The organism is Mycolicibacter algericus DSM 45454 (genome assembly GCF_002086455.1).
GTDB lineage: Bacteria > Actinomycetota > Actinomycetes > Mycobacteriales > Mycobacteriaceae > Mycobacterium > Mycobacterium algericum.
Window position 1 is genome coordinate 1 of the sequence record NZ_MVHC01000028.1, and the last position, 45,367, is coordinate 45,367.

Genomic DNA, 45,367 nt, shown 5'->3' on the forward strand with positions numbered 1-45,367 from the left:
TAGCATCCACCACGACTCGTTGATCACCACGCGTGACTCACGCCGATCCGAAGTCCACCACCCCACGGGGCACTGCCTCTTCAAATTCGCACTCATGTCTAGGTATGTAAAACGCATCGGTAAAAATACCTATACGCCAGGCCAACTTGCTGTGATAAATGCCGGACTACTGAATGTGTCGAGCGCCGCAGAGGTGTGACTGCGGTCTCAAAATGCCGCTGTAACAGCGAGTTCCGTGTTGCAGAACGAGTCACAGTGCCCATATCAACATGGGGTTCATCACAGTTCGGGGTTCCCAAGTTGTTCATTAGTAGACACCTGACCATAATTCGAACCTTCAGGAATTCTTAGTAGAAACTGTTGAGAGGTTCTTCCATGGGTCGGCGAGTGTCTAGCAAATTGGTACGTTCGTCGGGTCGGGGTTCGGTGCGGCGTCGCGTGGTGGGGGCGTCGAGTTCGGTGGCGGCGTTTCTGGCCTTTGGGATGGCTCCGGTGGTGGCGGCGCCGACTGCGCAGGCTGATGACTTCGGCCTGGATGCGTTCTGGGATTTGTTCGGTGTCGACGACAGTGGCACTGCGTCGGACTTTGACTTCTTCGACTTGTCGACGTGGGATGTGCCGGGTGCTGCTGAGGGTGGTTTGTTCGGGTTGTGGGATGCCGATCATGCCGAGCAGTGGCAGGAGACGTTCTATCTGCCGTTGCATGCCTTGTTGCAGGACTGGATCAACAGTGATTTCGGTTCGGGTGTCAATGGTGTGATCAACCAGTTGTTCGCGCCGGTGACGGTGGGTTTTTGCGGGATGATCTGCAACGGTGCCGATGGCACCGAGCTCGATCCGGATGGTCAGGCCGGTGGGTTGTGGTTCGGCGATGGTGGCAATGGTTGGTCGTCGAACCTGGAGGGCATCACCGGTGGAAATGGTGGCCATGCCGGGGGTATCGGCAATGGTGGTGATGGTGGTGCCGGTGGTCTGGGCGCTGATGGCGGCAACGGTGGCCATGGTGGTGAGTGGTGGGGCAATGGTGGTGATGGCGGTGCCGGTGGTAACGGCACCGCATCGCTAAACGCCGGTAACGGTGGCAACGGGGGTTCGTCGGGTCAGGCCCAGGACTTTTTCGGCATGGGCGCGTGGGGCAACGGTGGCAACGGTGGGGCTGGCGGTGCCGGCTGGACGGGCACCGATGGTGCGGCGGGCACCGGTTCGGGTGGTCACGGTGGCCATGGGGTGGCCGGCGGCAACGCCGGGAACGGCGGTGCTGGTGGTGACGGTTCGTCGTTCGTCGGGATCGGCGGCAACGGCGGAGCCGGCGGTGTCGGCGGTGCCGGCGGCAACGGCGGCGACGGCGCCACGGGTGCGGCCGGCACGTTCGACAACAGCGGCACCGGTGATGGTGTTGTTGGTGGCAACGGCGGTAACGGTGCTATCGGGGGCAAGGGTGGTGCCGGTGGTGCTGCCGGTATCGGTGGCTCGGGCAACGGCACGGTCGGTCGCGACGGCGACGGCGGTGCGGGCGGTTCCGGCGGGCTCGGCGGTGACGGCGGTGCCGGCGCCAACGGGCTCGCGGTGTATGCCAACGGCGGTAACGGTGGCCACGGCGGCAACGGCGGTGCTGCTGCTGCCGGTGGTGCAGCCGGCGGCGCCACCGGCAACACCGGTACGGACGGCACCGCGGGTGGCGCCGGTAACGGCGGCGTCGGCGGAACTGGCCTGGCCGGCATCGACGGCACCGAGCAGGATCCCGACGGCACGGCCGGTGGCGCAGGCGGTGCCGGTGGCAACGGCGGTCTGGGTGGTTTCAACGTTGACGGCTCGCAGGCCGCGACCGGTGATGGAGGCGCCGGCGGGGCGGGTGGCGCCGGCGGCAACGGCTTCGATGGTGCCGATGGTGCGGCTCCGGGCGCAGCCGGCACCAACGCCGGCAATGGCGGTGCCGGCGGTGCGGGCGGTGTCGGCGGTAGCGGCACTCAGGCCGGTGCCCACGGTGTCGGCGGTGTCGGCGGCGATGGTGGTAACGGCGGCAATGGCGCCGACGGTGGTGATGGCGCTGCCGGAGACGCCGGGCATGTCGATGGCTACGCCGGCCAGGAGGGCGGCGCCGGTGGCAACGCCGGTAAGGGTGGCGCCGGTGGGTATAGCGGTAATGGCAGCTACGCCGCCGCGGGTACCGGTGGTGTCGGTGGTGTCGGCGGTGACGGCGGCGCCGGTGGCGCCGGCTTGGCAGGTGTGAATGGCACCGCGGAATCCGTCGATGGCACCACCGGCGGCGATGGTGGTGTCGGCGGCAACGGTGGCGCGGGTGGCCTGAACGCCGACGGTTCCCAGGCCGCGACCGGAAACGGTGGTGCCGGTGGGGTCGGCGGTGCCGGGGGCAACGGATTCAACGGCATCAACGGCGCTGCTCCGGGTGCCGACGGCACCGACGCCGGCAACGGTGGCGCCGGCGGTAACGGCGGTGCGGGCGGTACCGGCGCCACCGCCGGTGCGCATGGCAGCGGTGGCAACGGCGGCAATGGCGGCAACGGCGGCAACGGTGCCGACGGCGGTGACGGCGCGAACGGCGATGCCGAGCACCAGGCGGGCTACGCCGGCCAGGACGGCGGCAGCGGCGGCAACGCGGGCAAGGGCGGTGCCGGCGGGTACAGCGGGAACGGCAGTTCTGCAGCCAGCGGCGGCGATGGTGTCGCCGGTGCCGGAGGTAACGGCGGTGTCGGTGGTACTGGCCTGGACGGGATCAATGGCACCGAGCAGGATCCCGACGGTACGGCCGGTGGGGCCGGCGGCGCCGGCGGCAACGGTGGCGCGGGCGGTTTCAACGTCGACGGTTCGCAGGCCACAACCGGCAATGGTGGTGCCGGTGGTGCTGGCGGGCGCGGCGGTAACGGCATCAACGGCGCCCACGGCGACGAGCCAGGCGCTGACGGCACTCGCGGCGGCAACGGTGGTGCCGGTGGTGCCGGCGGCGTCGGCGGCTCGGGCACCCAGTCCGGTGCTCACGGTGTCGGTGGTGTCGGCGGCAACGCCGGCAACGGCGGCCACGGAGCCGACGGCGGCAACGGTGCGGCCGGTGACATCGGGCACCAGGCGGGCCATGCCGGCCAGGACGGCGGCAACGGCGGCGACGCCGGCAAGGGCGGTGCGGGTGGCGACAGCGGCAACGGCACCTACGCCGCAGCCGGCAGCGACGGCCAGGCCGGTGTCGGCGGCAACGGTGGGGCCGGCGGTGCCGGCCTAGCCGGTGTCAATGGCACCGCGCAGGATCCCGACGGTACGGCCGGTGGCGCCGGTGGCGCCGGTGGCAACGGCGGTCTGGGTGGTTTCAACGTTGACGGCTCGCAGGCCGCGACCGGTGATGGAGGCGCCGGTGGCGCGGGCGGCGCCGGCGGCAACGGCCTCAACGGTGCCAACGGTGCCGCGCCGGGCGCAGCCGGCACCAACGCCGGCAATGGCGGTGCCGGCGGTGCGGGCGGTGTCGGCGGTAGCGGCACTCAGGCCGGCGCCCACGGTGTCGGCGGTGTCGGCGGCGATGGTGGTAACGGCGGCAATGGCGCCGACGGTGGTGATGGCGCTGCCGGAGACGCCGGGCATGTCGATGGCTACGCCGGCCAGCACGGTGGCGCCGGTGGCAACGCCGGTAAGGGCGGTGCCGGCGGCGACAGCGGTAATGGCAGCTACGCCGCCGCGGGTACCGGTGGTGTCGGTGGTGTCGGCGGTGACGGCGGCGCCGGTGGCGCCGGCCTGGCAGGTGTGAATGGCACCGCGAGTTCCGTCGATGGCACCACGGGTGGCAACGGCGGCGTAGGCGGCAACGGCGGCGCGGGTGGCCTGAACGCCGACGGTTCCCAGGCCGCGACCGGCGACGGTGGTGCCGGTGGGGTCGGCGGTGCCGGGGGCAACGGATTCAACGGGATCAACGGCGCTGCTCCGGGTGACGACGGCACCGACGCCGGCAACGGTGGCGCCGGCGGTAACGGCGGTGTCGGCGGTACCGGCGCCACCGCAGGTGCTCATGGCACTGGCGGCAACGGCGGCAATGGCGGCAACGGCGGCCACGGAGCCAATGGCGCCAACGGCGCCAACGGCGATGCCCAACACATGGATGGCTACGCCGGAGAGAAGGGCGGTTCCGGCGGCGCTGGCGGCGCGGGTGGCGCCGGTGGGTCGAGCGGCGGCGGCAACTACGCCTCCAACGGCGGCGACGGTGCCGGCGGCTATGGCGGCAACGGTGGCGTCGGCGGTAACGCCTTCCACGGGGCTGACGGCAACGCCGGCAACCCCGACGGTGCCGCCGGTGGCAACGGTGGCGTCGGCGGCGCCGGCGGTGACGGTGGTACCGGAGGCGGGACGACCGGCATCGGGGGACGCGCGGGCGATGGCGGCGGCGGCGGCCAGGCCGGCAATGGTGGTGACGGCGCCAACGGAACAGCGGCAAACCCCGACGGCGGCAACGGTGGACGCGGCGGCGACGTCGGTGCTGGTGGCGCCGGTGGCGTCGGCGGTACCGGAGCGACGAGCGGCGCCAACGGCAATACGGGAAGCACGCCGAGCAGCGGTGGTAACGGTGGTAACGGTGGTGCCGGCTACGACGCGGCCGATGACCCGGGTGCTGCACCCGGTACGGCCGGTGGCAATGGTGGTGCCGGTGGTGCGGCCGGTGATCACGGCAATGGTGGTGCGGGCGGTAACGGCGGTAACGGTGCCGCGGGCACCGATGGTGCCGACAGCACCGGTGTGGGCATTGATGGCTCGAGCGGTACCGCGGGTGGTGTGGGCGGTTCCGGTGGTGCCGGTGGCACCGGTGGTTCGGTGGTCGGTTCCGGTGGTGCCGGTGGTCTGGGCGGCAACGGTGGCGATGGTGGCGCCGGTGGTGAGGGCTTCGACGGAGCTGACGCGACCGCTGCCGGTGGTGATGGTGGTGCCGGCAGCAACGGCGGCGATGGCGGTGCCGGTGGCGCGGCCGGTGCTGGTGGTGCCGGCGGTACGGCGACCAACGGTGCTGCGGGCGCCAACGGAAATGGTGGCGAGGGTGGCCAGGGCGGTGACGCCGGCGCGGCCGGTAACGGCGGTCAGGGTGCCGACGGCGACGCGGCCAATCCCCATGGTGGGCAGGGTGGTCGCGGTGGCGACACCGGCACGGTCGGTGCCGGCGGCGCCGGTGGTGACGCCGGCAGCGGCGGGGCGTCCGGAACCGGCAACGCCGGTGCGGACGGCGCAGCCGGCGCCGCCCCCGTCAGCGGTCACGGCGGCAGGGGTGGCGCCGGTTACGACGCGGCCGGTGACCCGGGTGCTGCACCCGGTACGGCCGGTGGCAATGGTGGTGCCGGTGGTGCGGCCGGTGATCACGGCAATGGTGGTGCGGGCGGTAACGGCGGTAACGGTGCCGCGGGCACCGATGGTGCCGACAGCACCGGTGTGGGCATTGATGGCTCGAGCGGTACCGCGGGTGGTGTGGGCGGTTCCGGTGGTGCCGGTGGCACCGGTGGTTCGGTGGTCGGTTCCGGTGGTGCCGGTGGTCTGGGCGGCAACGGTGGCGATGGTGGCGCCGGTGGTGAGGGCTTCGACGGAGCTGACGCGACCGCTGCCGGTGGTGATGGTGGTGCCGGCAGCAACGGCGGCGATGGCGGTGCCGGTGGCGCGGCCGGTGCTGGTGGTGCCGGCGGTACGGCGACCAACGGTGCTGCGGGCGCCAACGGAAATGGTGGCGAGGGTGGCCAGGGCGGTGACGCCGGCGCGGCCGGTAACGGCGGTCAGGGTGCCGACGGCGACGCGGCCAATCCCCATGGTGGGCAGGGTGGTCGCGGTGGCGACACCGGCACGGTCGGTGCCGGCGGCGCCGGTGGTGACGCCGGCAGCGGCGGGGCGTCCGGAACCGGCAACGCCGGTGCGGACGGCGCAGCCGGCGCCGACGCACCGTCCAGCGGTAACGGTGGTAACGGTGGTGCCGGCCACTCCTCGACGGATGGTTCCAGCGACGGCGGTAACGGTGGCGCCGGCGGTGACGCGGGTGTCAACGGCAGCGGTGGCCACGCCGGTAAGGGTGGCGACGGCAACAACGGTGGTGCCGGTGGGGCCGGTGGCGCAGGCGGCGCCAACTCGGGTAGCGGTGGTAACGGCGCCGATGGCGGAAACAGCACCGGCACCGGCGACGGCGGCGCGGGTGGCGCAGGCGGTAGCGCCGGCAACAACGGCAACGGCGGCAACGCCGGCAATGGCGGTTCGGGAAGCCAGACCGGTTCCGGCGGCAATGGCGGCGTCGGCGGTAACGGCGGCGCCGAGACCGGCGACGGCGGAGATGGCGGCCACGGCGGCAATGGCGGCGTGACGGGCGGCGACGGCGGCGCCGGCGGCAACGCCGGAGCAGTCGGTGACGGCGGTAACGCCGGTAACGGCGGTGACGGCCTAGCCGGCCGGGATGGTGAAGACGGCGCACTCCCGGGTGAAGCTGGTGGTGCTGGTGACACCGGTGGTTCCGGTGGCGCTGGTGGCGCCGGTGGTGCTGGTGGCTCGGTTTCGGGTAACGGTGGCGCTGGTGGTGCTGGTGGTTCCGGTGCAGCCGGTGGTGCCGGCGGCGATGGCGCTACCGGTGTGGCCGGAACGTTTGCCGACGGCGGTGACGGTAACGGCGGTGCTGGTGGTGCTGCTGGCTCCGGTGGCAAGGGTGGCGATGGCGGTGCCGGTGGCGTGGGTGGTTCGGCCACCAACGGCAGTGCCGGTAACCAGGGCACCGGTGGCAGTGCCGGTGATGGTGGTGACGCTGGTAAGGCCGGCGACGGCGGCCAGGGTGCTACCGGTACCGCGGAGCACACGACCGGCGGTAACGGCGGTGACGGTGGTGCGCTGGCCAATGGTGGTGCCGGTGGTAGCGGCGGTGCCGGCTCGTCGGCGGGTGCTGATGGTGCTGCCGGTAATGACTCCGATGCCCATGGTGTGCAGGGCAATGGTGGTGACGGTGGCGCCGGCTACGACGCGGCCGGTGACCCGGCGGCGGCCTCGGGTGCCCACGGTGGCGATGGTGGTGCCGGCGGTAACGGCAGCGCGATCGGCAACGGTGGCGCTGGTGGTGCCGGTGGTAACGGCAAGGTCGGCGACGCCGGCACCGATGGCGCCGCTGACTCCGGCGAAGCTGGTGGTGCTGGTGACACCGGTGGTTCCGGTGGCGCTGGTGGCGCCGGTGGTGCTGGTGGCTCGGTTTCGGGTAACGGTGGCGCTGGTGGTGCTGGTGGTTCCGGTGCAGCCGGTGGTGCCGGCGGCGATGGCGCTACCGGTGTGGCCGGAACGTTTGCCGACGGCGGTGACGGTAACGGCGGTGCTGGTGGTGCTGCTGGCTCCGGTGGCAAGGGTGGCGATGGCGGTGCCGGTGGCGTGGGTGGTTCGGCCACCAACGGCAGTGCCGGTAACCAGGGCACCGGTGGCAGTGCCGGTGATGGTGGTGACGCTGGTAAGGCCGGCGACGGCGGCCAGGGTGCTACCGGTACCGCGGAGCACACGACCGGCGGTAACGGCGGTGACGGTGGTGCGCTGGCCAATGGTGGTGCCGGTGGTAGCGGCGGTGCCGGCTCGTCGGCGGGTGCTGATGGTGCTGCCGGTAATGACTCCGATGCCCATGGTGTGCAGGGCAATGGTGGTGACGGTGGCGCCGGCTACGACGCGGCCGGTGACCCGGCGGCGGCCTCGGGTGCCCACGGTGGCGATGGTGGTGCCGGCGGTAACGGCAGCGCGATCGGCAACGGTGGCGCTGGTGGTGCCGGTGGTGCTGGTGCTGATGGTGCTGCCGGTGTCACGGATGGTTCCGGTAACGGCACCGATGGTGCTGACGCCGGTGCTGGTGGCGCTGGTGGTGCTGGTGGTCAGGGCGGTTCGCTGTCGGGTGATGGCGGTGTCGGTGGTGCCGGTGGCGCCGGCGGTACCGGCGGTGCTGGTGGCGCCGGGCTGTCGGGCTCGACGGGCTCGGATGCTGCGGCCGGTAGTGGCGGCGACGGCTCTGATGGTGGCGACGGCGGCGATGGCGGCAACGGTGGTGCCGGTGGCCACGGTGGTGCTGGTGGCGTGGGTGGTTCGGCTACCAACGGCAGTGCCGGTGGTCAGGGTGCTGGCGGTGTTGGTGGCGACGGTGGTGCTGCTGGTGGCGCGGGCAACGGCGGTGATGGTGGTGCCGGTGCCGGCGGTGGCGCTAACGCGACCGCGGGTAGCGGTGGTGCCGGTGGCGACGGTGGCGAGCGCGGTACTGCTGGCGCTGGTGGCCAGGGCGGTAGCGGTGCCGGTGGCGCGGCTGCTGATGGCCAGCAGGGCGCTGATGCGGTCGGCACCGGTAACGGCGGTAACGGCGGCAAGGGCGGCAACGGCGAGGGTGTGACCGGCCAGGCCGGCGGTGACGGTGGCCAAGGCGGCAACGCCGGGACGGTCGGCGACGGTGGTGCTGGTGGTGCCGGTGGTGCTGGTGCTGATGGTGCTGCCGGTGTCACGGATGGTTCCGGTAACGGCACCGATGGTGCTGACGCCGGTGCTGGTGGCGCTGGTGGTGCTGGTGGTCAGGGCGGTTCGCTGTCGGGTGATGGCGGTGTCGGTGGTGCCGGTGGCGCCGGCGGTACCGGCGGTGCTGGTGGCGCCGGGCTGTCGGGCTCGACGGGCTCGGATGCTGCGGCCGGTAGTGGCGGCGACGGCTCTGATGGTGGCGACGGCGGCGATGGCGGCAACGGTGGTGCCGGTGGCCACGGTGGTGCTGGTGGCGTGGGTGGTTCGGCTACCAACGGCAGTGCCGGTGGTCAGGGTGCTGGCGGTGTTGGTGGCGACGGTGGTGCTGCTGGTGGCGCGGGCAACGGCGGTGATGGTGGTGCCGGTGCCGGCGGTGGCGCTAACGCGACCGCGGGTAGCGGTGGTGCCGGTGGCGACGGTGGCGAGCGCGGTACTGCTGGCGCTGGTGGCCAGGGCGGTAGCGGTGCCGGTGGCGCGGCTGCTGATGGCCAGCAGGGCGCTGATGCGGTCGGCACCGGTAACGGCGGTAACGGCGGCAAGGGCGGCAACGGCCAAGCCCAGACCGGCCAGACCGGCGGTACCGGTGGCCAAGGCGGCAACGCCGGACCTGACGGCGACGGCGGGAAGGGCGGCGACGGCGGGGCCGGTGGCCAAGGTACGACGGGTGCCACCTCGCCTGAGTACGGCGGACCGGGCTACACCGGCGGTGTCGGCGGCGTTGGCGGCGCCGGCGGTGACGGCGGTGCGGGCGGCTGGAACTCGGGCGACGGTGGCGCCGGCGGCCATGGCGGCGTCGGCGGGACCGGCGGACGTGGCGGCCCCGGCCAGAGCGGTGCGACCGGCGATCCCGGTGGTGGCCAGGGGCACATCGGTGGTCCCGGCGGCGGCGGCGGTGTCGCCGGTGACGGTGGTGCGGGCGGTAACGGCGGCACCGCGGCCAACGGCACGACCGGGGTCGGCGGCAACGGTGGCGACGGCGGTACCGGTGGCACCGGCGGCGGCGGCGGAACCGGTGGTACCGGTGGCCAAGGCACCGAGGACCACCCGAGCGGCGGTCAGGGTGGGCCTGGCGGGCCCGGAGGCGACGCCGGCCTGGTCGGAGGTAAGGGCGGTGCCGGAGGTACTGGCAGCGTCAATGGCCAGGATGGTGCCGACGGGGGCGCGGGCAACGGCGGCAGCGCCGGTCACCCGGGCGCCTATGGCGCGAACTACTGATCGAGGTCCGAGCCCTCGACAGCGAAGCAGTACCGGGAGGCCCCGCACGCATGGCGTGCGGGGCCTCCCGGCCGTTCGCGGCGCATCGCCGGAACGCCGGCGGCTAACGCTAGTCGACGGCGGGGCATGAACCCGCCCTCCGTCGTTTCGCTGCCGGATGGCGACCGTCCGCCACCGCGAAACGTAAGCGCGATCCACCGTTGCGGGACTGTGCGGAACCTGTGACGTGGCCCGGCGCGCGTTTAAGGGACCGCCAGTTACGAGCGTGAGTGTAGTTACGTAATTGAGATGATCCTGTCGTGCGTTGGCTGCGGACACATGAGCTGTTCAAGCACGGCGGAAGCATGACGTTGCCGTCGTGCGCTCAACCGCGGATGCGGCGCCACGGCAACGTCATCCGTGTTCCAGCGGCGGAATTCCTACCCGCTGGGACGCGTGCTGAATCGCGTGCCGCCGCGGATGCCCCGCGGGTATTTATTAATGTGAACAATCCGGCGGCGTAGCGGGTCTCGCTCGGGAATTGGGTTACGGCGGCACTGATTTCATCGGCGACGTCATGTGCCTGCTGTCGCAGCCGTCAAGGCTCGCAGATGACGATCGGGATCTCTCGGTCGGTCCAGGCCCGGTAGTTGACGAAGTCCGGATACATCGCGTCCAGCTTGGGCCAGTAGGCGGCCCGCTCGGAGTCGGTGGCGTCCCGGGCGCGCAGGGTCAGCACCTCCTGGCGGATCCGGAATGAGACCTGCGGATTGGCCTTGAGGTTCAGATACCACATCGGGTTGGTGGCGCGCCCGCCCTGCGAGGCCACCAGGATCACCCGGTCGCCCTCCCGCAGGAACAGCAACGGAGATTCCCGTGGCTGCCCGGTCTTGCGCCCGATGGTGGTCAGGATGCCGACATCGGGAACGTCGTCGCCGAAGCGCTTGGTGCCCATTCGCCACTTGCCGCCGATACGGCCGCCGGTGGCCTTGTAGGCCCAGGTGTTGGCCCGCGACATCCACTTGATGATGGTGCCGGTGATCGGCGAGTCCAGCGACTTCGGCTTCTCCGGTGTGCTCACGTCCGCAACCCTACTGAATGAACGGCTTGATCCCGGCCCGGATGTGGTGGATCGTCGCGGCGCCGTCCGGGCTGTCGGCCGGAATGACGAATACCTCGTCGACGTGGGCGCACACCCGCCGCCCGAACAACGACGGCTTGGTGATGATGTCGTAGACCGCTCGCACCTCATCGCCGTCGACGCTGTATTCCGGCAGGGTGGCGGCTGCGATCAACCGAAACTGCGGGCCACGATTTAGACTGCGGCGCAAGTGGTTTCCCGAGAAGCCGGTCTTGATTCCGACTTCGACTCGGGTGCAGTCCGGGCTGAACCGGACCGCGGCCGCGTCATGGCTGACCAGCGCGTCGATGTAGGCCTGCGCCACCGCGATGCGGTCGGCCTCTGAGACCGCGACCACTAGATCCGCTCGATGATGGTGCCAGTCGACAGCGCGCCGCCGGCGCACATGGTGATTAGCGCCGTCGACTTGTCGGTGCGCTCCAGCTCGTGCAGCGCGGTGGTGAATAGCCGGCTGCCGGTGGAACCCACCGGGTGACCTAGCGCGATCGCCCCGCCGTTGACGTTGACCCGGTCCATGTCCGGGTTGTGCACCGCCGCCCAGGACAACACCACCGATGCGAACGCCTCGTTGATCTCGACCAGGTCGATGTCCCCCATCTTCATCCCGGCCTTCTCGAGCACCTTCGCGGTGGACTGCACCGGGCCGTCCAGGTGGTAGTAGGTCTCGGCGCCCACCAGAGCCTGGCTGACGATCCGGGCCCGCGGTGTGAAGCCGAGCGCTTTGGCTTTGTCCTCATCCATCCAGAGCACCGCGGCCGCGCCGTCGGAGATCTGTGAGCTGGTGCCGGCGGTGTGGATGCCGCCCTCGAGCACCGGGTTCAGCTTGGCCAGTCCCTCGGCGGTGGTGTCACGCAGGCCCTGGTCGCGGCTGACGGTGTTCCACTCGGCGGTGGGCTGCTTGTTCTCGTCGATCACCGGTGCCTCGATCGGGGAGATCTCCCGGTCGAACCGGCCTTCATCCCAGGCCTGCTTGGCACGTTGCTGGGAGCGCAGCCCGAATGCGTCGACGTCGGCCCGGGTGATACCCCGGCGCTTGGCGATCCGCTCGGCGGCCTCGAACTGGTTGGGCAGGTCGATGTCCCAAGATGCGGCGCGAGCACCGCCGCCGTTCTCGCCCAGGCCCACCCGGCTCATCGCCTCGATGCCGCAGGCGATGCCGATGTCGATGGCGCCGGCAGCGATCAGTCCGGCGATCAGGTGGTTGGCCTGCTGTGCGCTGCCGCACTGGCAGTCCACCGTGGTGGCGCCGACCTGTTCGGGCAGCCCGGCGACCAGCCAGGACTGTCGGGTCACGTTGTTGCCCTGCTCGCCGAACTGGGTGACGCAGCCGCCGATGACCTGCTCGACGCTGTCCGGCTCGATGCCGGCCTTGGTGACCAGCGCCTTCTGCACCGCCCCGAGCAATTCGGTGGCGTGCAGGCCGGACAGCCAGCCGTTACGTTTACCGATGGGGCTACGAGTGGCTTCGACGATGACAGGATTACCCATGCGGCCAGGCTAGAACACGTTTCATTAGTCTGACAAGCGACGATGCGAACAGCCCTTTGGTCTATGGTGAGCCCATGTTTTACTGCTACTAGAACGCGTTGCATTTAGGAGTCCGCCGATGTCGAGTGTCACAGTGCCGCCGGGATTCGACTTCACCGACCCGGAGATCTACGCGGAGCGACTCCCCGACGCCGAGTTCGCCCGAGTGCGGGCCGCTGCACCGGTCACCTGGATCGATCAGCCGGACGACAAGAGCGGTGGTTTCAAAGACGGTGGCTACTGGGCGATCACCAGCCACCACGACGTCAAAGAGGTATCCCGGCTCGACGAGGTGTTCTCCAGCGAGATCAACGGGGCCATCCCGCGCTACAACGACGACATCGAGCGGGAGAACATCGACGTCGGGCGCTTGTTGATGCTCAACCAGGACGCGCCGCGCCATACTCGGCTGCGCCGGATCGTCTCGCGTGGCTTCACCCCGCGTCACATCCTGCCGCTGCACGATGACTTGGAGCAGCGGGCGCAGAACATCGCCAAGGAAGCGCTGGCCCGGGGTTCCGGTGACTTCGTGGTGGAGGTGGCCTCGGAGTTGCCGCTGCAGGCGATCGCCGGCCTGATGGGGGTGCCGCTGGAGGACCGCGGCAAGCTCTTCAACTGGACCAACCAGATGACTTCCTACGACGATCCCGAGTACGCCCACTACGACCCGAAGACCTCGTCGATGGAGATCATCTCCTACGGGCTGCAGTTGGCCGAGATGAAGCGGCAGGACCCCGGCAACGACATCGTGACGACGTTGATCGAGGCCGACATCGACGGCGAGAAGCTCAATGACGACGAGCTCGGGTTCTTCATCATCCTGCTGGCCGTGGCCGGGTCAGAGACGACCCGCAACTCGATCACCCAGGGCATGATGGCCTTCACCGAGTTCCCCGAGCAGTGGGAGCTGTTCCGCAGGGAGCGCCCGGAGACCACCGCCGACGAGGTGGTGCGCTGGGCCACGCCGGTGACGTCGTTCCAGCGCACCGCGACCCGCGACTACGAGCTGTCGGGGGTGCAGATCAAAAAGGGCCAGCGGGTGGTGATGTTCTACCGCGCCGCCAACTTCGACCCCGAGGTGTTCGACAACCCGCAGCAGTTCGACATCCTGCGCGACCCCAACCCGCACGTCGGCTTCGGCGGCACCGGTGCGCACTATTGCATCGGCACCCACCTGGCCCGGATGTCGGTGAACCTGATGTTCAACGCGATCGCCGACCACATCCCGGATCTCAAGCCGCTGGACAAGCCGGACCGGCTGAAGTCGGGTTGGCTCAACGGCATCAAACACTGGCAGGTCGACTACACCGGCAAGTCCGCCTGAACGACCGAACGAAACACGGAGGCTAGTTCCAGCATGTCCACACTTCCCGCAGGATTCGACTTCCTCAACCCCGACCTCATCGTCGAGGGCATCCCCGAAAAGGAGTTCGCGCACCTGCGCAAGACCGCGCCGGTCTGTTGGATCGACCAGGCCCCCGGCAAGGGCGGCGGCTTCAACGACGGCGGCTACTGGGCGGTCACCAAGCTCGCCGACGTCAAAGAGGTGTCACTGCGCAGCGACGTCTTCTCCAGCTACGAGAACTGTGTGATCCCGCGGTTCTCCGACGATATGCAGCGGGAGAACATCGAGGTTCAGCGGTTCGTGATGCTCAACATGGACGCACCGCACCACACCCGGCTGCGCCGGATCATCTCCCGGGGTTTCACCCCGCGGGCTATCGGACGGTTGCGCGACGAACTCCATGAACGGGCGCAGGCGATCGTCAAGGCCGCCGCCGAGGCCGGCTCCGGAGACTTCGTCGAACAGGTGTCGTGCGAACTGCCGCTGCAGGCGATCGCCGGACTGCTCGGTGTGCCGCAGGAAGATCGCGACAAGCTGTTCCAGTGGTCCAACGAGATGACCGGCAGCGAAGACCCCGAGTACGCCGACATCGACCCGCAGGCCTCGTCGTTCGAGTTGATCACCTACGCCATGCAATTGGCCGCAGCCAAGGCGGAGAACCCCGGCGAAGACATCGTCACCACGCTGATCAACGCCGACATCGACGGCGAGAAGCTCTCCGACGACGAGTTCGGCTTCTTCGTGGTGATGCTGGCGGTGGCAGGCAACGAGACCACCCGCAACTCGATCACCCACGGCATGATCGCGTTCTCCGAGCATCCCGAGCAGTGGGAGTTGTTCAAGAAGGAACGCCCGGCGACCACTGCCGACGAGATCGTGCGGTGGGCCTCCCCGGTGATCTGCTTCCAGCGCACCGCGCTGGAGGACTACGAGCTGTCCGGCGCGCAGATCAAGAAGGGGCAGCGGGTGGTGATGTTCTACCGCTCGGCCAACTTCGACGAGGACGCCTTCGACGAGCCGAACAAATTCAACATCCTGCGCGACCCGAACCCGCACGTCGGATTCGGTGGCACCGGTGCGCACTATTGCATCGGCACCCATCTGGCCCGGTTGACGATCGACCTGATTTTCAACGCGGTCGCCGACCACGTGCCCGACCTCGCGCCGCTGGCCAAACCTGAGCGGCTGCGCTCGGGGTGGCTCAACGGCATCAAGCACTGGCAGATGGACTACACCGGCAAATGTCCGGTAGCCCACTAGATTTAAGGAGATTCGGTGGACTTCAGTCCAGATCCGGAACAGCAGGCGGTTGCCGACGTCGTCACGTCGGTGCTCGACCGGGACAACAGCTGGGAGGCGCTGGTCGCCGGCGGGGTGAGCGCGCTCGCGGTGCCGGAGCGGCTCGGCGGTGACGGCGTCGGCCTCTCGGAAGTGGCTACGGCGCTGACCGAGATCGGCCGGCACGGGACCGTCAGCCCGGCGCTGTGCACGCTCGGATTCGGCCTGGTGCCGCTGCTGGAGTTGGCCACCGACGCCCAACAGGACCGTTACCTGGCCGGTGTGGCCAAGGGCGCGGTGCTGTCCGCCGCGCTCGACGAGCCGGCCGCCGCGCTGCCCGAGCAGCCCGCGGTGACGCTGGCCGGTAACCGGTTGTCGGGCACCAAGATCGGCGTGCCCTACGCCGACCAGGCCGAGTGGATTCTGGTCACCGCAGATTCGGGCGTCGCGGTGATCTCGCCGAAGGCGGCCGGAGTGCGGCTGACGAAGATCCCGACCGCCAACCACAGCGATGAGTACGCGGTCGTGTTCGACGATGCTGAGCCCGACGCCGTACTGGACGGCGCCTCGGTGCATCGGGTGAACCAATTGGTGCTGGCGATGGTCGGCGCCTACGCCTCCGGGCTGGTAGCCGGCGCGCTGCGGCTGACCGCCGACTACGTCGGCAGCCGTGAACAGTTCGGCCGGCCGCTGTCCACCTTCCAGACCGTGGCAGCCCAGCTCTCGGAGGTCTACATCGTCTCGCGCACCATCACGCTGGCGGCGACATCGGTGGTCTGGCGGCTGGCCAATGGCCTCGACGCCGACGATGACCTCGGGGTGCTCGGGTACTGGATCACCTCGCAGGCGCCGCCGGTGATGCAACTCTGCCACCACCTGCACGGCGGGATGGGCATGGACGTCGACTACCCGATGGACCGTTACTACTCCACGATCAAAGACCTGAACCGCCTGCTGGGTGGCCGGTCGAACCGCCTCGTGACGCTTGGAGAATTATGTTCGTCGATCTGACCCCCGAGCAGCGCAAGCTGCAAGCCGAACTACGCGAATACTTCGCCAACCTGATCACGCCCGATGAGGAAAAGGCGATGGCCTCCGACCGGCACAATCAGGCCTACCGTGACGTGATCCGGCGGATGGGTCGCGACGGCAAGCTCGGCGTCGGCTGGCCCAAAGAGTTCGGCGGCCTGGGCTTCGGGCCCATCGAGCAGCAGATCTTCGTCAACGAGGCGCAGCGAGCCGACATCCCGCTGCCGGCCGTGACGCTGCAGACGGTCGGCCCCACCCTGCAGGTGTACGGCAACGAAGCACAGAAGAAGAAGTTCCTGCCGGCCATCCTGGCCGGGGAGGTGCATTTCGCCATCGGCTACACCGAACCGGAGGCGGGCACCGACCTGGCATCATTGCGCACCACCGCGGTTCGTGATGGCGACCATTACATCGTCAACGGCCAGAAGGTGTTCACCACCGGCGCCCACGACGCCGACTACATCTGGCTGGCGGTGCGCACCGATCCGACGGCGGTGAAACACAAGGGGATTTCGATCCTGATCGTGGATACCAAGGATCCCGGTTACTCGTGGACTCCGATGATCCTGTCCGACGGTGCGCATCACACCAACGCGACCTACTACAACGACGTTCGGGTGCCCGTCGACATGCTGGTGGGCGAGGAGAACGGCGGCTGGCGGCTGATCACCACCCAGCTCAACAACGAGCGGGTGATGCTGGGCCCGGCCGGCCGGTTCGGCGCCATCTACGACAAGGTGTACGCCTGGGCCATCAAACCCGGCAGCGACGGGGTGACCCCGATCAGCCATGATGCGGTCAAACGCGGACTCGGGGAGATCCACGCCATGTTCCGGATCAACGAGCTGCTCAACTGGCAGGTCGCCGCGGCCGGCGAGATCATCGACGTCGCCGACGCGGCGGCCACCAAAGTCTTCGGCACCGAGCGGATCCAGTACGCCGGGCGGTTGGCCGAGGAGTTGGTCGGCTGCTACGGCAACCCGGCCGATGCGGCCACCGCCGAGCTGCTGCGCTGGCTGGACGTGCAGACCAAACGCAACCTGGTCATCACGTTCGGTGGCGGTGTCAACGAGGTGATGCGAGAGATGATCGCGGCCTCGGGCCTGAAGGTTCCGCGGGTGCCACGATGAGTCGAGGAGAGGTGATGAGCGACCTTTCCGCCGGGATCGAGCAGATACTGGCGTCCGGCCGCAGCGAGCCGCGGACAGGCCGGGATCCGGTGAACCAGCCGATGATTCGGCACTGGGTTGACGCCATCGGCGACGAGAATCCGATCTACATCGATGAGGAGGCCGCGCGCGCGGCCGGACACCCGGGGATCGTCGCACCGCCGGCGATGATCCAGGTGTGGACGATGATGGGCCTGGGCGGCGAGCGCCCCGCCGACGACCCGCTCGGCAAGGTCATGGAACTGTTCGACGGCGCAGGTTATGTCGGGGTGGTGGCCACCAACTGTGAGCAGACCTACCACCGCTACCTGCGGCCCGGCGAAGAGGTCAGCGTCACCGCCGAAGTGACCGACATCGTCGGCCCCAAACAGACCGGTCTGGGCGAGGGTTACTTCATCACCCAGAAGATCCGCTGGTGGGTGGGCGACGAAAACGTCGCCGACATGAACTGGCGCATCCTGAAGTTCGTGCCCAAGGATGCCGGCGACGCTGCGCCGGCGGCCGCACCCGAGGATCTCGACCCTGCCAAGATGATGCGCCCGTCGTGGTCGAAGGATTCGGCCTACTTCTGGGAGGGGGTGGCCGCCCACGAGTTGCGGATCCAGCAACGCCCGGACGGCAGCCTGCAGCACCCGCCGGTGCCGGCGATCTGGAAGGACAAGACCGAGACCACCGACTTCGTCGTCGCCTCCGGCAACGGGACGGTGTTCAGCTTCGTGGTGCACCATGCGCCCAAGGTTCCGGGTCGCAGCGTGCCGTTCGTCATCGCGCTGGTCGAACTCGAGGAGGGCGTGCGGATGCTCGGCGAGCTGCGCGGCATCGACGCCGCCGACGTGCGGATCGGAATGCCGGTTCGGGCAATCTATCTCGACTTCCCGGCTGGCGATGTCGGTCCGGCGTGGAGCCTGTACGCCTGGGAGCCGGTGGAAGGAGGCCGGGCATGAGCGCCGTTGATGTGGGCACCAAGCTGCCCGAGCTGAAGATCTACGGCGACCCGACGTTCATCGTCTCCACGGCGATCGCCACCCGCGATTACCAGGACGTGCACCATGACCGGGACAAGGCACAGGCCAAGGGCTCCAAGGACATCTTCGTCAATATCCTCACCGACACCGGCCTGGTGCAGCGCTACCTCACCGATTGGGCCGGATCCAACGCGGTGATCCGTTCCATCGGGCTGCGACTGGGCGTCCCGTGGTACGCCTACGACACCGTCACCTTCTCCGGCGAGGTGACCGCCGTCGAGGGTGATCTGGTCACCGTGAAAGTCGTCGGTAACAACAGCCTTGGTGACCATGTGATCGCCACGGCGACTCTGACCCTCGGGAGGGCGTGATGTTGTCCGGTAAGGCGGCCATCGCCGGTATCGGCGCGACCGACTTCTCGAAGGAATCCGGGCGCAGTGAACTGCGGCTGGCCGCCGAGGCGGTGCTCGATGCCCTCGACGATGCGGGTCTGAAGCCCGCCGACGTCGACGGCCTGGTCACCTTCACGATGGACTCGAACCTGGAGACCGCGGTCGCGCGTGCCACCGGGATCGGGGAGCTGACGTTCTTCTCCCAGATCGGCTACGGCGGGGGAGCGGCCGCGGCGACTGTGCAGCAGGCGGCCCTGGCGGTGGCGACCGGGGTCGCCGAGGTCGTGGTGGCCTACCGGGCATTCAACGAGCGCTCGGAGTTCCGGTTCGGCCAGGTGATGACCGGGCTCACCGTCAACGCCGACTCGCGCGGTGTGGAGTACAGCTGGTCCTACCCGCACGGGCTGAGCACACCGGCGGCATCGGTGGCGATGATCGCCCAGCGCTACATGCACGAATACGGCGCCAGCAGTGCGGATTTCGGCGTGGTGTCGGTGGCCGACCGTAAACACGCGGCGACCAACCCCAAGGCGCACTTCTACGGCAAGCCGATCACCATCGAAGATCACCAGAATTCGCGGTGGATCGCTGAACCGTTGCGGTTGCTGGACTGCTGTCAGGAGACCGACGGCGGGGTGGCGATCGTGGTCACCACCCCCGAGCGCGCCAAGGACCTCAAGCACCGGCCGGCGGTGATCGAGGCGGCGGCTCAGGGCGCCGGGGCCGACCAGTTCACCATGTACTCCTACTACCGCGATGAGCTCGGGCTTCCCGAGATGGGCCTGGTGGGCAAGCAGTTGTGGGCGCAGTCCGGCCTGACCCCGGCCGACATCCAGACCGCGGTGCTCTACGACCACTTCACCCCCTACACGCTGATCCAGTTGGAGGAGTTGGGATTCTGCGGTAAGGGCGAGGCCAAGGACTTCATCGCCGGTGGCGCCATCGAGCTAGGTGGCCGGTTGCCGATCAACACCCATGGTGGCCAACTCGGCGAGGCCTACATCCACGGCATGAACGGCATCGCCGAAGGGGTGCGCCAGCTGCGCGGCACCTCGGTCAACCAGGTGCCGAACGTGGAGCATGTGCTGGTCACCGCCGGCACCGGCGTGCCTACCTCGGGGCTGATCCTGGGCTAGGCGGTCCGGCACTCGGCACCGCGAACAGACGCTCGCGCAAGGAAAATCAGGCGCCGGCGCCGTCGTTCCAGCTCTCGGGGAGCAGCGGAACCGTCGGTCCATGGCTGAAACCGTTGACCGTCAATGCGGTCATGCCCGCCGCGGCCCGTTCCCGCTTGGCTTGCGCGCCTGGGAACCCTCCGCTGCCGGCGCCGCGGTCTGACGGCTGAGCCGCTGTCTCGGATGGTTCGATGGCGACCTTCACGTCGGCGAACTCGTTGGCCTCGTCGCGTGCGCGTCGACGGCGGCGGGCACGGGTGCGATCCCGCCCGCGAGCCGCCGCCGCAGCGGACTCGGCCGCGTCATCCGGGTTCGGCGTTTTGGTGACTGCGCGGGTGCGGGACTTGGCGCTCGCCCGCCCGTAAGCACCGGCTGGTCCGATCACGTAGGGCGGGAAGAATCCCGGGCTTCCCCCGGCCGGCGGCGCCGCGGGTGGTGCCGCCGCGGGAGCTGCGCTGGTCGCCGGCGTCGATATCGACGCGGTCGTGGCGGCTGCCGGCGCTGCCGGGGCACTCGAAACGGTGGTGGACGCCCCTGCGGCGGCCGGCAATGCCGTGGTGATCGGTTCTGCGTCGACGGCCACAATCGCAGGTGGCTGAACGCCGGCCAGGCCGGCCAAGCCCGCCGCCCAGCCCAGATTCCCGATAACCAGGACGAGAGCCGGCTGGATCAGCGCCGGGGCGAACTGGCTGAGTGTCGAGGCAATCTGAGAGGCGTGGAAGGTCAGATCGGCCACGATCCATGACAGGTCGGTCATGAAGGCACCCGGATTGGTGAGCAGGTCATTCAGCAGCACTTCGCCGTAGTAGCCCAGCTCAGAGAAGAAGTCCGTCCACCACTCCGGGTCGGCTGGAGTCAGGCTGCCGTCGTGAATGCCGCCGTCGTGGTCGTGGTCGTGGTCGTGGTCGTGGTCATGATCGTGGTCGTGATCGCTGTGGGACTCGTCGTGCACCAGGATCGGTGGCGCAGCTGCGGGCCGCGGGGCCGAGGCCAGCGCCGCGCCGGAGACCGCTTCGTAGGTGGCCATGGTGGTGGCGGCTTGGACCCACATCCGCACGTAGTCGGCTTCGTTGAGTGCGATCGGGATGGTGTTGACCCCGAAGAAATTGGTCGCCACCAAGACGCCGTGGATCGCGTGGTTGGCCGCCAACTCCGGCAACGTCGGCATGGCGGCCAACGCACTGACGTACGCCGTCGCCACTGTTTCATGCCGCGCTGCCAACGCGGCACTGTCAGCGCTGGCCGCCGACAACCACGCCAGGTAGGGCAGATGTGCGGCGGCGTACCGGTCAGCGGTGGGTCCCTGCCACGCCGCGGCCTGAGTGGCCCCGAGCTGCGATCGCAGCGCGTCGGCGATCGCGGTGTACTCCAGGCTCAACGAGGACCATGCGCCGGCGGCCGACAACAGCGGTCCGGGTCCGGGCCCGCTGCTCAGTGCCGCTGAATGCACCTCGGGTGGCGAAGCCATCCACACCGGAGCCGTCACAGGGTCGCCTTCATTTCGTCGGTACACGACGCAACCGGGGTTGGATGCGTTCGCGATTCCGATCGACCCTAGCGAAGATGACAATCGTTTTCAATAACGATCGCAAAGAACGGCGGAGCCGGCCTGTTGGGCCACTGCGGGACGGGCCGTTCCCTGCGGATCGCGCGGGGAAAAGACGCGGAACGGCGTTGCTAGGCCGGAACCAGCTCCACGTCGCCTAGTACGGCGGCGTTGTCGCGGCCCGGGGCGACCACGTTGCCCAGCAGCCGGTCGCCCGTTTTCCAGATGTGGGCCCGCAGTGTCTCGCCCGGGAACACCACGCCGGCGAACCGGGCGCCGAAGGAACGCACCGCGCCGGCGTCGCCGTCCAGTGCGGTGTCCACCACCGCCTTGCAGGTCATGCCGTAGGTGCACAGGCCGTGCAGAATCGGCCGGTCGAAACCCGCCGCGGCCGCGAACTCCGGGTCGGAATGCAGCGGGTTGCGATCCCCGCAGAGCCGGTAGAGCAGTGCCTGCTGAGGCGCCGTCGGGATGTCGATTTCGAAGTCCGGGGCGCGATCGGGCTGTTCGGCCGCGGTGGACGGTCCGCGCTCACCGCCGAAGCCGCCCTCGCCACGGGCGAAGATGGACCGCTGCTGGGTCCACAACGGAGTGCCGTCGGTACTGGTGACGCTCGTCTCGAGCACCACGACGGCGGCCTTGCCCTTGTCCCAGATGTCGACGATCCGGCTGACCGACCGCGCGCTGCCGGACGGCGGCAGTGGCGCCGGCACGATGACCTTCTCGGACGCGTGCAGGATCTTGGCCAGGTCGATCTCGACGCCTGGCCAGCTCACCTTGGGCGGGTCGACGTCGTTGAACGACGCAGCGACGCAGCCGAACGTGGGCAGCACCTGCGGGGTGCGGTCGACGACGTAGCTCAGCTCACGCGGGTCCATCGGGTCCGAACCGGCGCCCAGCCCCAGGTTGTAGAGCTGCACATTGGTTGCGCTCCAAGAGAACTCAACCCGGCCGAACTCTGCGCCCAGGGCGACATCGAGATCGATTGCCATGTCTAAGCCTTCCCTGCGATGTCGAGAGCGGCCAGGTAACCGAATGTCATCGCGGGTCCGATGGTGCCACCGGGGCCGGGGTAGGTGTGGCCCATCACCGGGGCGCTCACGTTGCCCGCCGCGTAGAGCCCCTCGATGACGCTGTTGTCGTCGCGCAACGCCCGGCCGCGCACGTCGGTGCGGATCCCGCCCTTGGTGCCCAGGTCGCCGGGCACCATCTTGGCGGCGTAGAACGGGCCCTGGGCGATCTGGCCCAGGTTCGGGTTCGGCTTGTTGGTCGGGTCGCCGTAGTAGCGGTCGTAGGCGCTTTCGCCGCGGTGGAAGTCCTCGTCGACGCCGGTGCGCGCGAACTCGTTGAACCGTTCGACGGTCGCGGTCAATGTCGCCGCCGGCACGCCGGTCTTGGTCGCCAGCTCTTCCAGGGTGTCGGCCGAGACGATCACCCCCGACTCCAGCCACTTCTTCGGGATCCGTTGTCCGGGCTGCAATCCCGCAAAGATGTAGTTGTTGCGGTAGCGCTGGTCGAACACCAGCCAGGCCGGAATGTTCTCGCCGGGACCCGGTCCCTGGCCGTACTGGCCGCCGTACATATGGTGGCAGGCTTCGACATAGGGCATCGACTCGTTCATGAACCGCTTGCCGGCCATGTTGACGATGATCGACCCGGGGGAGTTGCGCTCCGAGAGCGCGAACCACGGTGCGTTCGGCAGCGGCACCGTGGGGCCCCACCAGGAGTCCTCCATGATGTCCAGCGCGGCACCCAGTTTCTCGCCGGCCAGGATGCCCTCTCCGGTGTTGGCCTTCGCGCCCACGGTCCACTCGGTGGTGATCGGCGCGCGCTGATACTTCACCCGCATCTGCTCGTTGTGCTCGAACCCGCCGCTGGCCAGAATGACGCCGCGTCGTGCCCGGATCAACCGCGGCTCGCTCCCCTCCGAAGCGTTGCTGTCGCGCACATAGACGCCGCGCACCACGCCGTCGGAGACGTAGAGGTCGGTCAGTGCGGTGTTGAGCTCAACCGGGACACGGGCGTCGCGCAGCCCGATCCGTAGCGGCGCGATCAGGGCGCGACCCATGCCCACCAGGTTCTTTCCGGTGGCCTGCGCCCACATGGTGCGGGCGCCCACTTTCAGGCTGCGCAGCACCCCTCGCGGGTGGCGCTTGAGCTGGTTGAGCCGGACGTAGTCCTGCTGCATGACGACGACGTTCAGCGGCACCTTGCCGTACGGCGGTTCCAGGCCGGCCATGTCGGCGCCGAGCTTGCGGGCGTTAAACGGCTTCGGCTCGATCGAGCGGCCGGTCGGCTTACCGCCGGGCTGCTCGGGGTAGTAGTCGGCGTAATCGGGAACCCAGCACATCTTCAGCGGCGAGTTCTTCAGCACGAAGGACAGCATCTCGGGACCGCGCTGCAGGTAGGTGTCGATCTTCTCGGCCGGAACCACGTCGCCGATGATCGTGTGCAGGTAGGTGCGGGCGGACTCGGCGTCGTCTTTGACGCCTGCCCGCTTGAGCACCTCATTGTTCGGGATCCACACGCCGCCGCCGGAGCGCGCGGTCGATCCGCCGTAATGGGCGGCTTTCTCGATGACTACGGTTGACAGTCCCTGGTGGGCGGCGGTGAGAGCGGCGACCATCCCGGCGCCGCCGCTTCCGACCACGACGACGTCGTACTCCTGTTCGGCCATGTAGAACACGTTATAGAATTGCCCCGCCTGCGCGCCAGTTGGCCGGTGGTATCGCCGGTCCGTCGCCCGGACGACCGTTCTCTTCGCTGCTGGTGGCCGACGGGACCGTCCAGTTCAGGTCGGTCGACCGCCCGGTAGAACGCGTTCCAGTTTTGTCGCCTACTCGCCTTTCGTTCGCGGCTAGGCCATGTTTTACTGGCACGAGTAAGTATCGTGTTTTTTACACGCCGTATGAAGGAGTTGTCACCGTGGCCAGCCCCACCGCCCGCTCAGCCCCCAACATCCCCGCCGGGTTCGACCCGACCGATCCGGAGATCTGGGCGGAGCGCATACCGAATGCGGAGTTGGCCGAGCTGCGCGAAAACGAGCCGATCAAATGGATCGAGCAGCCCGACGGCGTCGGCGGCTTCAACGACGGCGGCTACTGGGCGGTCACCCGCCACGCGGACGTCAAAGAGATCTCCCGGCTCGACGAGGTGTTCTCCAGCGAGATCAACACCGCCATCCCGCGGTTCAACGACGACATCCAGCGTGAGCAGATCGACCAGCAGCGTTTGATCATGCTCAACCAGGATGCGCCGCGGCACACCCGGCTGCGCCGGATCGTCTCGCGTGGCTTCACCCCGCGTCACATCCTGCCGTTGCACGACGAGCTGCAGGAGCGTGCGCAGGCGATCGCCAAGGAGGCCCTCGCCAAGGGCTCCGGTGACTTCGTGGTGGAGGTGGCCTCGGAGTTGCCGTTGCAGGCGATCGCCGGGCTGATGGGCGTCCCGCAGTCCGACCGCGGCAAGCTGTTCAACTGGACCAACCAGATGACCGGCTATGACGACCCGGAGTACGCCGAGAAGTACGACCCGGCGACGTCGGCGATGGAGATCATCGCCTACGGGTTGCAGCTGGCCGAGATGAAGCGGCAGAACCCCGGCAGCGACATCGTGACGACGTTGATCGAGGCCGACATCGACGGCGAGAAGCTCAATGACGACGAGCTGGGCTTCTTCATCATCCTGCTGGCCGTGGCCGGGTCCGAGACGACCCGCAACTCGATCACCCAAGGGATGATGGCCTTCGTCGACCACCCCGACCAGTGGGAGCTGTTCAAAAAGGAGCGCCCGGAGACGACCGCCGACGAGATCGTGCGCTGGGCCAGCCCGGTGTCGTCGTTCCAGCGCACCGCGACCCGTGACTACAACCTCAACGGAACGCAGATCAAGGAAGGCCAACGCGTGGTGATGTTCTACCGCGCCGCCAACTTCGACCCCGAGGTGTTCGACAACCCGCAGCAGTTCAACATCCTGCGCGACCCCAACCCGCACGTCGGCTTCGGCGGCACCGGTGCGCACTACTGCATCGGGACCCACCTGGCCCGGATGACCATCGGCCTGATGTTCAACGCCATCGCGGATCACATCCCGGACCTCAAGCCGCTGGACACCCCGAGTCGGCTGCAGTCCGGCTGGCTGAACGCGATCAAGCGTTGGCCGGTCGATTACACCGGTAAGTCCTGACTCGCCGTATCGATCGGCCTTGCGGCCATCGTGCGGGCGACTTCTCCCGGCTACCGGAACCGCTGCAGCCCAGCGTCCTAGCAGCACCTAGACTTGCAGCTAGCGGCTCGGTTTCGCCCGAACACCACCACCCGAGGGGACCATCGAAGATGCTCAGCGCCCAGATCCGCGACGAACTCGCCGCCGAGTTGGCGCAAGCGGAGCGCAGCCGGGTCCCGATCTCCCCGTTGACGGCGGCGCACCCCGACATCGATGTCGTCGACGCCTACGAGATCCAGCTGATCAACATCCGGCAGCGGATCGCCGAGGGTGCTCGGGTCGTCGGGCACAAGGTCGGCCTGTCCAGCGAGGCGATGCAGCAGATGATGGGCGTCGACGAGCCGGACTACGGGCATCTGCTCAACGAGATGCAGGTGTTCGAGGACACGCCGGTCAAGGCGTCGAACTACCTCTACCCGCGGGTCGAGGTGGAGGTGGCCTTCATCCTGGGCGCGGATCTGCCCGGCGCGGACTGCACCGAGGAGCACGTGCTGGCGGCCACCGAGGCGTTCGCCCCGGCGATCGAGCTGATCGACAGCCGGATCACCGACTGGAAGATCAAGCTCTGCGACACCATCGCCGACAACGCCTCCTCGGCCGGCTTCGTCCTCGGCAAACAACGGGTCAAGCCCGGCGATGTAGATATCCGAGCCATCGACGCCTCCTTGACCAAGAACGGCGAGGTGGTCGCCAAGGGGCGCAGCGACGCGGTGCTGGGCAACCCGGTCACCGCGGTGGCCTGGCTGGCTCGCAAGGTGGAGAGCTTCGGGGTGCGGTTGAAGGCCGGCGACATCGTGTTGCCGGGTACGGCGACCCGGGCCATTGATGTGCACGCCGGCGATGACTGCGTCGCCGATTTCTCCGGGCTGGGTTCGGTCCGGCTGGTTTTCGAATAGAGGAGCGTTCATGGCTGCCAAAGCCTCCGTCGCGATCGTCGGGTCGGGCAACATCAGCACCGACCTGCTGTACAAACTGCTGCGCTCGGAGTGGCTCGAGCCGCGCTGGATGATCGGTATCGACCCCGAATCCGAGGGCTTGGCCCGCGCCCGCAAACTCGGTCTGGAGACCTCGGCTGAGGGGGCGGACTGGCTGCTGGCCCAGGACGAGAAGCCGGACTTCGTCTTCGAGGCCACCAGCGCCTACGTCCACAAGGCGTACGCGCCCAAGTACGAGGCGGCCGGCATCCGGGCCATCGACCTGACCCCGGCCGCGGTCGGCCCGGCGGTGATCCCGCCGGCGAACCTGCACGAACACGTCGACGCGCCCAACGTCAACATGATCACCTGCGGCGGCCAGGCCACCATCCCGATCGTCTACGCGGTGACCCGCGCGGTGAAGGAACAGGGCGGCACGGTGCCGTATGCGGAGATCGTCGCCAGTGTCGCGAGTGTCTCGGCGGGGCCGGGCACCCGAGCCAATATCGATGAGTTCACCAAGACCACCTCGCGCGGGGTGGAGACCATCGGCGGTGCGCAAAAGGGCAAGGCGATCATCATCTTGAACCCGGCCGACCCGCCGATGATCATGCGCGACACCATCTTCTGCCAGATCCCCGAGGACGTCGACCGCGACGCGATCACCAAGTCGATCCACAGCGTGGTCGAGCAGGTGCAGACCTACGTGCCCGGCTACCGATTGCTCAACGAGCCACAGTTCGACGAGCCGTCGCTGAACTCCGGCGGTCGCGCGGTCGTCACCACCTTCGTCGAGGTCGAGGGCGCCGGCGATTACCTGCCGCCGTATGCGGGGAACCTGGACATCATGACCGCCGCGGCGACCAAGGTCGGCGAGGAGATCGCCCGCGAGATGGTGGCGACGTCGGCGGCGAAAGCTGGAGGTGCGTAAGAAATGACCGATATCTGGGATGTGCGGATCACCGACACCTCGCTGCGGGACGGTTCGCACCACAAGCGCCACCAGTTCACCCCCGAGGAGGTGGCGGCGATCGTTGCCGCGATCGACGCCGCCGGGGTGCCGGTCATCGAGGTGACCCACGGCGACGGCCTCGGTGGATCCAGCTTCAACTACGGGTTCTCCAAGACCCCCGACCAGGAGCTGATCAAACTCGCGGCGCAGACCGCCAAAGACGCCAAGATCGCCTTCCTGATGCTGCCCGGCGTGGCCACCAAGGAAGACATGAAGGAGGCGCAGGGCAACGGCGGTCAGATCTGCCGGATCGCCACGCACTGCACCGAGGCCGACGTCTCCATCCAGCACTTCGGGCTGGCCCGCGAGCTGGGCCTGGAGACCGTCGGGTTCTTGATGATGGCCCACACGATCCCGCCGGAGAAGCTGGCCGCCCAGGCCCGCATCATGGCCGACGCCGGCTGTCAGTGCGTCTACGTGGTGGACTCCGCCGGTGCGCTGGTGCTCGAAGGCGTGCGCGATCGGGTGGCTGCGCTGGTCGCCGAACTCGGTGACGACGCGCAGGTCGGTTTTCATGGCCACGAGAACCTCGGTCTGGGCGTCGCCAACTCCCTGGAGGCGGTGCGCGCCGGTGCCAAGCAGATCGACGGCTCGGTGCGCCGGTTCGGCGCCGGTGCGGGCAACGCCCCGGTCGAGGCGCTGATCGGGGTGTTCGACAAGGTCGGCGTCAAGACCGGTATCGACTTCTTCGACATCGCCGACGCCGCCGAGGACGTGGTGCGCCCGGCCATGCCCGCCGAGTGCGTGCTGGACCGCAACGCGCTCATCATGGGCTACTCCGGGGTGTACTCCAGCTTCCTCAAGCACGCGGTGCGTCAGGGCGAGCGCTACGGCGTGCCCGCCCACGAACTGCTGCACCGGGCCGGTCAGCGCAAGCTGATCGGCGGTCAGGAGGACCAGCTCATCGACATCGCGCTGGAGATCCAGCGGGAGCGGGCCGCGAAATAATCGCGGCATGACAGCACGGCCGCAAGCCCAGGCGATTCTGGAGCAGCTGGCCGGACCGCAGGCGCTCCTGCGCGACGACCAGTGGGCCGCGATCGAGGCGCTGGTGGTCGGGCGCCGGCGCGCGCTGGTGGTGCAGCGCACCGGGTGGGGCAAATCGGCGGTGTACTTCATCGCCGCGAAGCTGTTGCGTGCGGCCGGGCACGGGCCGACGGTGATCGTCTCGCCGCTGCTGGCCCTGATGCGCAATCAGGTCGCCGCCGCCGAGCGGGCCGGGGTGCATGCCGCCACCATCAACTCCTCGAATGTCACCGAGTGGGCCGAGGTGCAACGTCGGGTGGCAGCCGGTGAGCTGGACGTATTGCTGGTCAGCCCGGAGCGGCTCAATAGCCCGGACTTCCGCGACGAGGTGCTGCCCGCGCTGGCGGCCCGGGCCGGGCTGGTGGTGGTCGACGAGGCGCACTGCGTCTCGGACTGGGGGCACGATTTCCGGCCGGACTATCGGCGCATCCGCACTTTGATCGCCGACCTCGGGGCGGGGGTCCCGGTGCTGGCGACCACGGCGACCGCCAACGATCGGGTGGTCGACGACGTCGCCCGCCAACTCGGGGTGGGCGGTGCCGACACCCTGGTGCTGCGCGGCGGTCTGGACCGGGAGTCGCTGCGGTTGTCGGTGGTGGCCGCCGGCGGCCCGGCGCAGCGCGCCGCCTGGATCGGCGAACACCTCAACGAGCTGCCAGGCTCTGGGATCGTCTACACGCTCACCGTGGCCCAGGCGCACGACGTGGCCGCCGATCTGCGTGCCCAGGGCTTCGCGGTGGCGGCCTATACCGGTTCGACCGACTCCGCCGACCGGGAGCAACTCGAGGCCGACCTGCTGGCCAACCGGGTCAAGGCGCTGATCGCCACTTCGGCGTTGGGTATGGGTTTCGACAAGCCGGACCTCGGATTCGTGGTGCACCTTGGCGCGCCGTCGTCGCCGATCGCCTACTACCAGCAGGTGGGGCGGGCCGGGCGTGCCACCGCCAGCGCCGAGGTCATCCTGCTGCCCGGTGCTGCCGACCAGGACATCTGGCGCTACTTCGCCTCGCTGGCGTTCCCGGCGGAGTCGTTGGTGCGCAAGGTGATCGGCGAGCTGTCGCTCGATCAGCCGCTGTCGACGCCGGCGCTGGAGGCCCGGGTCGACCTGAATCGGTCGCGATTGGAGATGGTGCTCAAGGTTCTCGACGTCGACGGCGCGGTCCGCCGGGTCAAGGGCGGCTGGCTGGGCACCGGTGCGGAGTGGACCTACGACGAACCGCGCTACCGCAAGCTCGACGAGCTGCGCCGCGGCGAGCAGCAGGCGATGCTGGACTACCAGAGCACCGATGGCTGCCGGATGAGTTTTCTGCGCGCGCAGCTCAACGACCCCCAGCTGCGCGAGGGCGAGCGTTGCGGGCGGTGCGACAACTGCGCCGGGCCGCGGTTCGACGCCGAGGTGGATCCCGCCGCCGCCGCAGCCACCCGGGAGCGGCTGATGCGCCCCGGCGTGGAGCTCACCCCACGCCGACAATGGCCGTCCGGACTGGCCCAGCTCGGTGTCAAGCTGTCCGGCCGGATCGGCGACGGGCCGGAGCCGGGCCGGGTGATCGGCCGGCTCACCGACCTGGGCTGGGGTGTTCGGCTGCGGCGGCTGCTCGACGAGCCGGACCGCGAGGTTCCCGACGACGTGGTGCGGGCGGCGGTGTCGGTGTTGGCGGGCTGGGACTGGCAGACCCGACCCACCGCGGTACTCGGGCTGGATTCGGCCACGCATCCGGTGCTGATCAGCTCACTGGCCGACCGGCTGGCGCAGCTCGGCCGCCTTACCCGGCTGGATACGCTGCGCTACGCGCCGGACCGGCGGCCGGTGACCGCGGCGAACTCGGCCTATCGGGTCGCGGCCCTGCAGGGCGCCTGGCAGCCGCCCACCGGTCTGCCGGCCGATGTCGGCCCCGTGTTGCTGGTCGACGACGTGACCGATACCGGGTGGACCCTGACGATGGCCGCCCGGGTGCTGCGCGCCGCCGGTGCGCCGCAGGTGCTGCCATTCGCGCTGGCCAGCATGAACTGACAATGCGAGTACCGTCGAGTGATGAGCGGCATTACTCGAGCAATTGTGGTGGGTCTGCTGAGCATGGCCGGGGTACTGGCACCGGTGGCCCACGCGCAACCGTGTGACCAAACCGTCGGGGAATCCATCGACGCGTACCTGAACCGGCATCCGGATGTCCGGGCCGAGCTGGACGAGAAGGGGCGGCAGGAAGACCCTGGTGCTCCGAATCCGGCGTTGTCCTATCTGGAACGGCACCCGAACGTGCGGCAGGCGCTGATCACGTTGTCGCAGCAATGCGTGTGAACGGCGACCGCAGCAGGTAGCGGCTGGTGGGCACCGTGTCGATGTTCTGGTGCGCGCCGAAGGCACTGACACTGGCCAGCAGTCGGTTGAGCCGGTCGGCCAGATCGGCCTCGTCGGCCGCGCCGTAGAACGCGTATGGATCCGACACCGCGCCGTCGGGGAACAGTTCCTCGACGATGCCGTCGATCGCCGGCGCATCCTCGGTGAGCGCGCGGACCACGACGTTCTGGGTGTAGCCGAAGGTCGCCTGGGTATCGATCGCCACCTGGGTGTGGTCGACGTGCCAGCGGTGCAGCCAGCTGCCGTGATCCAGGTCGGGGGGCCGGCGCAGCAGGGCCACGTTGGCCAATCCCGGAGTGCGGGTGCCGTCGCCCGTGTCCGGTGGCGGCATTGGCGTCGATTCGGTCACCAGATACGCTGCCGCCGAATCGGATTCGGATTCGATCAGCGCGATGGCGGCCCGAGCCTGCGGGCCGTAATACTGCTCGGTCCACAGGCTGATGACTGCGGCGACCGGCGGATCCAGTGTTGTCAGGGTCATCATGGCGTCGCGCACCGGCTCGTCGCGCACGTTGACCGCCAGCCCCGGAAGTCCCAAATCCAGCAGCTCCGCGGCTACCGGCCCGCGCAGCTTGCGGCACCATTCCTCACTGAAATCGGCTGTCCGGGCGATGATCACGACCTTTTCCATCGGTGTCTCCTAGGTTGCGGCGGCGCGGAACGCTTCGACGAGTTCGCTCAGCAGCTTGGTGGCCCGCTCGGCGTCGCGCGGCAGTGAGCAGGTGACACGTACGTCGGTGACGCCGGCGGCCACCAGCGCCGGCGCCGATGCCACGGTTGCCGCGGCATCGAGGGAACCGTCAGCGCGTTTGACGGTCTTCGCGTGGCCCAGCACCTGCAGGCCGGTCGGATCGCCGCCGAGGCCGGTGATGCGGTTCTTCATCGCGGCGATGGCACCGGCGGGGTCCCGTATCGCCGGACCCCACGGGATCCAGCCGGTCCCGAACCGGGCCAGCCGGCGTGCCACCGCGTCGTTGACGGTGCCGCTGACCCAGATCGGAACACCGCCCGGCTGCACGGGCTTGGGCATCTGATGAATGTTGTCGAATGACAACTCCGGTGAGGCGTAGCTGCTGCGCTGCTGGGTCCAGAGTGCCTGGCACACCTCGAGGGTGTGATCCAGTAACCGCCCGCGGCGCTCGAATACCAGCCCGGCGGCCTCGTATTCCTCGCGTTGCCAGCCGACGCCGACGCCCAGATCCAGCCGCCCGCCCGAGAGTACATCCAGGGTGGCCAACTGCTTGGCCAACACCGCCGGTCGGCGCAGCGCCGCCAGCAGGACCGCGGTGCCGAGCCGGATCCGGGTGGTTGTCGCCGCCAGCGCGGTCAGCACGATCAGCGGGTCGAGCCATTGGCCGTCGGGCCCGGTCGGTTGTCGGCCACCGGCGATCCCACCCAGCCGGGGATCGGCGTAGGCGTCCGGGTTCTCGCCGAACACCACATGGTCGGAGACGACGACCCGATCCACCCCGGCGGCGTCCATCGCGGCGCCCAGCGCCAGCGTGGCCTCCCAGTCATGGCTGGGATCATCGGTGAAAGTCTTCAGCTGCAACGAGATCTGCGGTGACATCACGTTCGCACCTTTCGGGCCGGCCGGGACTCGATCGCGTCGATCGACAGCGCGCGCACCGCGATCCGCCAGCCCTGCTCGCCGCGGCGGTAGACGTCGCTGTAGCGCAGGTACCAGACGTGGTCGGTCAGCTTGCCGTCGCTGTCGATCCAGTGATGCGCCACCCCGGCGATCTGTCCGGTCGCCGTGTCGCCGGCGGCGGTATCGGAGGCGGTGTAGATCTCGCCGAGGATGCCGTGCTGGGTCCGGGTCACGCCGCCGAGCGCGGACAGCGCTTCTCGGACCCCGGCATGGCCGGTGTGACGCACGTGCGGCTCGAGGTGCTCCGGTGGTTGCGGCACGATCAGTTCGGCGTCGGCGGTGAACAATTCGGCCACTTCGTCGAATCGGCGCGCATCGACGTAGCCGGCGTAGCGGTGCACAAGCCCCGACACTGCCAGCCGGTCGGCCATCGGCAAGCTCATGGCGCCGACCCCAACAGCGACGTCGGCTTGCTCCCACCGAGTTGCCCGGTGAGCGCGTCGGCGGTCCGGAGCAGCCCGCGCGCCCATCTGGTGATCTCGGTGTCGGTCAGTGCGCGCTGGGCGTGCAGCGAAACCACCATCGCCTGACGTTGATGATGGTCGTACACCGGCGCCGAGATGACGCTGATGTCGTGGCGCTCACGAGTGCCGGCCACTCGGGTTTTGTCGCGCAGGTACACCCGCTCGCCGATGTCGGAGACCAGTTCGCCGAGCAGGGCGCGCAGTTCGTCGGGCAGGTCGCTGGACAGCCCCGCCATCATGGCGTAGAGCCGCTGCCCACCCGGGGTCAGCCGCTCGACCAGGTAGCCGTCCGACCGGCATTCGGCGACGACGCGCCGCAGCCGTTCGCTCTCGGAGCGCAGCGGAATGGTGGGTTGCCGGGCCAACCAGTCCTGCAGGGCGGCGTCGTCCCAGAGCACGAACATCAGTCCCACCGGCGGCGCGAACGGATAGCTCTGGCCGGCCTGAACTCCCAGCCGCGCGTTCGGGGCCGCGACCAACTCCAGAACCGTGATCCGGTCGTCGAGCACCGCGCTCAGCGCTGCGGACGTGGCGAACTCCACCGAAAGACGCCGCAGTTGTTCACGGGCTGCCGGGCCGACCCGCAGCGACTGCTGGGCGGCCCGGCCGAGCGAGATCAGCCCCGGACCGAGCCGATAGGTCTTGTCCGGGTCGTCGCGCGTCAGGTAGCCGGCCTGGGTCAGCGTGGTGGCGATGCCCAGGCAGGTGGGCTTGGACAGGCCGGTCCGGCGGGCGAGGTCGGAAAGCCCGAAACGCTGGTCGGGGTGCTGGGCCAGAAAGTCCAGCAGCGCCACCACCCGTTCGGTCGGTGGCGACGACCGCGCCGATTGTCGGGGCGCCACTTGCCCAGACGCCGGTCGTCCAGACGGTTGTACGGGCACACCCATTGCCGCATGGTAGCGCGACCATCTAAAGTCGGTTCGAGATATCTACCATCTCGGTTCATTATTGAACCAACCGATGATCAGTGAGGTGCTGCCGCGATGTACTCCGAGCCACTGACGGCCGCGATCGCCGAGGCGGAGAAGCTGGTCGCCGCCGCCCCCCACATCGAGTCCGAGGCCGACCTGCTCGAAGGTCTGCAGTACCTCGCCGGCGGGATCGAAGCGTGCGTGCATGCCGCGTTCAACTCTGAACGCGACCACCCGTTCCTGCTGTCGGGCACCGGACCCTTCACCAAGATGGGCCTGGACAATCCCGACACGTTGTATTTCGGCACCGTGGTGCGTCCCGGCAACGACTATGTGGTGCGCGGTGTCCGGGGCACCACGACCGACCTGAGCTTCCAACTGCTCGGCGGCGAGTACACCGACGACAACGTCCCGGCCAGCGAGGCGGCGTTCGACGACCGCGAACTCGATATCTCGGCCGCCGACGGCAGCTTCGAATGGCGGTTCCGTCCGAAGACGCCGGCGCAACTGGTGATCCGCGAGGTCTACAACGACTGGAGCGCCCGGCGCGGCACACTCTCGATATCCCGGACCGACACCGCGGGCACCGCCCCGCCGCCCCTGACTCCCAAACTCATCGAGAAGCGTTATGCGGCAGCGGGAAAGCAACTGATCAATCGGATCAAGACCTGGCTGGCATTCCCGCAGTGGTTCTACCTCAATCTTCCGGTCAACACCATGGTGGCGCCGCGGCTCACGCCCGGCGGGCTGGCCACCCAGTACTCGTCGGCGGGGCACTACGAGTTGCGGCCCGAGGAGGCGCTGCTGATCACCCTGCCGGTGTCGGATGCGCCCTACCTGGGTTTCCAGCTGGGCAGCCTGTGGTACATCTCGCTGGATTACATCAACCACCAGACTTCGCTGAATGCGACTCAAGCGCAGGCAGACCCGGACGGCAAGATCCGAATCGTGGTCTCCGACACCAACCCCGGCATCACCAACTGGGTCGAGACCCTTGGTCACCGCCGCGGCTTCCTGCAGTTCCGCTGGCAGCGCGTGTCACGTCAGCTCACCGAGGCCGACGGGCCGACCGTCGAACTCATCGGCGTCGACGCGATTCCGGCGGCACTGCCCTTCTACGACCACAACAAGATTTCGCAAGAGGACTGGCGAGCGCGTATCGCGCTGCGGCAGCGCCAAATCGCCAACAGAATGCTGGGGTGAAGATGACCGGAATGCTGAGCGGAAAAGTCGTGGTGATCAGCGGGGTCGGGCCGGGGCTCGGCAGTACGCTGGCGCACCGATTCGCGGCCGAGGGCGCCGACCTGGTGCTGGCCGCCCGCAGCGCGGACCGCCTCGACGAGGTCGCGCAGCAGGTCCGCGCCGCCGGGCGTCGCGCACTTGCGGTACCCGCCGACATCACCGACGACGACCAGGTAGCCAACCTCGTCGAGGCGGCCACCGGCGAGTACGACCACATCGACGTGCTGATCAACAACGCCTTCCGGGTGCCATCGATGAAGCCGCTGGCGCAGACCAGTTTTCAGCACATCCGGGATGCCATCGAGCTCAGCGGTCTCGGTGCGCTGCGGCTAACGCAGGGGTTCACTGCCGCGCTGGCCGAGGCCAACGGCGCGGTGGTCAACCTGAACTCCATGGTGATCCGGCACTCCCAGCCCAAGTACGGTGCCTACAAGATGGCCAAGGCGGCGCTGCTGGCGATGTCACAGTCACTGGCATCCGAACTGGGAGAGCAGGGCATCCGGGTCAACTCCGTTGCGCCCGGCTACATCTGGGGCGACACGCTGCAGGGCTACTTCGCCCACCAGGCCGGCAAGTACGGCACCACCGTCGAGCAGATCTACGCCGCCACCGCCGCCAACTCCGACCTGAAGCGGCTGCCCACCGAGGATGAGGTGGCCTCGGCGGTGCTGTTCCTGGCCAGCGACCTGGCCAGCGGGATCACCGGCCAGGTGCTCGACGTCAACTGCGGGGAGTACCACAACTGATGACGCCACGTACCGATGTCGGAACCGTCGAGGATCTGCATGCCTCGGCCACCAAGATGGTCGGCCTCGACGACTTCGGTCCCGACGACGACAACTACCGTGAAGCCCTCGGCGTGCTGCTGGAGTCCTACCGCACCGAGGCCGATCTCACCGAGCTGGGCAGCAAGATGAACCGGTTCTTCCTGCGCGGTGCGCTGGTGGCCCGGCTGTTGGCCCAAGCCGGTTGGAAGCAGCATCCCGAGTACGCCGAGGTGGCCGTCGAACGGCCGATATTCGTCACCGGGCTGCCCCGCACCGGCACCACCGCGTTGCACCGGCTGCTGGGCGCCGACCCGGCGCACCAGGGCTTGGAGATGTGGCTGGCCGAATTCCCGCAGCCGCGCCCGCCGCGTGAAACCTGGGAAGACAACCCGGTGTTCGCGCAGATGCAGGCGCAGTTCGCCCGGCACCACGACGAGAACCCGGACTACACCGGGCTGCACTTCATGACCGCCGACGGTCTCGAGGAGTGCTGGCAGTTGCTGCGCCAGTCGCTGCATTCGGTGTCCTATGAGACGCTCGCGCACCTGCCGAGCTATTCGCGCTGGCTCTCCGAGCAGGATTGGATCCCGTCATACCGGCGGCATCGCCGCAACCTGCAGCTGATCGGGCTCAACGACCCGGATAAACGTTGGGTGCTCAAGAATCCCAGTCACCTGTTCGCCCTCGACGCGATTATGGCTGTCTACCCGGACGCGCTCATCGTGCAGTGCCACCGGCCGGTCGAGACCATCCTGGCGTCGATGTGCTCGCTGGCCCAGCACACCACCGAAGGTCAGTCGAACACCTTCGTCGGCGCGCAGATCGGCATCGACGAGATGGAGACCTGGGCCCGCGGACTGGAGCTGTTCAACAGCCAGCGCCCCCGCTACGACCAGGCCCAGTTCTGCGATATCGACTATCGCGAGTTCGTCGCCGATCCGCTGGCGACCGCGGCGGGCATCTACGAACGCTTCGGCCTGCCGTTGTCGGATGAGGCACGTCAGGCGATGGCCGACGACTACGCCGCCAGCCAGACCGGACCGCGTGCGCCCAAACACGAGTACTCACTGGAGGATTACGGGCTGACCACCGAGCAGGTCCGGGAGCGTTTCGCCGGCCTGTGAGCCGAACCCCTTGCGCGAGTGTGCGCGTCCCCGGCCGACACGCCGGCCAAAACACCGGGTTTGCGCACACCCGCGAACGGCGAGACGGTCAGTCGATCCCGTCACCGGGCGGCGGCGCGCTGGAGGTCTCCTCCAGGTGGCCCTCGGCGACCGCGTGCCGGATGCTTTTCGCCAGGTTCGGGCAGCCTTTCGTGCGGCTACTGGAACGGCCGGCTTCGCGCTCGGCGGCGAAGTACGCACACTGCGCCAGCGACTCCGAACTCCACTGCACCGAGGTGTATCCCGGCCCCAGCTTCTTCACCTCGACGCTCGCCCGGCAGTGCCGGCACTCGACCGGCACCAGGCCGGAGTGCAGATAGCGCTCCGAATCCCGTTCCGTCGCAGCACGTATTGCCTCATACCGGGCCGGATCGACCGGGAACAACGGCTGCCTCGAGTAACGGGAGTCAGGACCGGAGTCGTCGGTGTCGGGCTCGTCGTGGTGGTCGTCATGCGGGCCGTACAGCGCCAGCATGGACCGCGCCAGATCTTCGACTGCCGGGACGCCGCGTTCCTCCGGGCCCATGACAGCTACTCGGCGCTAACGGTTTCGGTGGACTCCGTGCTCTTGTCGGACTCGGCCTGCTCGCGCAGGTTCTCGGCGACCTCAGCGTTCCACTTCTCGTTGGCGACCGTCGCGTCGATCTCGATCTCGAAGCGATCGGTCATCTCCGGGGTGACATCGGCGACGTCGACGTAGAACTGCGAGTACCAGCGCCGCAGCTGGTAGACCGCGCCGTCCTCCTCGACCAGCAGCGGGTTCTCGATGCGGCTCTTGTGCGTCCAGATCTCGACGTCTTGCAGGAAGCCCTTGCTGACGCCCTCGGTCATCACCTCGGCGAGCTTCTCGGTGGTCTCATCGTCCAAGCCCTTGGGCTTCTGCACGATGACGCCCCACATCAGCCGGAACTGGTCATGGCTGATCGGGTAGTGGCAGTTGATCAGAATCGACTCGGACTTGAAACCGCTGTAGCTGTTGTGCAGCCAGTTGATCATGAACGACGGCCCGAAGTAGGACGCCTCGGAGTCCAGTTCCGCACCGGCGTAGCTGGTGCCCAGGCCGGGGACGTCGGGACGTCCGACGTTGTGCAGGTACTGCGAGGCGATGTGGCCTTCGAAGACGTTCTTGAACGACGTGGGCAGGCCGTAGTGGATGTAGAAGAAGTGCGCGAAGTCGGTGACGTTGTCGATGATGTCGCGGCAGTTGGAGTCGATCACCATGGAGTTCCAGCGCCAGTCGGTCCACTCGCCGCTGGACCACTCCGGGATCTCCGGGATCCGCACCTCGTCCGGCGGCGGGTTGCCCTCCGGGTCGTGCCACATGAACAGCAGGCCGCCACGCACGTCGGTCGGGAAGGAGCGGGTCCGGGCCATCCGCGGCGTCCGCTTGGAGTAGGGCACCAGTTTGCAGCGGCCGTCGCCGCCCCAGCGCCAGTCGTGGAACGGGCAGGCCACCTCGTCGCCCTTGATGGTGCCGCGACTGAGGTCGCCGCCCATGTGTCGGCAGTAGGCGTCGAGTACGTGCAGGTCACCGTGGGAATCGCCGAAGACCACCAGCTTGGCGCCGAACGCGTGGATCGCGTGCGGCTTGCCGTCCAGGAACTCTTTGACCGGCCCCAGGCAGTGCCAGCCCCTGGCGTAGCGATCCGGCAGTGTGCCGGTGTCGATTTCGCGGACGCCGACCTCGGCGCTGTCAGTGCTCACCTGTTGCCTCCAACCCGTTGCTTCTAACTAGAACACGTTACAGTTTTGCTGCCCGGTTGTGCAATAAAGCCAGCTTGTTCCGGGTCTTTAGTCCTTGCGGTATATGTGAACGATGCAGCTCTTCTCCTTCAACGGACGTTCTCCGCGGATCGATCCCACCGCCTTCGTCGCGCCGACGGCCACCCTGATCGGCGACGTCACCATCGAGGCCGGCGCCTCGGTGTGGTTCGGCGCCATACTGCGCGGTGACGACGCGCCCATCGTGGTGCGCGAAGGTGCCAACGTTCAGGACGGCTCGGTGCTGCACGTGCCGCCCGGGGTGCCGGTCGACATCGGGCCCGGCGCGACGGTGGCGCACATGTGCCTGATTCACGGCGCGCATGTGGGAGCCGAGGCGCTGATCGGCAACCACGCCACGGTGCTCGACGGGGCGGTGATCGGCAGCCGCAGCCTGGTGGCGGCCGGGGCGACGGTGCTTGCCGGGACCAAGGTCCCCGACGGGATGCTGGTGACCGGTGCGCCCGCCGTTGTCAAGGGCCCGATCGCCGGCACCGGCGCGGAGATGTGGATCAACGCGAACCCGCCGTACTACCAGGACCTCGCGCAGCGCTACCGCGACGGACTCGAGCCGATTGATCCGAACTAAGCCCGAGCTAAGCCCCGGCGGCTGCGAGTTCGGCCAGCAGCGGGGCGAACACGTCGCCGATATCGGATGCGTCGGCCCCGCCCGAAGCGTCGGTGAACGGGATCTCAAACAGGGCGAATCGCAGCCCGGGGAAGATGCTCACGATGTCCGTCATGCCGTCGTCGGTGAACAAGAAGGTGTTGGTGAACAACGGTGTGAAGCTGAATTGGCTGCCGAACCCCGCCTCGGGGTCGTTGATGACGGTGCTGGTGAACATGTTCATCATGCCGAAGCCGGGCAAGCTGAACGGGAACAGCTCGGTTGTGTCGAAAACCGTCCCTACGCTGGGATAACCGGCCGAATCGTCGAGCACGCTGAGGACCTCCATGTGCTCGTAGTGGTAGATCAGGGGGATGTTGAGTTTGTCGATGTGGGCCGTGTACCAGTCGGGCCCGCCGGAGCCGTCGGTGACAGTGAAGACGCCGTCCACGCCACCTCTGGGATCCCAGAAACCGGGCGCCTCCATACCGCCGTAACCGATTCCGTAGGGCCAGGCGTCCTCGATCGGATCGGCGGTGGCGTGGCCGGCGAAGCCGATCGCGACGCCGACTGCGGCTCCCAAGAGTCCCACCGCAGTGCGGGTCGTGCCCATGACTGCCCCCTGAAAAGCGAAAAGCTATCTTGTTCTTTTCAGGAAATTATCAATTTCGAGCGAGTTGGTCAATGGCAGGTCGGAGCTTCACCACAGCTCCGTTGGGCCCGGCGCACCGCCGGAAGGCAGTTCGAACCGGGTGAAGTTGTTGACGATGGGACCGAAGGCAGGCGTCTTGCCCTTCGTTGTTGCCAGCGGGAGTCGATGAATCGAGCGAGATTCAGAGTTTGCGAGCGGTCTTTGCCGCGCGCTCGACCTCCCAGAAGGCGCGCAGCGCGATGAGCTTGCCCTCGTCGTTCACCCGGTAGGTGAACACCCCGTCGGTGGTGATCTGGTGGCCCGCCATGGTCGTCACGATCGAGCCGACGTTGGCCTGCTCATTTCCGCAGGCGAAGCTGTCGACGAAGTTGAACTCGATCTTGTCGGTCGGGGCGATCGCCTTGTCCCAGAACGCCGAGATCGCATCCCGGCCGCGGTGGCCCTTGCCCTCGGGGTCGAACGGCGAGGGACCGATCGGGTCCTCGACGATGGCGTCGTCGGCGAAGACTGACAGCCAGGTCTCCTTGTCGCGTGCGGCCACCGCATCGCGGGAGCGTTGGCCTGCCAGGTGGGCGGGGTGTTCGGTATTGGCCATAGGTCTACTCCTGCAAGCCGGAATGGATATGGGTGTTGGCGAAACGTTTCAGGGAGTCCCGGTTGGCGCAAGCAGCGCCCGGATGAGGGTGTACTTCATCAGCCGGCGGGTTTGTCTGGTTTGTCGCGGCTGACCACCCACATCGAGTAGTACTGCGAACCGCCGCCATAGGCGTGCCCCAGCGCCTTGCGGGCATTGGGCACCTGGTGATCACCGGCCTTGCCCATCACCTGGATCGCTGACTCGGCGAACCGGATCATGCCCGACGCCCCGATCGGGTTGGACGACAACACCCCGCCGGACGGGTTCACCGGCAGCTTGCCATCGATCGCGGTCTCGCCGGCCTGGGTGAGCTTCCAGCCTTCACCGGGCGCGGCGAAACCCAGGTTCTCCAGCCACATCGGTTCGAACCAGGAGAACGGCACGTAGATCTCCGCGGCGTCGATCTCGTCGATCGGGCTGGTGATGCCGGCGTTGCGCCACAGCGCGGCCGCGGCGTCCCGACCGGCCTGCGGGTTGACCTGGTCACGGCCGGCATAGGCCAGCGGCTCGGTGCGCAGCGCGGTGGCATGAATCCAGGCCACCGGATGGCCCGCGGCGACCCGGGCGTCGGCGGTGGCCTCGTCGCCGATCACCAGCGCGCATGCGCCGTCTGAGGACGGACAGGTCTCGTCGAAACGGATCGGATCCCACAGCATCTGTGACGACATCACCTTCTCGACGGTGATGTCGGGCTGGTGCAGGTGTGCCAGCGGGTTGCGGGCACCGTTGAGCCGGTCTTTGACCACCACCTTGGCGCCGGTGTCCACCGGGGCGCCGGACCGGCGGATGTAGGCGCGCACATGTGGGGCGAAATAGCCGCCGGCACCGGCCCCGACGGGCTTGGTGAACGGCACCGGGATGGAAAGTCCCCACATGGCGTTGGACTCCGACTGCTTCTCCCAGGCCATCGCCAGCACCCGGCGGTACTTGCCGGACTTGACCAGGCTAGCGGCGACGATTGCCGTCGATCCGCCCACCGAGCCCGCGGTGTGCACCCGGATCAGCGGCTTGCCGGTGGCGCCCACGGCATCTGCCATGAACAGCTCCGGCATCATCACGCCCTCGAAGAAGTCCGGCGCCTTGCCGACCACCACCGCGTCGATGTCGGCGAACGTCGAGCCGGAGTCGGCGAGCGCGCGGTCGATCGCCTCGCGCACCAGCCCGTTCATCGATACGTCGTGACGCTTGGCGACGTACTTGGTCTGTCCGGTACCGAGCACCGCGGCAAGTTGGGTGGCCATCAGTTACGTCCCTCCATCACCGCGACCAGGTTCTGCTGCAGCGCCGGCCCGCTGGTGGCGTGCGCCAGCACCCGGCCTGCCGAGCCATTGAAGATGTGTTGGGCGGCGAAACCGATCCGCTCCAGCCCGGCGACGAACATCGGATTGGCGGCCAGCGCACCGCCCGACGGATTTACCTTCGCCCGCGACGGCAACCGCATCGCCTCGGTCAGGATCAGGTGCTGATGGGTGAACGGCGCGTGGATCTCGGCGACTTCCACCGCGGGCATGTCGTCGCCGCTGGCCGCGCGTGCCGATGCGGTGGTCGACGGCGAGCGGGTCAGATCGCGGCTGCCGAGCACCGGGGAGTCGATGCGGTGCTCGAAACCGGTTATCCAGGCCGGGTTTTCGCGCAGTTCACGCGCCTTGTCGCCGGCGGCCAGGACGATCGCGGCGGCGCCGTCGGTGATCGGTGCGATGTCGTGCCGGCGCAGCGGGTCGGCGAAGAACGGGCGCGCCAGCAGTTCATCGAGGCTGTCGGAGGACTCCACCGAATCCACCCGTTCGGCTGCCGCGAAGGACTCCAGCGCCACCCGGGCCATCTGCTCTGGGGTCCACTGCCCGCCGTCAAGGCCGAGCCGGGCCTGCAGTCCGGCGATCGAGATCGAGTCCGGCCACAGCGGGGCGACGGTGTAGGGATCGGTCTGCAGCGCCAGAATCCGCCGTAGCTGGCCGGCCGAGGACTTGCCGAAGCCGTAAGCCAGCGCGGTGTCGACCTCGCCGGTCAGCACCTTGATGTAGGCCTCATACAGCGCCCACGCGCCGTCCATCTCCACATGCGACTCATTGATCGGCGGCACCGCGCCGATCGAGTCGATCGCCGAGATGAACGAGAAAGCCCGCCCGGCAAGGTAATCCGAGGAACCGGAACACCAGAATCCGATGTCGGCGCGTTCGATTCCCAGTTCACGGTAAAGCTGCTCGAAGCACGGCATCAGCATTTCGACGCCGTTGGTGGTGCCGTCGGTGCGGCGGACGTGCGGGGCGTGGGCGAAGCCCACCACCGCGACATCGCGAGTGCTCATCTGGCGGGTTCCCCTTACAGGTGGTGCTTGTAGGTGTCGTAGTCGGCGTCCGGCTCCCCGGTTGGCCGGAAGTACTCGATGTTCTCCATGCCGTAGGTCCATTCCTCGCGGGGCTTCCACACCGCCTGCACCCGCATGCCCATCCGCACGTCGGCGGCGTCGACGTCGGAAACCAGTGTCAGGAACGGGATGTCGGCGCCGTCGAGCAGCACGTAGGCCGCCACGTAGGGCGGTTTGATCTTCTGGCCCTGGAACGGGATGTTGATGATCGCGAACGTGGTGATGGTGCCGGTGTCCGGCAATTCGACGTAATCGGTGAGCTGTCGGCCGGTGGCCGGGTCGGCCTCTCGGGCGGGGAAGTAGACCTTTCCGTCTGCGCCGGTACGCGCGCCCAGCAGCTTGCCCTCCTTGAGCGCACGAAGATAGGCGCTCTCCGGGTGCGAGGCGCTGTGCTGGATCTCCAGCGCGATCGGGGTGATCACCATCGACACCGGGTCCCGCTCGTCGGAGCCTTGCTCGACCGGTTCTGGGTCCTCGCCGATCGCGAAGTAGGCGATGTCGGTGATCGCGCCGACCGTTTCCTCGGCCCAGTGCACGTGCACCCGGGTACCGGCGCTGATCGCCTTGGGGCTTTCGGCGGCCACCGCGTGCAGCAATGGCACGTCGGCGCCGTCGAGCTTGATCAGCGCCCAGGCGAACGGGGTGTCCAGCGGCTGGCCCTCCAGGGGCTCCGGCTGCCAGGACCATGACACTACGGTTCCGACACTGGCCACCGGTACGATCTCGGTGAGCTGTTCGTATGTGACCGGGTCGTACTCGGCGGGCGGTACGTACACCCGCCCGTCGGAGCCGCGGACACCGACGATGCGGCGCTCACGCAGAGCGGTGAAGAATTGGCCCAGAACCGGACCCGTCGAACGGGTGTAGTCGAAGGACAACCCCAACGGGGCGGACAGCGGCGGTTCCGACGGTTCTGTCAGGGCGGAGCGGGGTTCGCTGACGGTCACGGCATCGAGTAGAACAGGTTCTAGGAATCTGAGCAAGAAGACGAGAAGGAATTCAGGCGATGAAGCTGGGACTGCAACTGGGATATTGGGGCGCGCAGCCGCCGACCAACCACGCCGACTTGGTGGCCGCGGCCGAGGATGTCGGCTTCGACGCCGTCTTCACCGCCGAAGCCTGGGGTTCGGATGCCTACACACCGCTGGCGTGGTGGGGGTCCTCGACGTCGCGGCTGCGGCTGGGCACTTCGGTGGTGCAGCTGTCGGCGCGCACGCCCACCGCGTGTGCGATGGCCGCGCTGACACTGGATCACCTCTCGGGCGGCCGGCACATTCTCGGGCTCGGTGTCTCGGGCCCGCAGGTGGTTGAGGGCTGGTACGGCCAGCGATTCGGCAAGCCGCTGGCCCGCACCCGCGAATACATCGACATCCTTCGCCAGGTGTGGGCCCGTGAGGCCCCGGTGACCAGCGCCGGACCGCACTACCCGCTGCCGTTGTCCGGTGAGGGGACCACCGGGCTGGGCAAGGCGCTCAAGCCGATCACCCACCCGCGCCGCGCCGACATCCCGGTGATGCTGGGTGCCGAAGGGCCGAAGAACGTCGCATTGGCCGCCGAGATCGCCGACGGCTGGCTGCCGATCTTCTACGCGCCGCGACTGGCCGACATGTACAACGAGTGGCTCGACGAGGGCTTCGCGCGGCCCGGGGCGCGGCGTACTCGCGAGGACTTCGAGATTTGCGCGACCGCCAACATCGTCATCACCGACGACCGCGCCGCGGCATTCGCGGCGATGAAGCCCTACCTGGCGCTCTACATGGGCGGCATGGGCTCGGAGGACACCAACTTCCACGCCGAGGTCTACCGCCGGATGGGCTACGCGGAGGTCGTCGACGACGTGACCAAATTGTTCCGCAGCGGGCAAAAAGACAAAGCCGGCGAGACCATCCCCGACGAGCTGGTGGACGACGCCGCGATCGTCGGCGACGTCGACTACGTCCGTAAGCAGATCAAGGTCTGGGAGGCCGCCGGAGTCACCATGATGGTGGTCACCGGACGCAGCACCGAGCAGATTCAGCAGCTGGCGTCGCTGATCTGAGCCCGGCGCTGCTGGGGCTTGCGGCGACTAGAAAAAAAGAGCGGAAGCTGCGGGACCCGTACCGGGAGGGGCGGGAAGCGCAGATCTAGGGCGAGTCACCGTTGTCCTGCTTCCAGTGGCGGGGATGTATCCGGTACTCCATGGATCTCTTGGGGCGTCGCGGCCAGCGCTTTCCGGCGTGGAATCCCGGGAAATAGAGCGCTGCGAAGATTCCCGCCGTCATGATAGTCAAGGTAGCTAATTGCGCTAGCTGTCCGCGGGCTATCGGGCTCTTCCCGATCGGGAGTGCGTGGGCGGGCGCGGCTGACCGGGTGAGGTTGGGGATGTAGGCGGGTCCTGGGGTG

General features: G+C 68.3%; 37 protein-coding genes. 19 read left to right on the forward strand and 18 right to left on the reverse strand.

All coding sequences use genetic code 11. The features are described from left to right. The first annotated feature begins 426 nt into the window (after window positions 1-426). Window positions 427-9,687 carry a PGRS repeat-containing protein gene (locus BST10_RS23390; protein ID WP_165757212.1) on the forward strand — a complete coding sequence of 3,087 codons (9,261 nt, stop codon included), beginning with the start codon at window positions 427-429 and terminating at the stop codon, window positions 9,685-9,687. Between the two features lie 577 nt (window positions 9,688-10,264). On the opposite strand, the gene BST10_RS18390 is transcribed toward BST10_RS23390, so the two are convergent. The 3 genes from BST10_RS18390 to BST10_RS18400 are packed head-to-tail and all read right to left on the reverse strand — an operon-like array spanning window position 10,265 to window position 12,295. Then, entirely contained in the window at window positions 10,265-10,747 is a 483-nt protein-coding gene (locus tag BST10_RS18390) for a nitroreductase family deazaflavin-dependent oxidoreductase (RefSeq protein WP_083039682.1), read from the reverse strand. A gap of 10 nt (window positions 10,748-10,757) precedes the next feature. Then, complete coding sequence (locus tag BST10_RS18395; protein WP_083039684.1) at window positions 10,758-11,144, reverse strand: DUF8021 domain-containing protein; 387 nt, start codon at window positions 11,142-11,144, stop codon at window positions 10,758-10,760. After that, a complete protein-coding gene (locus BST10_RS18400; protein ID WP_083039686.1) occupies window positions 11,144-12,295 on the reverse strand; it encodes a steroid 3-ketoacyl-CoA thiolase in 1,152 nt (383 codons plus the stop codon). The genes BST10_RS18395 and BST10_RS18400 overlap by 1 nt, the downstream gene beginning before the upstream one ends. Window positions 12,296-12,413: 118 nt before the next feature. Here BST10_RS18400 and BST10_RS18405 point away from each other — a divergent pair, with 118 nt between their 5' ends. From BST10_RS18405 to BST10_RS18435, 7 genes are read left to right on the forward strand one after another with little or no spacing between them, the layout of a single operon-like run. After that, the gene (locus BST10_RS18405) at window positions 12,414-13,658 is read left to right on the forward strand and encodes a cytochrome P450 (protein ID WP_083039688.1); all 1,245 of its coding nucleotides are present in this window, start codon (window positions 12,414-12,416) and stop codon (window positions 13,656-13,658) included. A 33-nt stretch (window positions 13,659-13,691) separates the two neighbouring features. Further along, window positions 13,692-14,939 carry a cytochrome P450 gene (locus BST10_RS18410; RefSeq protein ID WP_083039690.1) on the forward strand — a complete coding sequence of 416 codons (1,248 nt, stop codon included), beginning with the start codon at window positions 13,692-13,694 and terminating at the stop codon, window positions 14,937-14,939. Between the two features lie 15 nt (window positions 14,940-14,954). Then, on the forward strand, window positions 14,955-15,968 hold the full coding sequence (locus tag BST10_RS18415; protein ID WP_083039693.1) for an acyl-CoA dehydrogenase family protein: 1,014 nt from the start codon (window positions 14,955-14,957) through the stop codon (window positions 15,966-15,968). Further along, entirely contained in the window at window positions 15,953-17,116 is a 1,164-nt protein-coding gene (gene fadE29 / locus BST10_RS18420) for an acyl-CoA dehydrogenase FadE29 (RefSeq protein WP_083039695.1), read from the forward strand. The genes BST10_RS18415 and fadE29 overlap by 16 nt, the downstream gene beginning before the upstream one ends. Window positions 17,117-17,130: 14 nt before the next feature. After that, entirely contained in the window at window positions 17,131-18,099 is a 969-nt protein-coding gene (locus BST10_RS18425) for a bifunctional MaoC family dehydratase N-terminal/OB-fold nucleic acid binding domain-containing protein (protein ID WP_083039697.1), read from the forward strand. Next, window positions 18,096-18,491 (forward strand): MaoC family dehydratase, encoded by a 396-nt coding sequence (locus BST10_RS18430; RefSeq protein ID WP_083039699.1) that lies wholly within the window; start codon window positions 18,096-18,098, stop codon window positions 18,489-18,491. Before BST10_RS18425 ends, BST10_RS18430 begins: the two co-directional genes overlap by 4 nt. Next, a complete protein-coding gene (locus tag BST10_RS18435) occupies window positions 18,491-19,648 on the forward strand; it encodes a lipid-transfer protein (RefSeq protein ID WP_083039702.1) in 1,158 nt (385 codons plus the stop codon). The genes BST10_RS18430 and BST10_RS18435 overlap by 1 nt, the downstream gene beginning before the upstream one ends. A 46-nt stretch (window positions 19,649-19,694) precedes the next feature. On the opposite strand, the gene BST10_RS18440 is transcribed toward BST10_RS18435, so the two are convergent. From BST10_RS18440 to kstD, 3 genes are all read right to left on the reverse strand, one after another. Further along, entirely contained in the window at window positions 19,695-21,155 is a 1,461-nt protein-coding gene (locus BST10_RS18440) for a PPE family protein (protein WP_083039755.1), read from the reverse strand. A gap of 209 nt (window positions 21,156-21,364) precedes the next feature. After that, a complete protein-coding gene (locus BST10_RS18445) occupies window positions 21,365-22,225 on the reverse strand; it encodes a MaoC/PaaZ C-terminal domain-containing protein (RefSeq protein WP_083039704.1) in 861 nt (286 codons plus the stop codon). Window positions 22,226-22,227: 2 nt separating this feature from the next. After that, the gene (kstD, locus tag BST10_RS18450) at window positions 22,228-23,910 is read right to left on the reverse strand and encodes a 3-oxosteroid 1-dehydrogenase (protein WP_083039757.1); all 1,683 of its coding nucleotides are present in this window, start codon (window positions 23,908-23,910) and stop codon (window positions 22,228-22,230) included. A gap of 248 nt (window positions 23,911-24,158) precedes the next feature. Between kstD and BST10_RS18455 the strand changes: the two genes are divergently transcribed. From BST10_RS18455 to BST10_RS18480, 6 genes are all read left to right on the forward strand, one after another. Continuing rightward, on the forward strand, window positions 24,159-25,418 hold the full coding sequence (locus BST10_RS18455) for a cytochrome P450 (RefSeq protein ID WP_083039706.1): 1,260 nt from the start codon (window positions 24,159-24,161) through the stop codon (window positions 25,416-25,418). Between the two features lie 149 nt (window positions 25,419-25,567). Beyond that, window positions 25,568-26,353, forward strand: a complete 786-nt coding sequence (locus BST10_RS18460; protein ID WP_083039709.1) for a 2-keto-4-pentenoate hydratase — start codon at window positions 25,568-25,570, stop codon at window positions 26,351-26,353. A gap of 10 nt (window positions 26,354-26,363) precedes the next feature. Further along, window positions 26,364-27,302: an acetaldehyde dehydrogenase (acetylating) gene (locus BST10_RS18465; RefSeq protein WP_083039711.1), complete on the forward strand. Its 939-nt coding sequence runs from the start codon at window positions 26,364-26,366 to the stop codon at window positions 27,300-27,302. A gap of 3 nt (window positions 27,303-27,305) precedes the next feature. Next, a complete protein-coding gene (gene dmpG, locus BST10_RS18470) occupies window positions 27,306-28,331 on the forward strand; it encodes a 4-hydroxy-2-oxovalerate aldolase (protein ID WP_083039714.1) in 1,026 nt (341 codons plus the stop codon). A gap of 7 nt (window positions 28,332-28,338) precedes the next feature. Then, window positions 28,339-30,420 carry a RecQ family ATP-dependent DNA helicase gene (locus BST10_RS18475; protein WP_083039716.1) on the forward strand — a complete coding sequence of 694 codons (2,082 nt, stop codon included), beginning with the start codon at window positions 28,339-28,341 and terminating at the stop codon, window positions 30,418-30,420. 21 nt (window positions 30,421-30,441) lie between these two features. Then, complete coding sequence (locus BST10_RS18480; RefSeq protein ID WP_083039718.1) at window positions 30,442-30,705, forward strand: heme-binding protein; 264 nt, start codon at window positions 30,442-30,444, stop codon at window positions 30,703-30,705. On the opposite strand, the gene BST10_RS18485 is transcribed toward BST10_RS18480, so the two are convergent. From BST10_RS18485 to BST10_RS18500, 4 genes are read right to left on the reverse strand one after another with little or no spacing between them, the layout of a single operon-like run. Further along, entirely contained in the window at window positions 30,680-31,396 is a 717-nt protein-coding gene (locus BST10_RS18485) for an EthD domain-containing protein (protein WP_083039720.1), read from the reverse strand. The two genes, BST10_RS18480 and BST10_RS18485, sit on opposite strands and share 26 nt — an antisense overlap. A gap of 9 nt (window positions 31,397-31,405) precedes the next feature. Further along, window positions 31,406-32,335, reverse strand: coding sequence for a TIGR03619 family F420-dependent LLM class oxidoreductase (locus BST10_RS18490; RefSeq protein WP_083039722.1), 930 nt, complete (start codon window positions 32,333-32,335; stop codon window positions 31,406-31,408). Beyond that, a complete protein-coding gene (locus BST10_RS18495) occupies window positions 32,335-32,799 on the reverse strand; it encodes a nuclear transport factor 2 family protein (RefSeq protein WP_083039724.1) in 465 nt (154 codons plus the stop codon). The genes BST10_RS18490 and BST10_RS18495 overlap by 1 nt, the downstream gene beginning before the upstream one ends. Beyond that, on the reverse strand, window positions 32,796-33,722 hold the full coding sequence (locus BST10_RS18500) for an IclR family transcriptional regulator (protein WP_083039726.1): 927 nt from the start codon (window positions 33,720-33,722) through the stop codon (window positions 32,796-32,798). The genes BST10_RS18495 and BST10_RS18500 overlap by 4 nt, the downstream gene beginning before the upstream one ends. 141 nt (window positions 33,723-33,863) lie before the next feature. Here BST10_RS18500 and BST10_RS18505 point away from each other — a divergent pair, with 141 nt between their 5' ends. Genes BST10_RS18505 through BST10_RS18515 form a run of 3 tightly spaced genes read left to right on the forward strand, consistent with a single transcriptional unit; the run spans window position 33,864 to window position 36,924 of the window. Then, on the forward strand, window positions 33,864-34,994 hold the full coding sequence (locus BST10_RS18505) for a hypothetical protein (RefSeq protein ID WP_083039728.1): 1,131 nt from the start codon (window positions 33,864-33,866) through the stop codon (window positions 34,992-34,994). Between the two features lie 2 nt (window positions 34,995-34,996). After that, window positions 34,997-35,779: an SDR family oxidoreductase gene (locus BST10_RS18510; protein WP_083039730.1), complete on the forward strand. Its 783-nt coding sequence runs from the start codon at window positions 34,997-34,999 to the stop codon at window positions 35,777-35,779. Then, entirely contained in the window at window positions 35,779-36,924 is a 1,146-nt protein-coding gene (locus BST10_RS18515; RefSeq protein ID WP_083039733.1) for a sulfotransferase family protein, read from the forward strand. The genes BST10_RS18510 and BST10_RS18515 overlap by 1 nt, the downstream gene beginning before the upstream one ends. Before the next feature lie 88 nt (window positions 36,925-37,012). Here BST10_RS18515 and BST10_RS18520 read toward each other — a convergent pair whose 3' ends face one another. Both BST10_RS18520 and BST10_RS18525 read right to left on the reverse strand, forming a co-directional pair. Further along, complete coding sequence (locus tag BST10_RS18520; RefSeq protein WP_083039735.1) at window positions 37,013-37,489, reverse strand: hypothetical protein; 477 nt, start codon at window positions 37,487-37,489, stop codon at window positions 37,013-37,015. Window positions 37,490-37,494: 5 nt separating this feature from the next. Continuing rightward, complete coding sequence (locus BST10_RS18525) at window positions 37,495-38,667, reverse strand: 3-ketosteroid-9-alpha-monooxygenase, oxygenase component (protein WP_083039738.1); 1,173 nt, start codon at window positions 38,665-38,667, stop codon at window positions 37,495-37,497. A 112-nt stretch (window positions 38,668-38,779) separates the two neighbouring features. On the opposite strand from BST10_RS18525, the gene BST10_RS18530 reads away from it, so the two are divergent. Continuing rightward, complete coding sequence (locus BST10_RS18530; RefSeq protein WP_083039740.1) at window positions 38,780-39,313, forward strand: gamma carbonic anhydrase family protein; 534 nt, start codon at window positions 38,780-38,782, stop codon at window positions 39,311-39,313. A 7-nt stretch (window positions 39,314-39,320) separates the two neighbouring features. Here BST10_RS18530 and BST10_RS18535 read toward each other — a convergent pair whose 3' ends face one another. The 5 genes from BST10_RS18535 to BST10_RS18555 all read right to left on the reverse strand — a co-directional run bounded on the left by BST10_RS18535 (window position 39,321) and on the right by BST10_RS18555 (window position 43,905). Next, window positions 39,321-39,944 carry a hypothetical protein gene (locus tag BST10_RS18535; protein ID WP_083039742.1) on the reverse strand — a complete coding sequence of 208 codons (624 nt, stop codon included), beginning with the start codon at window positions 39,942-39,944 and terminating at the stop codon, window positions 39,321-39,323. 220 nt (window positions 39,945-40,164) lie between these two features. After that, window positions 40,165-40,578 carry a nuclear transport factor 2 family protein gene (locus BST10_RS18540; RefSeq protein WP_083039744.1) on the reverse strand — a complete coding sequence of 138 codons (414 nt, stop codon included), beginning with the start codon at window positions 40,576-40,578 and terminating at the stop codon, window positions 40,165-40,167. A 98-nt stretch (window positions 40,579-40,676) separates the two neighbouring features. Then, complete coding sequence (locus BST10_RS18545; protein ID WP_083039747.1) at window positions 40,677-41,861, reverse strand: thiolase domain-containing protein; 1,185 nt, start codon at window positions 41,859-41,861, stop codon at window positions 40,677-40,679. Next, window positions 41,861-42,925 carry a thiolase domain-containing protein gene (locus BST10_RS18550; protein WP_083039749.1) on the reverse strand — a complete coding sequence of 355 codons (1,065 nt, stop codon included), beginning with the start codon at window positions 42,923-42,925 and terminating at the stop codon, window positions 41,861-41,863. Before BST10_RS18550 ends, BST10_RS18545 begins: the two co-directional genes overlap by 1 nt. A 14-nt stretch (window positions 42,926-42,939) precedes the next feature. Continuing rightward, entirely contained in the window at window positions 42,940-43,905 is a 966-nt protein-coding gene (locus tag BST10_RS18555) for a Zn-ribbon domain-containing OB-fold protein (protein WP_205277485.1), read from the reverse strand. 86 nt (window positions 43,906-43,991) lie between these two features. Between BST10_RS18555 and BST10_RS18560 the strand changes: the two genes are divergently transcribed. After that, window positions 43,992-45,023 (forward strand): LLM class F420-dependent oxidoreductase, encoded by a 1,032-nt coding sequence (locus BST10_RS18560; protein WP_083039753.1) that lies wholly within the window; start codon window positions 43,992-43,994, stop codon window positions 45,021-45,023. Between the two features lie 85 nt (window positions 45,024-45,108). Here BST10_RS18560 and BST10_RS23395 read toward each other — a convergent pair whose 3' ends face one another. Next, window positions 45,109-45,246: a hypothetical protein gene (locus tag BST10_RS23395; protein WP_163762373.1), complete on the reverse strand. Its 138-nt coding sequence runs from the start codon at window positions 45,244-45,246 to the stop codon at window positions 45,109-45,111. Between the last annotated feature and the right edge of the window lie 121 nt (window positions 45,247-45,367).

Coding starts and splice junctions, on each gene's coding strand:
- BST10_RS18400 (WP_083039686.1), bottom strand. CDS start 12,295: ATGGGTAATCCTGTCATCGTCGAAGCCACTCGTAGCCCCATCGGTAAA.
- BST10_RS18405 (WP_083039688.1), top strand. CDS start 12,414: ATGTCGAGTGTCACAGTGCCGCCGGGATTCGACTTCACCGACCCGGAG.
- BST10_RS18410 (WP_083039690.1), top strand. CDS start 13,692: ATGTCCACACTTCCCGCAGGATTCGACTTCCTCAACCCCGACCTCATC.
- fadE29 (WP_083039695.1), top strand. CDS start 15,953: ATGTTCGTCGATCTGACCCCCGAGCAGCGCAAGCTGCAAGCCGAACTA.
- BST10_RS18425 (WP_083039697.1), top strand. CDS start 17,131: ATGAGCGACCTTTCCGCCGGGATCGAGCAGATACTGGCGTCCGGCCGC.
- BST10_RS18430 (WP_083039699.1), top strand. CDS start 18,096: ATGAGCGCCGTTGATGTGGGCACCAAGCTGCCCGAGCTGAAGATCTAC.
- BST10_RS18435 (WP_083039702.1), top strand. CDS start 18,491: ATGTTGTCCGGTAAGGCGGCCATCGCCGGTATCGGCGCGACCGACTTC.
- BST10_RS18440 (WP_083039755.1), bottom strand. CDS start 21,155: ATGGCTTCGCCACCCGAGGTGCATTCAGCGGCACTGAGCAGCGGGCCC.
- BST10_RS18445 (WP_083039704.1), bottom strand. CDS start 22,225: ATGGCAATCGATCTCGATGTCGCCCTGGGCGCAGAGTTCGGCCGGGTT.
- kstD (WP_083039757.1), bottom strand. CDS start 23,910: ATGGCCGAACAGGAGTACGACGTCGTCGTGGTCGGAAGCGGCGGCGCC.
- BST10_RS18460 (WP_083039709.1), top strand. CDS start 25,568: ATGCTCAGCGCCCAGATCCGCGACGAACTCGCCGCCGAGTTGGCGCAA.
- BST10_RS18465 (WP_083039711.1), top strand. CDS start 26,364: ATGGCTGCCAAAGCCTCCGTCGCGATCGTCGGGTCGGGCAACATCAGC.
- dmpG (WP_083039714.1), top strand. CDS start 27,306: ATGACCGATATCTGGGATGTGCGGATCACCGACACCTCGCTGCGGGAC.
- BST10_RS18475 (WP_083039716.1), top strand. CDS start 28,339: ATGACAGCACGGCCGCAAGCCCAGGCGATTCTGGAGCAGCTGGCCGGA.
- BST10_RS18480 (WP_083039718.1), top strand. CDS start 30,442: ATGAGCGGCATTACTCGAGCAATTGTGGTGGGTCTGCTGAGCATGGCC.
- BST10_RS18485 (WP_083039720.1), bottom strand. CDS start 31,396: ATGGAAAAGGTCGTGATCATCGCCCGGACAGCCGATTTCAGTGAGGAA.
- BST10_RS18490 (WP_083039722.1), bottom strand. CDS start 32,335: ATGTCACCGCAGATCTCGTTGCAGCTGAAGACTTTCACCGATGATCCC.
- BST10_RS18495 (WP_083039724.1), bottom strand. CDS start 32,799: ATGAGCTTGCCGATGGCCGACCGGCTGGCAGTGTCGGGGCTTGTGCAC.
- BST10_RS18505 (WP_083039728.1), top strand. CDS start 33,864: ATGTACTCCGAGCCACTGACGGCCGCGATCGCCGAGGCGGAGAAGCTG.
- BST10_RS18510 (WP_083039730.1), top strand. CDS start 34,997: ATGACCGGAATGCTGAGCGGAAAAGTCGTGGTGATCAGCGGGGTCGGG.
- BST10_RS18515 (WP_083039733.1), top strand. CDS start 35,779: ATGACGCCACGTACCGATGTCGGAACCGTCGAGGATCTGCATGCCTCG.
- BST10_RS18520 (WP_083039735.1), bottom strand. CDS start 37,489: ATGGGCCCGGAGGAACGCGGCGTCCCGGCAGTCGAAGATCTGGCGCGG.
- BST10_RS18530 (WP_083039740.1), top strand. CDS start 38,780: ATGCAGCTCTTCTCCTTCAACGGACGTTCTCCGCGGATCGATCCCACC.
- BST10_RS18535 (WP_083039742.1), bottom strand. CDS start 39,944: ATGGGCACGACCCGCACTGCGGTGGGACTCTTGGGAGCCGCAGTCGGC.
- BST10_RS18540 (WP_083039744.1), bottom strand. CDS start 40,578: ATGGCCAATACCGAACACCCCGCCCACCTGGCAGGCCAACGCTCCCGC.
- BST10_RS18545 (WP_083039747.1), bottom strand. CDS start 41,861: ATGGCCACCCAACTTGCCGCGGTGCTCGGTACCGGACAGACCAAGTAC.
- BST10_RS18550 (WP_083039749.1), bottom strand. CDS start 42,925: ATGAGCACTCGCGATGTCGCGGTGGTGGGCTTCGCCCACGCCCCGCAC.
- BST10_RS18560 (WP_083039753.1), top strand. CDS start 43,992: ATGAAGCTGGGACTGCAACTGGGATATTGGGGCGCGCAGCCGCCGACC.
- BST10_RS23395 (WP_163762373.1), bottom strand. CDS start 45,246: ATGACGGCGGGAATCTTCGCAGCGCTCTATTTCCCGGGATTCCACGCC.